This window comes from Acinetobacter sp. YH16032 (assembly GCF_013417345.1).
In the GTDB taxonomy this organism is placed as follows: Bacteria; Pseudomonadota; Gammaproteobacteria; order Pseudomonadales; family Moraxellaceae; genus Acinetobacter.
The window spans coordinates 1-53,683 of record NZ_VPEE01000022.1; the positions used below are offsets into that span (position 1 = coordinate 1).

General features: G+C 38.5%; 48 protein-coding genes, 3 tRNA genes and 3 pseudogenes. 27 read left to right on the forward strand and 27 right to left on the reverse strand.

The genetic code is table 11. The features are described from left to right. Positions 1-118, forward strand: a pseudogene (locus FTV32_RS11280) (IS5/IS1182 family transposase); the annotation flags it as partial. A 113-nt stretch (positions 119-231) separates the two neighbouring features. On the opposite strand, the pseudogene FTV32_RS17520 reads toward FTV32_RS11280, so the two are convergent. The 3 genes and pseudogenes from FTV32_RS17520 to FTV32_RS11290 form a co-directional block, all read right to left on the reverse strand. Further along, positions 232-600, reverse strand: a pseudogene (locus FTV32_RS17520) (hypothetical protein); the annotation flags it as partial. A gap of 338 nt (positions 601-938) precedes the next feature. Continuing rightward, entirely contained in the window at positions 939-1,637 is a 699-nt protein-coding gene (locus FTV32_RS11285) for a pirin family protein (protein WP_180028681.1), read from the reverse strand. A gap of 148 nt (positions 1,638-1,785) precedes the next feature. Further along, positions 1,786-3,015 (reverse strand): L,D-transpeptidase, encoded by a 1,230-nt coding sequence (locus tag FTV32_RS11290; RefSeq protein WP_180028682.1) that lies wholly within the window; start codon positions 3,013-3,015, stop codon positions 1,786-1,788. Between the two features lie 205 nt (positions 3,016-3,220). On the opposite strand from FTV32_RS11290, the gene hemE reads away from it, so the two are divergent. The 4 genes from hemE to FTV32_RS11310 all read left to right on the forward strand — a co-directional run bounded on the left by hemE (position 3,221) and on the right by FTV32_RS11310 (position 7,670). Further along, positions 3,221-4,294, forward strand: coding sequence for a uroporphyrinogen decarboxylase (hemE, locus tag FTV32_RS11295; RefSeq protein ID WP_180028683.1), 1,074 nt, complete (start codon positions 3,221-3,223; stop codon positions 4,292-4,294). 17 nt (positions 4,295-4,311) lie between these two features. Next, positions 4,312-5,112: a DUF817 family protein gene (locus FTV32_RS11300; RefSeq protein ID WP_180028684.1), complete on the forward strand. Its 801-nt coding sequence runs from the start codon at positions 4,312-4,314 to the stop codon at positions 5,110-5,112. Positions 5,113-5,262: 150 nt separating this feature from the next. Then, positions 5,263-5,733: a DUF3015 family protein gene (locus FTV32_RS11305; RefSeq protein ID WP_035266978.1), complete on the forward strand. Its 471-nt coding sequence runs from the start codon at positions 5,263-5,265 to the stop codon at positions 5,731-5,733. Between the two features lie 59 nt (positions 5,734-5,792). After that, on the forward strand, positions 5,793-7,670 hold the full coding sequence (locus tag FTV32_RS11310) for a DUF4105 domain-containing protein (RefSeq protein WP_180028685.1): 1,878 nt from the start codon (positions 5,793-5,795) through the stop codon (positions 7,668-7,670). A 45-nt stretch (positions 7,671-7,715) separates the two neighbouring features. On the opposite strand, the gene FTV32_RS11315 is transcribed toward FTV32_RS11310, so the two are convergent. From FTV32_RS11315 to FTV32_RS11340, 6 genes are all read right to left on the reverse strand, one after another. Further along, the gene (locus FTV32_RS11315; protein ID WP_092765949.1) at positions 7,716-8,075 is read right to left on the reverse strand and encodes a cupin domain-containing protein; all 360 of its coding nucleotides are present in this window, start codon (positions 8,073-8,075) and stop codon (positions 7,716-7,718) included. Between the two features lie 73 nt (positions 8,076-8,148). Further along, a complete protein-coding gene (gene folE, locus FTV32_RS11320) occupies positions 8,149-8,697 on the reverse strand; it encodes a GTP cyclohydrolase I FolE (RefSeq protein ID WP_171076769.1) in 549 nt (182 codons plus the stop codon). Between the two features lie 94 nt (positions 8,698-8,791). Beyond that, complete coding sequence (locus FTV32_RS11325) at positions 8,792-9,475, reverse strand: Smr/MutS family protein (protein ID WP_180028686.1); 684 nt, start codon at positions 9,473-9,475, stop codon at positions 8,792-8,794. A 284-nt stretch (positions 9,476-9,759) separates the two neighbouring features. Next, positions 9,760-10,566, reverse strand: coding sequence for an indole-3-glycerol phosphate synthase TrpC (gene trpC / locus FTV32_RS11330; RefSeq protein ID WP_180028687.1), 807 nt, complete (start codon positions 10,564-10,566; stop codon positions 9,760-9,762). Between the two features lie 18 nt (positions 10,567-10,584). Continuing rightward, positions 10,585-11,631, reverse strand: coding sequence for an anthranilate phosphoribosyltransferase (trpD, locus tag FTV32_RS11335; RefSeq protein ID WP_035266991.1), 1,047 nt, complete (start codon positions 11,629-11,631; stop codon positions 10,585-10,587). Between the two features lie 9 nt (positions 11,632-11,640). Continuing rightward, positions 11,641-12,225: an aminodeoxychorismate/anthranilate synthase component II gene (locus FTV32_RS11340; RefSeq protein WP_218947410.1), complete on the reverse strand. Its 585-nt coding sequence runs from the start codon at positions 12,223-12,225 to the stop codon at positions 11,641-11,643. Positions 12,226-13,177: 952 nt separating this feature from the next. Between FTV32_RS11340 and glnA the strand changes: the two genes are divergently transcribed. Together glnA and FTV32_RS11350 are read left to right on the forward strand one after the other, a co-directional pair. After that, entirely contained in the window at positions 13,178-14,593 is a 1,416-nt protein-coding gene (gene glnA, locus FTV32_RS11345) for a type I glutamate--ammonia ligase (RefSeq protein WP_171076768.1), read from the forward strand. A gap of 96 nt (positions 14,594-14,689) precedes the next feature. Further along, positions 14,690-14,968, forward strand: coding sequence for a hypothetical protein (locus FTV32_RS11350; protein WP_180028688.1), 279 nt, complete (start codon positions 14,690-14,692; stop codon positions 14,966-14,968). A gap of 30 nt (positions 14,969-14,998) precedes the next feature. Here the strand turns inward: FTV32_RS11350 and FTV32_RS11355 are convergent, their stop codons facing one another. Next, entirely contained in the window at positions 14,999-15,913 is a 915-nt protein-coding gene (locus tag FTV32_RS11355; protein WP_180028689.1) for a polysaccharide deacetylase family protein, read from the reverse strand. Positions 15,914-16,072: 159 nt separating this feature from the next. On the opposite strand from FTV32_RS11355, the gene FTV32_RS11360 reads away from it, so the two are divergent. The 4 genes from FTV32_RS11360 to FTV32_RS11375 all read left to right on the forward strand — a co-directional run bounded on the left by FTV32_RS11360 (position 16,073) and on the right by FTV32_RS11375 (position 19,128). Further along, the gene (locus tag FTV32_RS11360) at positions 16,073-16,564 is read left to right on the forward strand and encodes a chorismate lyase (protein WP_180028690.1); all 492 of its coding nucleotides are present in this window, start codon (positions 16,073-16,075) and stop codon (positions 16,562-16,564) included. 10 nt (positions 16,565-16,574) lie between these two features. After that, positions 16,575-17,453, forward strand: a complete 879-nt coding sequence (gene ubiA, locus FTV32_RS11365; protein ID WP_180028691.1) for a 4-hydroxybenzoate octaprenyltransferase — start codon at positions 16,575-16,577, stop codon at positions 17,451-17,453. Between the two features lie 108 nt (positions 17,454-17,561). Further along, a complete protein-coding gene (locus FTV32_RS11370; RefSeq protein WP_180028692.1) occupies positions 17,562-18,785 on the forward strand; it encodes a S9 family peptidase in 1,224 nt (407 codons plus the stop codon). 112 nt (positions 18,786-18,897) lie between these two features. Next, positions 18,898-19,128, forward strand: coding sequence for a hypothetical protein (locus tag FTV32_RS11375; RefSeq protein ID WP_051586562.1), 231 nt, complete (start codon positions 18,898-18,900; stop codon positions 19,126-19,128). On the opposite strand, the gene FTV32_RS11380 is transcribed toward FTV32_RS11375, so the two are convergent. The 7 genes from FTV32_RS11380 to FTV32_RS11410 form a co-directional block, all read right to left on the reverse strand. After that, a complete protein-coding gene (locus FTV32_RS11380) occupies positions 19,129-19,581 on the reverse strand; it encodes a DUF2726 domain-containing protein (RefSeq protein ID WP_180028693.1) in 453 nt (150 codons plus the stop codon). 65 nt (positions 19,582-19,646) lie between these two features. Continuing rightward, positions 19,647-19,722: transfer RNA gene (locus tag FTV32_RS11385), tRNA-Asn, on the reverse strand. Positions 19,723-19,828: 106 nt separating this feature from the next. Continuing rightward, positions 19,829-20,131: a hypothetical protein gene (locus FTV32_RS11390; protein ID WP_180028694.1), complete on the reverse strand. Its 303-nt coding sequence runs from the start codon at positions 20,129-20,131 to the stop codon at positions 19,829-19,831. A gap of 96 nt (positions 20,132-20,227) precedes the next feature. Continuing rightward, positions 20,228-20,303: transfer RNA gene (locus FTV32_RS11395), tRNA-Asn, on the reverse strand. Positions 20,304-20,309: 6 nt separating this feature from the next. After that, positions 20,310-20,385, reverse strand: a tRNA-Asn gene (locus FTV32_RS11400). A 153-nt stretch (positions 20,386-20,538) separates the two neighbouring features. Next, positions 20,539-21,165, reverse strand: coding sequence for a superoxide dismutase (locus FTV32_RS11405; protein WP_092765960.1), 627 nt, complete (start codon positions 21,163-21,165; stop codon positions 20,539-20,541). A 161-nt stretch (positions 21,166-21,326) separates the two neighbouring features. Next, positions 21,327-22,085, reverse strand: coding sequence for a Nif3-like dinuclear metal center hexameric protein (locus FTV32_RS11410; protein WP_180028695.1), 759 nt, complete (start codon positions 22,083-22,085; stop codon positions 21,327-21,329). 170 nt (positions 22,086-22,255) lie between these two features. On the opposite strand from FTV32_RS11410, the gene FTV32_RS11415 reads away from it, so the two are divergent. Next, on the forward strand, positions 22,256-23,443 hold the full coding sequence (locus FTV32_RS11415; RefSeq protein WP_180028696.1) for a trypsin-like peptidase domain-containing protein: 1,188 nt from the start codon (positions 22,256-22,258) through the stop codon (positions 23,441-23,443). A gap of 234 nt (positions 23,444-23,677) precedes the next feature. Here the strand turns inward: FTV32_RS11415 and FTV32_RS11420 are convergent, their stop codons facing one another. Beyond that, complete coding sequence (locus FTV32_RS11420) at positions 23,678-24,682, reverse strand: Tim44 domain-containing protein (RefSeq protein ID WP_180028697.1); 1,005 nt, start codon at positions 24,680-24,682, stop codon at positions 23,678-23,680. A gap of 131 nt (positions 24,683-24,813) precedes the next feature. Then, a complete protein-coding gene (gene radA, locus FTV32_RS11425; RefSeq protein WP_035267023.1) occupies positions 24,814-26,202 on the reverse strand; it encodes a DNA repair protein RadA in 1,389 nt (462 codons plus the stop codon). 186 nt (positions 26,203-26,388) lie between these two features. Here radA and FTV32_RS11430 point away from each other — a divergent pair, with 186 nt between their 5' ends. Further along, entirely contained in the window at positions 26,389-26,787 is a 399-nt protein-coding gene (locus tag FTV32_RS11430) for a hypothetical protein (protein ID WP_180028698.1), read from the forward strand. A 57-nt stretch (positions 26,788-26,844) separates the two neighbouring features. Here FTV32_RS11430 and FTV32_RS11435 read toward each other — a convergent pair whose 3' ends face one another. Then, complete coding sequence (locus FTV32_RS11435; RefSeq protein WP_180028699.1) at positions 26,845-28,203, reverse strand: sodium:alanine symporter family protein; 1,359 nt, start codon at positions 28,201-28,203, stop codon at positions 26,845-26,847. A 322-nt stretch (positions 28,204-28,525) separates the two neighbouring features. On the opposite strand from FTV32_RS11435, the gene FTV32_RS11440 reads away from it, so the two are divergent. The 5 genes from FTV32_RS11440 to FTV32_RS11460 all read left to right on the forward strand — a co-directional run bounded on the left by FTV32_RS11440 (position 28,526) and on the right by FTV32_RS11460 (position 33,444). Then, entirely contained in the window at positions 28,526-29,923 is a 1,398-nt protein-coding gene (locus FTV32_RS11440) for an amino acid permease (protein WP_180028700.1), read from the forward strand. Between the two features lie 150 nt (positions 29,924-30,073). Further along, on the forward strand, positions 30,074-30,268 hold the full coding sequence (locus FTV32_RS11445) for a lipoprotein (protein ID WP_180028701.1): 195 nt from the start codon (positions 30,074-30,076) through the stop codon (positions 30,266-30,268). A gap of 47 nt (positions 30,269-30,315) precedes the next feature. After that, positions 30,316-31,560, forward strand: coding sequence for a diaminopimelate decarboxylase (gene lysA, locus FTV32_RS11450; RefSeq protein WP_180028702.1), 1,245 nt, complete (start codon positions 30,316-30,318; stop codon positions 31,558-31,560). 11 nt (positions 31,561-31,571) lie between these two features. Further along, positions 31,572-32,414 (forward strand): diaminopimelate epimerase, encoded by an 843-nt coding sequence (gene dapF, locus FTV32_RS11455; RefSeq protein WP_035267038.1) that lies wholly within the window; start codon positions 31,572-31,574, stop codon positions 32,412-32,414. Positions 32,415-32,526: 112 nt separating this feature from the next. Beyond that, a complete protein-coding gene (locus FTV32_RS11460) occupies positions 32,527-33,444 on the forward strand; it encodes a tyrosine recombinase XerC (protein ID WP_180028703.1) in 918 nt (305 codons plus the stop codon). Positions 33,445-33,504: 60 nt separating this feature from the next. Here the strand turns inward: FTV32_RS11460 and FTV32_RS11465 are convergent, their stop codons facing one another. Further along, a complete protein-coding gene (locus FTV32_RS11465; RefSeq protein WP_180028704.1) occupies positions 33,505-35,175 on the reverse strand; it encodes an amidase in 1,671 nt (556 codons plus the stop codon). Between the two features lie 334 nt (positions 35,176-35,509). On the opposite strand from FTV32_RS11465, the gene FTV32_RS11470 reads away from it, so the two are divergent. Both FTV32_RS11470 and mtlD read left to right on the forward strand, forming a co-directional pair. Further along, the gene (locus tag FTV32_RS11470) at positions 35,510-35,884 is read left to right on the forward strand and encodes a hypothetical protein (RefSeq protein ID WP_180028705.1); all 375 of its coding nucleotides are present in this window, start codon (positions 35,510-35,512) and stop codon (positions 35,882-35,884) included. Between the two features lie 209 nt (positions 35,885-36,093). Continuing rightward, positions 36,094-38,241, forward strand: a complete 2,148-nt coding sequence (mtlD, locus tag FTV32_RS11475) for a bifunctional mannitol-1-phosphate dehydrogenase/phosphatase (protein ID WP_180028706.1) — start codon at positions 36,094-36,096, stop codon at positions 38,239-38,241. Between the two features lie 86 nt (positions 38,242-38,327). Here mtlD and FTV32_RS11480 read toward each other — a convergent pair whose 3' ends face one another. Continuing rightward, the gene (locus tag FTV32_RS11480; RefSeq protein WP_092765973.1) at positions 38,328-38,822 is read right to left on the reverse strand and encodes an Lrp/AsnC family transcriptional regulator; all 495 of its coding nucleotides are present in this window, start codon (positions 38,820-38,822) and stop codon (positions 38,328-38,330) included. Positions 38,823-38,934: 112 nt separating this feature from the next. Between FTV32_RS11480 and FTV32_RS11485 the strand changes: the two genes are divergently transcribed. The 6 genes and pseudogenes from FTV32_RS11485 to FTV32_RS11510 all read left to right on the forward strand — a co-directional run bounded on the left by FTV32_RS11485 (position 38,935) and on the right by FTV32_RS11510 (position 46,316). Further along, positions 38,935-39,546: a LysE family translocator gene (locus FTV32_RS11485; protein ID WP_180028707.1), complete on the forward strand. Its 612-nt coding sequence runs from the start codon at positions 38,935-38,937 to the stop codon at positions 39,544-39,546. Positions 39,547-39,999: 453 nt separating this feature from the next. Then, positions 40,000-40,752 carry an electron transfer flavoprotein subunit beta/FixA family protein gene (locus tag FTV32_RS11490; RefSeq protein ID WP_035266425.1) on the forward strand — a complete coding sequence of 251 codons (753 nt, stop codon included), beginning with the start codon at positions 40,000-40,002 and terminating at the stop codon, positions 40,750-40,752. 18 nt (positions 40,753-40,770) lie between these two features. Then, a complete protein-coding gene (locus FTV32_RS11495; RefSeq protein ID WP_180028708.1) occupies positions 40,771-41,703 on the forward strand; it encodes an FAD-binding protein in 933 nt (310 codons plus the stop codon). A 330-nt stretch (positions 41,704-42,033) separates the two neighbouring features. Continuing rightward, a complete protein-coding gene (locus FTV32_RS11500) occupies positions 42,034-42,543 on the forward strand; it encodes a hypothetical protein (protein ID WP_257227625.1) in 510 nt (169 codons plus the stop codon). A 304-nt stretch (positions 42,544-42,847) separates the two neighbouring features. Next, positions 42,848-45,820 (forward strand): DNA gyrase subunit A, encoded by a 2,973-nt coding sequence (gene gyrA, locus FTV32_RS11505; protein WP_180028710.1) that lies wholly within the window; start codon positions 42,848-42,850, stop codon positions 45,818-45,820. A 72-nt stretch (positions 45,821-45,892) separates the two neighbouring features. Next, positions 45,893-46,316: pseudogene (locus FTV32_RS11510) on the forward strand (DUF3887 domain-containing protein). A 1-nt stretch (position 46,317) separates the two neighbouring features. Here FTV32_RS11510 and FTV32_RS11515 read toward each other — a convergent pair. The 5 genes from FTV32_RS11515 to FTV32_RS11535 form a co-directional block, all read right to left on the reverse strand. Further along, positions 46,318-47,418, reverse strand: coding sequence for an ABC transporter permease (locus tag FTV32_RS11515; protein ID WP_180028711.1), 1,101 nt, complete (start codon positions 47,416-47,418; stop codon positions 46,318-46,320). Beyond that, complete coding sequence (locus tag FTV32_RS11520; protein ID WP_180028712.1) at positions 47,415-48,554, reverse strand: ABC transporter permease; 1,140 nt, start codon at positions 48,552-48,554, stop codon at positions 47,415-47,417. The genes FTV32_RS11515 and FTV32_RS11520 overlap by 4 nt, the downstream gene beginning before the upstream one ends. Next, positions 48,554-49,645 (reverse strand): HlyD family secretion protein, encoded by a 1,092-nt coding sequence (locus tag FTV32_RS11525; RefSeq protein ID WP_180028713.1) that lies wholly within the window; start codon positions 49,643-49,645, stop codon positions 48,554-48,556. The genes FTV32_RS11520 and FTV32_RS11525 overlap by 1 nt, the downstream gene beginning before the upstream one ends. Before the next feature lie 11 nt (positions 49,646-49,656). Continuing rightward, positions 49,657-51,135 (reverse strand): TolC family protein, encoded by a 1,479-nt coding sequence (locus tag FTV32_RS11530; RefSeq protein ID WP_180028714.1) that lies wholly within the window; start codon positions 51,133-51,135, stop codon positions 49,657-49,659. A gap of 135 nt (positions 51,136-51,270) precedes the next feature. Beyond that, on the reverse strand, positions 51,271-52,194 hold the full coding sequence (locus tag FTV32_RS11535; RefSeq protein WP_180028715.1) for a hypothetical protein: 924 nt from the start codon (positions 52,192-52,194) through the stop codon (positions 51,271-51,273). Positions 52,195-52,440: 246 nt separating this feature from the next. Here FTV32_RS11535 and serC point away from each other — a divergent pair, with 246 nt between their 5' ends. Next, positions 52,441-53,523, forward strand: coding sequence for a 3-phosphoserine/phosphohydroxythreonine transaminase (gene serC, locus FTV32_RS11540; RefSeq protein ID WP_180028716.1), 1,083 nt, complete (start codon positions 52,441-52,443; stop codon positions 53,521-53,523). Positions 53,524-53,683 lie beyond the last annotated feature (160 nt).

Below are 53,683 nucleotides of genomic sequence, written 5' to 3' on the forward strand. Positions count from 1 at the left end.
GGGAGATAAACTCAGTGCACGGAGTTTTCAAAGCCAGGTGAATGAGATTCATGCACGTGTGGCAGTATTAAATAAATTTATGGAATTAGGCCGAGCTCATACCCAAGTTGTCACTTAAATTTAAACAGCTTAGGAAAGCTCTATCTTTAAAATCTTTATGCAACAGAGCCTTGTTATAGTAAAGAAAGAGGTTTTATCTAAAATGATATTTTCTTTCAAAAAGGTAGCCGTTTAGTGATTGCTGTTAGCAGCTGCAATGGTGATCAGGAAAAGTACGAAACAGTGTATTACAGAATTAAAAATAATACAGTGGTTAAAGTCGGCGTTACAGAATTCAGCCCAATCGCTCATTAATCCTTTACGCTTTTCAAGATAAGTACCACGTAAGTATGCTATTTCAACTTCATCTGGCAGTTTGTGAGCAAGTACATGCTTACAGACTTTTCTAGGATATTCAGTTTTATCGGCAGACCAGTCACGGAATGTGGATCAAAATCCATGTGTAGTGATTACTCGATTCTATTTAGGTAAGCCATCTTCTTTAGGCTTCTGCCGATGCATACGTTTGATTAATGTGGTTAATGACATATCTGATTGCATTCCATGGCAATTCACGATTTTTAATGTGCAATCAGCAAATCATTAAATAAAAATAAAGTTTGATGATGAAACTCCAAACAAAGAGTTAATTGAAATTTTTTGTAGTAAAAATAGTAGTAAAAAATTAAATATAAAATATTTTATATTTATTTATCAGTAATATATGTGTTTAATTTGACTGCCACCGCTTCCGCCAAATTTTTAAAAAGCCACTAATCATTAGTGGCTTTTTTTATTTTCTTCATATTCGTGCGATATTAAGACTGATATTTACTGTTTGATTTAATTTTTTGAGCATGGCATAAAAAAACCACCCTAAGGTGGTTTCTCTACAGCGTTTAAGCCACTTTTTCTGGAAGATCGAACCAAATCACACGAGCATCTTCTGATGCTTCAATCTGCGCTGGATCAATAAATGCAATAGCATCTCCAGCATTCACAGTGTGTTCAGCGACTTGAATTGAACCACTAATTACATGTAGATAGCTGACATGTTGTGTTGCAACAACTTCAAGTGAATGACCTTTCTCCAAAACAGCTGTTTTAACCTCCGCATTTTGGCGAATATGCATGGGTGCTTGTTCTGTCGGTCCACAAATCAGATGCCATTGGTTCGGTTGTTCAGCAGGATCGAGTTGAATTTGTTGGTAATTCGGCTCTGCATTGCGCTGATTTGGAATAATCCAGATTTGCAGTAAATGAACTGTTTCATCACCTTGGTTGATTTCACTGTGTTGAATGCCTGTACCAGCACTCATCAGTTGCCATTCACCAGCTTTGATATCACCGTGGTTACCCATACTATCTTTATGTGTAATCGCTCCCTGTAATACACAGGTGAGAATTTCCATATTGTCGTGTGGATGTGTACCGAAACCTTGATGACCAGCAATGAGGTCATCATTAATGACACGGAGAGCACTGATGCCCATGTGGTTAGGGTCATACCAGCTCCCAAATGAGAAGCTGTGTTTGGATTCTAACCAACCCATTTTTACATGACCACGTGATTCACTGCGATGTAAATAAGCATTCATGATGATGCTCCTTTCATTATTCTTAAAGATGATGTTATTTTAATAGTTTAAAATGAATAAGATAGTAGGTTAGGACAACGTATCGTGCTAATTTTGAAACATAAAAAGGATAAAAAAGCCTGCTTGAAGCAGGCTTTTTAAAATTAGATTATTCTAAGAATTTTACTGTAACGCCAGAACGAACTTTGTTACCCAGATCATTCGCATCCCAGTTGGTTAAGCGGATACAACCGTGTGAAGCTGTCTTTGAAATGCTTGATGGATTAGGTGTACCGTGAATACCGAACGATTTTTTGCTTAAACCGATCCAGATATTACCTACAGGACCATTAGGACCAGGTGGTAATGAAAGTGGCTTCAAATTTTTACCTTGTACAAAGTTACTTGGTGAATAGCTATACCAAGGATTTTTCGCTACACCAGTAATTTTGTATGTTCCAGTCGGCGAAGGAGTGTCAGCACTACCGATGGTTGCTGGGAATGAGCCAACCATTTGGTTCTGTTGGTTAAACAAATAAAGTTGTTTAGCGCCTTTATGTGCCACGATTAAATGAATATTTTCTGGAAGTTCATTGCGAATGTTGGTCACAATAAGCTTTTCACCCGCTTTCTTAAATGTCGCTTTAGGATTTAGTTTCTTGAGAAACTCTTCATCCATATGGAATTTTTCAGCCAGCATTTCACTTACACGAGTGTAATAAAGACCTTTCATTTTCGCTTGTAAAGCATAGTCATGAGGAATTGAGGCTGCATAAGGACCTTTTAGGTCTGCTTCGGTAATCGTATATTCAACATAAGCAGGTTTACCAGCTTGGCGTGCAACTAGAGCATCCCAAGTTTCTTTCGTCAAAACACCTGTAGCCTTTAAACCATTCATTTGCTGGAATGAAGCAATTGCTTTAAGTGTATTTTTTCCACTTGTACCGTCAATAGCACCTGGCGAAGCATGTGAATTATTTAACATTACATGTGCACGGGCATATACAGGGAATTGACCTTTGCCAATATTTTCATACCATTCAGCATTATTCAGACTGTCTAGCGTCCATGAATTTGCTGTAGCAGGTGCTGATGTAGATGAAGCTGGATTTGTCACTGCTGAAGATGCAGGTGCACTGCCAATGTCCGCAGTGCTATCCTCAGTTCTTTCCAGGTTTTGAAGCGTATCTGCAGCTTGATTTAGATCATTTTGCTCTTGCTGGCTAATTTGGGCTTCAGAGCTAGATTCTACCGCGAGAGGATCAATTGGATCTTGAATAGTATCTAAACTCGTTTTTGTAATTGGAGAAAGCGGTTGTTCAGCAGTACCAGAAGCAGCCAATGCAGTTCCAGACATAATACAACTTAAACTCAAAGCAAGAATTGAGCGAACGAACATGTAATTCAACCTTAAGAATTATTCATATTGATTTATAAAAACACGGATAAAGTATTGCAGAAAAAACACGGATATGCAGTATTTGTTTTGTTTAAATCAAATAAATTCCGATAGTCTCAATCTTTATTTTCATTCTAACTAAATACTTTAAAGTGCAGCTTTTTGGTATGATGAATGGAATTTCAATTTTGCATCGAGAAAGTAAATGACGACCTTAAAAAATGATCGTTTTCTGCGTGCCTTATTACGTGAACCTGTGGACTGCACGCCAGTTTGGATGATGCGTCAGGCTGGTCGATATTTACCTGAATATCGTGCGACACGCGCAACTGCGGGTGATTTTCTTTCTTTGTGCAAAAATAATGACTTTGCTTGTGAAGTGACTTTACAGCCGCTTCGTCGCTATGACTTAGATGCAGCCATACTATTTTCAGATATTTTGACTGTTCCTGATGCTTTGGGCTTAGGACTATATTTTGAAGCAGGGGAAGGACCAAAATTTAAGAAAACAGTCCGTACTGAGCAGGATGTAGCCCAATTACCAAAAATTGATGCTAAATCGGACTTAGACTATGTCATGAATGCAGTGTCGACAATCCGATCAGCATTAGGTGGCCAGGTACCGCTAATCGGGTTTTCTGGGAGTCCATGGACACTCGCGACGTATATGATCGAGGGTGGGTCGAGTAAAGATTTCCGTTACACCAAGCAAATGATGTATGCACAACCTGAAGTTTTACATGCCTTGTTAGATCATTTGGCTGATTCAGTCATAGATTATTTGAACGCACAGATTGAGGCAGGTGCGCAGGCGATTCAAATTTTTGACAGTTGGGGTGGTGCACTTGCACATCGAGAATATCAAGAATTTTCCCTCAATTATATGCACAAAATCGTGAAGGGTTTAAATCGTGAAAATGAAGGCCGCAAAGTACCAGTAATTTTATTTACCAAAGGTGGTGGTCAATGGTTAGAACCTATGATCGCAACTGGCGCAGATGCGTTTGGACTAGATTGGACAACCCCTTTAAATGTTGCACGTCAAACTGTTGCTGGTCGCGCTGCCCTACAAGGTAATTTAGACCCTGCAACATTATATGGCTCTCCTGCGAGTATCGAAAAGTCAGTAAAATTAATGCTCGATGATGCATATGCTGCTGGTGAAAAAACGGGTTATGTTGCAAACCTTGGACACGGTATCACCCAATGGGTAGATCCTGCGAATCCTAAAGTTTTCATTGATACGGTACATGAGTACAGCGCAAAATATTTAGGCTAAACATTTAGGATGAATGTGTGAGCTTTTTAAAATCATTATTTGAGTTTCATTATAAGGCAGCATCCGCTGCCTTATTTGGTATTTTATTACTGCTAGCCTTTGCTTTGACGGCTTCGATAGGGCATCAAGAATATTATGGATTGTACCGATACGACTACCTCTTGATTTATGCAGTGGTTATTCAGGTCTGTTTACTGCTTTTAAAGTTAGAGTCTTGGGCTGAAGCCAAAGTTATTGCAATATTTCATATGTTGGCAATGGTCATGGAGATTTTCCTGACACATCCACAGATTGCATCATGGCAATATCCGCAACCTGCGGTATTTAAGATTATGACCGTACCACTTTTTGCGGGATTTATGTATTCTGCCGTAGGCAGTTTTTTTGCTCGTTCACTCAGGCTCTATCGCGTAGAAATTGAGAACTTACCTAGTTTTTTCAATATGATGAGTTTAGCGATCTTGTCCTATTTAAACTTTATGACGAAGTTCTTTATCCCAGATATACGATACTTATTGTTTGCATGGAGCGTGTTGATATTTTGGAAAACTAAAATAACGTTCAAGCTTAAATATCATGAGATGACCTTGCCAATGCTTCCTGTGCTTTTGTTGTTGGCATTTATTATTTGGATTGCTGAAAATATCAGTACTTTTTATCAAATTTGGTTGTATCCAACGCAAGTGGAACAGTGGCATATGGTGGGATGGGGGAAACTTGGTTCTTGGTATCTCCTACTAATGCTGAGTTTAGTATTGGTGTTAAAAATCTTAGGTGAACGGAATTCACAGGGTTTGTGGCGATTGAAGGGCGAATAAGTTAATTCATCAAAAAAACTCAATACTTGATGGCATTGGTAAGATTTGTTTTGCGTTCTTGGCTTGATATCGCTATGTTAAAGAAGTTCGTAAAAGAACAAAATTGGAACAATAAAGAACACTTGAGCACATCAAGTTTGGAGTGATGTTATGTATAAAAAATTAGCTTTAGCTGCGGTATTGGCAGTAGGATCAACAGCTGCATTTGCTGACCGTGATGTTGGTTGTGGTATCGGTTCACAAGTTTGGGCAGGTCAGTCTGGTAAAGTTGCAAAAATCTTAGCAGGTACGACCAACGGTTTATTTGCTAACCAATTATTCGGTATTACTTTCGGGACGTTAGGCTGTAGTGGTACAGGTACAGTAACAGCACAAGCAGTAACATTTACAAATGAAAATGCCGAAGCTCTTGCACGTGATATGGCGGTAGGTGAGGGGGAAAGTCTTAACGTCCTTGCAGAGCTTCTGAATATTAAATCTGAAGATAAAGCACGTTTCTTTGCAGTATCAAAAGAAAATTTCTCTGAAATTTATTCAGCGGACAATCAAGATGCATTCCAAGTCCTTGCATCTCTTCAAACTGTTATGTCTCAAGACGAAGTATTAAAAGCTTACGTTTAATTGCGAAAACCCTGTCTTATGGCAGGGTTTTTTTGTTTCATCATTATTAAGTTCATTTTATGAAATTTGCTTTTTTTTCTGCCTTGATTGTCAGTAGCTTTCTGACACATGCATATACTTCTCCAGTTGAACAATATATTGCACAAGCACAACACCATCAGCTTGATAAAAATAAAACTTGGCAAAGATTAATGTATGCACATCAAGCGAAGAGTGAAGTTAGCTATTCAGGATTTTTTTTTAGTGCAAATGGTGCAGATAATTTACAAGATGAGCTGAATGCAAATATTCGTGAATTATTTATAGATCGAGGACAAGATCAATCCATTATATGTCGTTTCCCAGCTCGCTCTGCATGGTTAATAGAACAACTGAAAATAAAACAAGAGGAGCTTCCTAAAGCAGATTGTCCTGCTCTAGAGGAATGGATTGGACAGATTAAACCGTATCAAGCAACATTGATTTATGCGACAGATTTCATGGGAAATCCAAGTTCGATGTTTGGTCATACCTTGCTACGTCTTGATCCTAAAGATCAAAAAGAGCTTAATCTTATTTCTTATGCAGTCAACTACGCTGCGACGGTCGAAAATAGTGATAGTTTTTCTTTTGCTTGGAAAGGCTTAACGGGTCAATATCCAGGTGAATATTCGTTAATGCCCTACTATCGAAAAGTAAAAGAGTATGGTGATTTCGAAAGCCGTGATTTGTGGGAATACGAATTAGCATTAAACCCAGAAGAAACCACACGTTTAGTACAACATATCTGGGAGTTAAAGCATGTCCAATTTCCCTATTATTTTATAAGTGATAATTGTGCCTACCGCTTATTGGGACTCATTGATTTGGTAAAACCCGATGCCAATCTACAAGCACAGTTTAGTCATATTGCAATTCCAGTCGAAACCATCAAAGCGGTGCAGCAGCAAGGCCTCATTAGAGATACTGTTTATCGCCCAGCACTTGAAACGCAGTTACTTCATCAAGCAAAACAACATGGTAATGACTTAGCACATTCGGCACATCAATTAACGCTGGTGCAACCAGCACAAATGCGTGAATTTTTAGCTCAATTTACGGCCAAGGATCAGGCGCGTATTCTTGAGATGGCATATGATCATTTGTATCTACAGCTCATTTCTCAAAAAATCGAAGCGAGTATTGCGCAACCTAAAATACGACAAATTTTGAGTTTAAGAAGCCAACTCCCTGTTGAAAAACAACGTACTGAAGTGGCAAGACCACGAATTGACCCTGTGGATGGGCATCATGCTCGAAAAACATCGATTGAATTTGGACGAGTGCAAGACGATACGTTTGTGCAGATCAACCATCGACAAGCCTATCACGATTTATCTGATCTTCAGGGGGGATACCGACTTGGAACGCAGTTGAAATTTCTTGAGGGGAGTCTTGAGTTTCGGAATGATCAACTCAAGTTGGCTGATTTGGATCTTTTAGAAGTGAATTCTTATAATCCAATTACACCTTTTAAGACGCCGTTGAGTTGGGGATTTGGATTCGGTTGGAAACAACTCTCAATTGATGATTCTGGAAATTTCAGTGATAGCGAGCAACATGGTGTTTTGAATCTATCAACACAGTTTGGATATAGTTGGGCAGATGCAGATCGTGAACACCTGTGTTATGCGCAGATGCAGAATCATATTCAAGCTGGAAAAATTTTAGAAAAGGGCTGGAGATTGGGGCTAGGGCCAACTGTAGGTTGTCAAAACTTATGGTCAGATCGAGTGAATAGCTTAGTGCAAATTGAAATCCCTTTTTGGGAAGATCAGCAGGCTTGGCAGCTCGGACTACGATCCTCAGTTCAGTATGCACTTAACTCGCAAAGTGCTATCTCTATTCACTGGAATTATCAATTACAAGAACAGCATGATTGGCATCAAACTAGTTTAGGATTTACACGCTATTGGTAAATACACAGTACTAGGAAGTACTGTGTTGAAAGGTGAGGCTTGTTTTTAAACGATTACATTCACATAGTACTTTTTCACTTTCTCAACGACTTCGAATGTTCCAATGAATCCTGGTGGTATTACACCTGCTTGACCTGCCGAAACTTCGATAAAGTGATTTTTACTTTGAGTGTGGATGCGAACTTTTCCTTCTATAATTTGAAAGAATTCTTGTTTATTGTCGGCAAATTGAATATTCCAAGCACCAACTTCACATTCCCAAATCCCACATTCCATATGCTCGTGTTCATAAAGACTGTAGGTGTGACGTTCGGGATTGCCTTGGACGAGACGATCAGGACGCGGGAAGTCGACTGATTTTTCTGCGTGTTGTTGACCTTGACCTGCAACATGAAGAGATGTCATATATTCACCTTAAGAAATTGAGCCTTGGAATACGGTCTAAAAAAAACCTCAACAGGGTTGAGGTTTTTATGAATTAATAACTTTCTGGAACAGCGCTCAGAAACTCGCGACGTTCATCTTTGTTAGTTTTAAAGTCCCCAACAAATGATACTGTACGAGTAGTTGACTCTTGTTTGCCTACACCACGCATCATCATACACATATGTGCTGAATCAATGACAACAGCTACGCCTCTAGCACCAGTCACTTGAGCCACAGCTTCAGCAATCTGTTGAGTTAGATTTTCTTGAATCTGTAGACGACGGGCAAACATTTCAGTAATACGTGCAAATTTAGATAAACCTAAAACTTGACCTTCTGGTAAGTAGGCAATATGCACACGTCCATAGAACGGCAGTAAATGATGTTCACAAAGCGAATAGAATTCGATGTTCTTGACCAAAACCATTTCACGGTTGTCTGAAGGGAAGACCGCATTGTTGGTCACTTCTTCAAGCGTTTGGCTATAACCTGACGTCAAATACGAAAAAGCTTTAGCAGCACGCATTGGTGTATCTTTAAGACCAGGACGAGTAAGATCTTCGCCAACGGCAGTTAAAATGTTGGCGTAGGATTGCTGCATAGACATAAGACGTGTTCACTTACACAGATGTTGAACAAGGACGGCATTGTATCAGAAAACGATTACAATGCCGTATATTCAGAAAAAATTCCGATTATTGAGTAAATTTTGGATTCTTTTCTGCACGTTTAAGCAGAACTAAGACCGCGCCAGTGCCACCTTGTTTTTCAGGCGCACTGACAAAAGCCAAAACATCACGATGTTGTCTGAGCCAACTATTAACATAGGTTTTTAAAACAGCTTCAGGGCCTTTACCATGAACAATTTTAATGACGTTTTGATTTTGCTCTTTCGCCATCTGAATAATTTGCAATACAGCTGAACGTGCTTCTTCTACGGTACAGCCATGCAAATCAACTGCTTCAAACCAACGTAAATTTCCAGCTTTCAGATCTTCAAATACTTTATGTTGTAAGGTCGCAATTCGATAACTCAGACTAGCCTGACTGCCAACTGGATTGAGCATGGCTTGAGTATCAGACATCACAGTTTCATCAGTATGCATTGGACCTTCAGCAGCAGCACGTTTTGCTAAGGTTTGAGAATCTAATTTCTTTTTGGCTGGTTTCTCAATTTTTGCAATATTGCCATGATCAATTTTTTGAACACCTTGCATTTGCTGACGAAAGAGTTCTAAATCTTCCTCATGCTCTTGTTCAACCGTCTTTTCAATAGGTTTAGGAGCTTCAACACGAGGAGCAGGATTACTGATTTGTTTCTTAAACTGTTTCAGTAAATTAAATTGATCTTTTGATAAAGAAGAATCATGTTTACTCATAACGTGCTTGTGACTTTAAAGTGGAAGATGAATGAATGTGATTATAATCCGAAAATCCCTCAACTTTGTAGTGAGAAGTATTTAAGTTGATTTTAAGGTGTTGGATGAATTGGAGATAACTTAAGGGATAAAGCAAAAAAAAGAGATTGATTATTAATCTAATTTATTTTGAATTTGTTCTAGCTATTGTTGTTGGCATTAATGGAGGCAAGAATGGATTCGGAAATCCATTCTTATGAGATTGAATTATTTTTAGTCGAACAATTTACCGCAGAATATTAGAGTCAAATATTCTGAGGTTCGCCAAACAATGCGGTAAAGGCATGATCAGGACGAGGCTGTTTCATAAAACTTTCACCCACAAGGAAAGTGTGAATGTCATTTTCTTGCATCATGGTGACATCCGCTGAGGTTGCAATGCCGCTTTCCGTCACTAATAAACGAGATGGTGCAAGTTGTTTTTTTAGACGAATTGATGTGTTCAAATCAACATCAAAAGTTTTTAAATTACGATTATTAACGCCTAATAAACAACGATCTGATAATTTGAGAGCACGTTCTAGTTCATATTCATCATGCACTTCAACCAGTACATCTAAATGATGTTCAAATGCAGTTTTCGACATTTCCTCAAGTTGTTGATCTGAAAGACATGCAACAATGAGAAGGATACAGTCTGCATGCAATGCACGAGCTTCAATCACACCATAAGGATCGATTAAGAAATCTTTTCTTAGTGCAGGCAAATCACAGTGAGAGCGAGCAATATGAATGTTCTCATCGGCACCTTGGAAGAAATCAATATCTGTAAGTACTGATAAACAAGCTGCACCCGCTGATTGATACTGTTCAGCTATTTCAGCAGGATTGAAGTTTTCTCGAATAATGCCTTTAGAAGGAGATGCTTTTTTGATTTCAGCAATGACAGCAGGACGTTTGTGTTGTAGTGCTTGAGCAAAACCGCGAACAGGGCTAGTGGCTTGAGCGAGTTCTTCGACGTCCTTATAACTACGTTGTTTTAATCGTGCAGCAAACTCTTCTTGTTTACGGTCAACAATTTTGCCAAGAATAGTATTCGCGATATCTAACATAAGAATGTCCTGACTTAATTAAGCTTCATAATGTTTTATTGTTTTTGTGAATTCAGAAAGCACATCCATCTTTTCAAGTGCCTGACCACCATAAATGATGTCATGTGCTAATGCCACACCTTGTTTATAACTCGAAGTTAAACCTGAGACATAAATACCAGCACCAGCATTCAATGCAATCATACTGGCCGCTTTTTCACCTTTCGGTGATTTTTTCTTACCTAGTGCATCTTTGATCAGTGCCAAACTTTCAGCAGAGCTATCAACAGATAAATGCGTCAATGTTTGAGATTCAATCTCTACATCCTCAGGGAGGATTTCCCACTCAGTAATTTCACCATTTTTTAACTCAGCGACATAGGTGGATGAAGCAAGACTGATTTCATCTAGTCCATCTTTAGAGTGAACAACCATGACGTGCTCAGCACCAAGTTGCTTAAGAACTTCAGCAATAGGTCGACATAATTCTGTTGAGAACACGCCAATTACAAAGCGCTTTACACCAGCCGGATTCGTAAGCGGGCCAAGTAAGTTGAAAATGCTTCTGAAGCCCAATTCTTTACGAGGACCTGCTGCATACTTCATTGCTTTATGATGGTTTGGAGCAAAGAGAAAACCCACACCCAAATCGCGGATACAGCGTTCAGTCTGTGCCATATTTAGGTCGAGATTAATACCAGCTTGTTCTAATAGATCTGACGAGCCTGATTTTGATGACACACCTCGGCCACCGTGTTTGGCAATCGTTGCACCTGCAGCTGCAATTACAAAACTTGATGCAGTTGATACATTAAACAGGTTTTGTCCATCACCACCCGTGCCAACGATATCGACTAAGTATGGAAGATCACTGACATCAATCTTGATCGCATATTCACGCATCACACGTGCAGCAGCAGTAATTTCGTCAATACTTTCGCCTTTTAAACGCAAACCCATCATCAATGCACCGATTTGTGCATCAGTCGCTTCACCATCCATAATGGTGCGCATAACAGCTTCCATTTGAGGCTGTGTTAATTCAATATTTTTCGTAATGTTGTTTAATGCTTGTTGAATATTCATGTCTTGCTCTTACGCATAAATTTCTAAGAAGTTTTGGAAAATTTTGTGGCCATGTTGGCTGAGTATCGATTCTGGATGGAACTGAACACCTTCAACGGGAAGGATTTTATGTTTCACACCCATAATTTCTTCCATAGAACCATCTTCTTCATTGGTCCAACACGTCACCTCTAAACATTCAGGTAAAGTCGCTTGATCAATGACTAAAGAGTGATAGCGAGTCGCTGAGAATGGAGAGGGTAGATTGCTAAAGATCCCTTGATCAGTGTGGTACATGTCAGATAAACGCCCGTGCATTACTTTTTTTGCACGAACAATATCTCCACCAAATGCTTGCCCGATACTTTGGTGACCTAAGCACACCCCAAGCAGTGGAATCTTGCCTGAAAAGTGTTGAATCGCTGGGATTGAAATACCTGCCTCAGAGGGAGAGCAGGGACCAGGTCCAATGACGAGATATTTTGGTTGCCATCGCTCAATATCCTCCAAAGTCACGGCATCATTACGGACCACTTTTACTTTCTGATTTAACTCGCCAAAATATTGGACGATGTTGTAGGTAAAAGAGTCATAGTTGTCGATCATCAGAAGCATTTTAAGCTTAACCTCTTGAAATTTATAATTTAACTTAATTTAGCTTTGTTATTCACATTAATAAGATACATCACAGGGTGTTGACTGCATCCTTGTCTAGTAACTCAAAGCGATTAAGTGGCAGTTATCATAGCAGATTCTTTTATCAGCGCAGGTTAAATTTTGGGGTTCAAAACATCAGCAATATTGATCACTTAAATCAAATTAATGTGTGAATGAATGGTTCTAGGTGAATAGCGCTAATAAATGAAATATTGATCTGAATCTAAAAGCTCATACGTGTTATTCATAAGTTTTTTTAATCATTCTGTTTGATGAGTAAGATTTGTTTTAAAAACAAACAAACAAAATGCACTCAGTAAATTTATAATTTATAAGATTTAGTCTCGCGGTCGTTCACTTTTACATCATTTAGCGAAGATATTTAATTTTAATGAACTAATATGATGCACAAAATTTAGATTCATCATGGCTCGATGTGTATTAATAAAGTCATGATTGAGTTGTAATTTTAGTCTTTCAAGTAAAAATTAAATATTAAATTTTTTTATTTATTGATATATAAAACAAGGCATTAAACGCATGTGCCTGAAAATTTGATCCATTTTTCTAATTTATAAAAATTTATAAAATATATCGTTTGGTAAATTAAGTAATTAAATCCCTGAATAAACTTGACTTTAAGTTTAATAATTAAACGATCATGCTCTGAGGTGCACCATTTTGATACAGGTTGTAAATAAATATTTTTTATTGCGATGAACTGTGCCTGAATATGGTGCATTTAGTTTTAAGCACAGTATAATAGTCGCAAAGCAAAGTGAATAAAGCTGTTAATCTGATAAGGATTTCAAGATTTTAGCTTTGCTTTTAAAAGTTGGTACGGTAATTGCTTTAAAACTACCAACTACTAACACGCACTAAATGTGCAACAAAAAATCATCGGAGCAAAATGAGCATGGCGAACAAGGTCCTACAACTCATCCAAGAAAGTGGCGCAAAATGGGTAGACTTCCGTTTTACGGACACTAAGGGTAAAGAACAACATGTTACTTACCCAGCAGATACTATCGATGAAGATACTTTTGAAGATGGTAAAATGTTCGACGGTTCTTCAATTGCTGGTTGGAAAGGTATCGAAGCGTCTGACATGATCTTACGTCCAGATGCTGAAACAGGTTTTATCGACCCGTTTTTTGCAGAGCCAACTGTAGTGGTGACTTGTGATGTTATTGAGCCATCTACTGGTCAAGGTTATGACCGTGACCCACGTTCAATTGCTCGCCGTGCAGAAGAATATTTAAAATCTACTGGTATTGGTGATACTGCTTTCTTTGGTCCAGAACCAGAATTCTTCGTATTTGACGAAGTTAAATGGGACATCGATATGTCTGGTGCTCGCCATACATTAATCGCTGAAGAAGCTGCTTGGTCTACAGGTAATTCTTACGAATCAGGTAACTCAGGCCACCGTCCACGCGTTAAAGGTGGTTACTTCCCAGTGCCTCCAGTTGATTCTCACCACGATATGCGTGCAGAAATGTGTGCGAAAATTGAAGACATCATGGGGCCAGGTCGTGTAGAAGTACATCACCATGAAGTTGCATCTTGCCAATTAGAAATTGGTGTGAGCTTCAACACAATGGTTCGTAAAGCTGATGAAGTACAACAGTTTAAATATGCTGTTTGGAACGTTGCTCATCAATATGCTAAAACTGCAACGTTTATGCCTAAACCAATGGTTGGTGATAACGGTTCTGGTATGCACGTTCATATGTCAATTTCTAAAGACGGCAAGAACTTGTTTGCTGGTGATGAATATGCAGGCCTTTCAGAAATGGCATTGTATTTCATTGGCGGTATCATCAAGCACGCACGCTCATTAAATGCGATTACTAACCCTTCTACAAACTCGTATAAGCGTTTAGTGCCACATTATGAAGCGCCAATTATGCTTGCTTACTCAGCGCGTAACCGTTCAGCTTCTATCCGTATTCCATACGTTTCTAGCCCGAAAGGTAAACGTATTGAAGCACGTTTCCCAGATCCAATGATGAACCCGTACTTAGGTTTTGCTGCATTGTTAATGGCGGGTATCGACGGTATTCAAAACAAGATTCATCCAGGTGAAGCTTCAGACAAGAATTTGTATGATCTACCTCCTGAAGAAGAAGCAAAAATTCCTACAGTTGCACACAGCTTGGATATGGCTTTAGAAGCTCTTCAAGCGGATCACGATTACCTTCTTAAAGGTGGCGTATTCACTAAAGAAATGCTTGATGCTTACATTGAGCTTAAAACTGAAGAAGTTCGTCGTCTTAATACGACAACTCACCCAGTTGAATTTGATATGTACTACAGCCTGTAATTCGTTCACGAATTTCGCTGTAAAAAACCCGCGCAATGCGCGGGTTTTTTTGTGTTTTGAGTTAAAATAAATGTAGTCAAATATGAGAAATATTTCATGGCAAAGCCACGTAAAAAGCACACGGGATTTTTTCCTTGGAATGATCCAAGTGACCACGAAAAAGGATTTAAGCTCAATTTTTCTGAAGTGACCTATTTGGAAGTTGGCAGAACCATGGAAGGCTATAAACAGGCACAATTTCTTGAACTGAGAAATCCTGATTTGGCTTTACAATTTGATTATCCAAATGAATTTTATATCAGTGCCGAAGGTTTTATTTTAGTAAAAACAGCACAAGGTAAATTTGAAGTGATTGCAAAATCAGACAGTGCTTGAATGTGTGTGTCTGCGCCTAAAAAATAAGATTTATTCCTTGTGATCATCCAAGTCATATTTGAGTAAGTTTTCACGCTCATAAGGTGCATCCTCAGCAGGATATCTTAAATTTTCAATATTTTGGCTCTTGGCGATAGACCATATAATACTCTCTCCAGCGGGGATATTAGAGCTGAAATTCTTATATAGTGGATTAGTATAAGCATCTGTTGCATTGATTATTTTCCAACCTTTGCTTTCTAAGGCTAGAATGATCTCGCCTAGAAACTGTCCATTAATCGCATTCGTATGGAGTAACAATACATGTTGAGGAGAGTGTTGAAGGGTTTGCAATGCGAGTGAGTCATAATATTCAGCTCGATCAAGAAGATGATCAATATAAGCAAGCTTCAATCTTTTAATGTGTGACGTTTTTCCTGCTTTTAGATACGCTAGATATTTTTGATTATAAAACCAGTCACTTGCATCAATACTGACACCACCATGCTGGTAATGATTTTGTTTTAACCAGTTTTGGACTTGATCTCTTTTCGCAATATTATTGCCTTCTTTGAGATAGGGATATCTAAAAATTTTCCTATAGTTTTTTAAATCATGAAAAACCAATTCATTAATTTTAATGCTCTTGATGTAGTCTTTCGCCAAAACTTCAGGTTTATTTAAATTTTCATGAAAAGCACTGTGATTGCCGACAATATGTCCGTGTTTATCCCATTGACGTATTAAGTCTTTACCCGCATTGTCACCGATTTTGATGTAACTTGGGAAAATGATCGATTGAATATTTTTGGATTTTAAATGCGCTAGTATTTGTTGATTAATGTGTGGAGCAGTAGGATCGATAGTTGGATTTAATCCATCATCAAAACTCAGTGCTAATTGACGAGCATGAGCTTGGGACAGAAATAACAGTGATATAAATAAGTACAAGCTAAATTTAAGCATGTTTAATGAAGTTTTTTACGAATGAATGTTTATAGCATTTTTTTGGGGGGTGCAGTATGAAATGTGTGAGTGTGATGCCTTAAACTAAACCATAGGTTTGGTGCATTAGTTCTAAAGCTTGGGTACACTTGAGAGTATAAAATAATGGTAGTCTGAAATATGCTTGAAAGCCGTCAATTTAATCATCAGGAAAAATTAATGTGTCCTGAGTTAAAAAAATGGTTGTACGCCTCAGGCTCACTTACCCAACAACTGACAGATTTAGCTGATGGAATATTTAAAGTCCAACGAATCCAAGAGCGATTTCAACGTTTAAACTTTAATGATGCTAGCTGGATGGGTGTATCACATCAGCATACTTCTTGGGTTAGAGAGACTCATTTATTTGGTTCTGATTGCGAACCTTGGGTAAAAGCGAAATCTATTTTTCCAATTACCAGCCTTCAAAAAAAAGCACGTCTCTTTCAACATATTGGAAATCAGCCCATAGGTCGATTCTTGTTCCAACGCACAGAACCGCAATGCCAACGTCGCGTGATCTTACTTGAGGATGGATGGACTAGACAGAGCTGTTATACTTGGCATGGCTGTAAATTTATTGTCCAAGAAACATTTTTACCAGCATTTGAACGTTTTATAAAAACTCATTGAGCTAGACTTTATGGCAACCGCACAAGCAATCACCTGGCGCGAGCGTTTAAGCGCTTATTACTATTTATGTCGTTTCGATAAGCCAATAGGTACTGAGTTAGTCCTGTGGCCCACCTTATGGGCGCTGTGGATTGCAGCTGGTGGAATACCTGATTTAGTGACACTGCTTGCCATCGTATGTGGCACTATATTTATGCGTGCAGCGGGATGTGCCATTAATGATTTTGCTGATCGTAAAGTGGATGCACACGTAGAAAGAACCAAAAATCGTCCATTAGCCACAGGTGTGATTTCGGCAAAAGAAGCAGTTTGGGTGTTTATCGCACTGGTTGCTGCAAGTGCTTGTACATTGTTTTTCCTGCCTATTGAAACTTTTTATTGTGCTTTAATTGGGCTGGTACTTGCTTTCATCTATCCATTTATGAAGCGCTATACGCATTTACCTCAAGTGGTACTGGGGATGGCATTCTCATGGGGTATACCGATGTCATTTACTGCAATGGGTAAGCCTTTGGATTGGACGTGTTGGCTACTTTATTTCGGTAATTTGGCTTGGACTGTGGCTTATGATACTCAATATGCAATTACGGATCGCGAATATGATTTAAAGATTGGGGTTAAGTCGACGGCTATTTTGTTTGGAAAAAATGATATTAAAATTATCAGTTTATTGCAGGCGATGAGTGTTATTTTAATTGGTACTGCACTATGGCTTGAACACATACTTGTCCCTTTTGGATTAATCGCATTAGTGCTCGTGTTAGGTGATTTCATCTATCAATGGACCAAAACACGTGATAAAGATCCGCAATGGTGCTTCTGGGCATTTAGACATAACCGATGGGTAGGGGTGATGATCTTTATGGGGATTTTTATTGCATTAATTTAATCTTAACATTAAATAAAAATAAACTAATTAAGCATCCTAGTCGGATGCTTTTTTTTATGTTTAATTAAAAGTACTCATGGAGAGTGATAATAATGAATGGAAAGAATTATGAAGAGTACAATTAAAAAAACGGTTATCGCAATGTGCTGTACGGCAGCATTACTCTTAACGGCTTGTAATAGTGATGATGATAAAAATATTTTTCAAGAAAAAGTGTTTGTTGCTGAGAAAGCTTATCAAAAAGATAGTCTAGAGCAAGCTTCCAAAATCCAAATTATGACTTATTTAATGCCGAATGTTCTGGGTCAGAAAACTGAGGCTACAGCAATGGTCATGTTTCCTAAAACTGCTCAGCCAGCAGCAGGATGGCCAGTGGTGGTATGGGCACATGGAACAACTGGTGTTGGAGACGAATGTGCACCAAGCAATAATGTACTTAATTCGAATTTTGAAATTTTAGCGAACAGTCTTCTTAAAGAAGGTTATGTCATTGTAGCCCCTGATTATGAAGGTTTGGGGGTTAAAGGGATTCATCCTTATCTTCATCTATCTAGTGCTGCACAATCTGCGATTCATGCAATAAAGTCGGTTCACCAAGCATATCCATCACGATTAAATAAATCTTGGATGTCTGTCGGCCAATCCCAAGGTGGTCATGCATCATTAGGAATTGCACAATATGCTAATAATGATCCGTATTACAAAGGGGCTGTAGCGACTGCTCCAGCATCCAGTTTGGGTTACATTATTACCCAAGTCGCACCAAATGCCATTTCAGCGATAGAAAGTCAAAATAGAGATTTGGCAATCGCTATTTATTCAGAGCTATTAGCTTATGCTGCTTATACAGGCGTAGGGATTAAAGCATATGAACCTAGATTTTCATTAGCAACGATATTCCAATCTAGGTCTCAAGCTGTGGCAGAGAAAGCTGAGGGGTCGACTGGTGAAAATGGCATATGCTTGATGCCATTAATTGATGAGTTTAGAACAGATATTAAGACTTATTTGGAATCAAATTCAACACAAAAAGTAATGGACTATCCTGGGTTAAAGGTTGGCTTTGAACATGATCCAGTGGTGAGTAGTTTTTTAAGTAATAATCAGCCTGGAACTCAAAAACTCATGAAACCGGTTTATGTGGTTCAAGGTGAAAATGACACCGCTGTCCCATATCAAGTAACACAACAATTAGTAAATCAGTTAAATGGATTGGGGACTCAACCTCCAATTGTATTAGATATTGTGGCAGGAGCATCGCATACACAAGCGATTGTTGAGAAAAATGAAGAGGTTGTTGATTTTATTAAATCGTATTTACCGGTGCGCTAAACGTGACTATGTCAGCTAGGGTGTTGCATCCTAGTTGACACTTAAACCTAAAGTTTTTTCTATGACTTTATTCTGTTATATTGCCTCGGACTCAATGACTCAGGTTTTGTCGATGACTTCATCAAAAAAGAAATTCACCACTAAATTTATTTTATTGGCAAGTCTAGGCCCCCTTATCCCGTTGCTTATCATTGCGATTGCTTTTTTTGCAGTAAAGAGTGATGCAAAAAACAAAGCAGAGTACGATCGTTTACGTGCAGAACAAGCCGCGCGAATTGAAGCTAGAGAAAAACAAGAGCAACTTGAGCAGAATGCTTCGTCTGTAGCAGAGCCTTTGAACTAATTATTTTTTAGCAAGAATGTCTTTTTTGAGACTTTGAACACTTGGGATGTCGTTATAGCGAAATACTCGATATCCTGCTTCATAAAACATTTGATCGCGCTCAGCATCTTCTTGTTCCTTACCAAGATGACTTGGATCATCGAGTTCGATAATGGCGACAACTTTAAGCTGATCATCCAGTAAGACAAAGTCAGTCACTTTTCGATTAAATTTAGCTCGAATCTTTAGACTGGGGTTTGTGATTAAAGCGCTAAAAGCGACTTGAGCAAGCACATGGTATTGCGGAAAGCTCTCTTTTAATCTAAAAAACATTTTACTTTCAAATGCGGTAATAATGCGTTTGGGGTAAAAGCGTTGTGGCTTTTTAAATAATTGTTGAAAGGTAATGGTGAGCAGGGCAAGGGTTGCAATTACACCAATAATTAAGAAAGTAATTTGACTGGATTGAAACACAAGAATTCGTAAATAAAAGCACATATAAGAAAAAACCCACTCGATTGAGTGGGTTTTTAGAATCTTGGCTCTCCAACCTGGGCTCGAACCAGGGACCTGCGGATTAACAGTCCGTCGCTCTACCGACTGAGCTATTGGAGAATCTGGTACGCATTCTATGAGTCAAATGAAGAGAGGTCAAGCCTTAACATTGAAAAAAATTAGAAATATGAATCAACTGATTTAAATTTAATCTAAGTGAAACGATCTATAGCTTTTTTAATAAATGGACATACTCTGCTTTGCTTTTCAGTGGATTCGCTTTACGGCATAAACTCATGAGTTCCATCATGGTCTGTTGTGATGATTCCACATTTACCTCGTTTTGAATTTTTTTAATCAGGAGTGTGTGTTCAGAGGATAATTCTGAAGTGCAGTGATACAAACGTTCATACATAAGTGCAGGGGCTACTTTATTATGTTCAGATTTCTGAGTGCATTGAAATATAAAGATGAGACTGCCAACAAGTAGAGACCAGAAAATCAGTGATTTAAGCCAAGGTGTATTCATTTTTAGACTTTTTTAGAAAATTAGAATAATTCTATAGCAAATCAAAAATTTAGGCATAAAAAAACCCAAGTCATTATGCTTGGGTTTTTAGAATCTTGGCTCTCCCACCTGGGCTCGAACCAGGGACCTGCGGATTAACAGTCCGTCGCTCTACCGACTGAGCTATGGGAGATTAGATTGGCTCTCCAACCTGGGCTCGAACCAGGGACCTGCGGATTAACAGTCCGTCGCTCTACCGACTGAGCTATTGGAGAATCTGATGCGCATTTTAGGGTTGAAATTACTAGTCGTCAACCAATTATTGTAAAGAAATGAATAGTTTGATTTATTAATACTCAAATTGATGTAAATAATAAAAAAACCATCCTAAAAGGATGGTTTTTTAAACAAAATAAGACGGTTAAATCTTATTTTTCAACGCCAGCTTCTTGACCAGCATATTTCGCGTTAGCGTAATCCCAGTTCACTAAGCTTTCTAAGAAAGTAGAAATATACTTAGGACGAGCGTTGCGGAAGTCGATGTAGTAAGCATGTTCCCAAACATCGATCGTTAATACAGCAACTTTACCGTGAGCAAGTGGAGTATCAGCATTTGAAGTTTTCATGATAGAAAGTTTACCATTTACTTCATCAGCAACTAACCAAGCCCAACCTGAACCGAATTGAGTTGTAGCAGCAGCAGCAAATTCTTCAGCAAATTTTTCGTAAGAACCGAAAGCTTCATCGATTTTAGCAGCTAAAGCACCAGTCGCTTTACCACCACCGTTTTTAGCCATACAGTTCCAGTAGAATGTGTGGTTCCAAACTTGTGCTGCGTTGTTGAAGATACCCGCTTTAGAAGCATCACCAGCAGAAGCTTTGATGATTTCTTCAAGCGTTTTACCTTCAAGATCAGTACCTGCAATAAGGTTGTTTAAATTAACAACGTAAGTATTGTGGTGTTTGTCGTGGTGGTATTCTAAAGTTTCTTTGCTGATGTGTGGAGCAAGATCTTCGTAACCGTACGGAAGAGCAGGTAAAGTAATCGTTGTCATGTTTTAAGTTCCTTGCATTGTGCTGGGTTTTACATCGAAGTGCACTTATTGTAATAGATTCTCACCATATTTTGCGCATTACTTATAAATAAGAATACAGAATAAAGCGTGAATTAATACGTATAAGCTCACTCCAATTTAAAACGCGTGGTTAAATCAATTTAAATAGGATTATTGAGTTCAACGTAATGATATTCAAGACCAAATTGTTCACAAATTGCTTGACCTAGTCGTTGAACGCCATAACGTTCAGTCGCATGATGTCCACATGCGTAATAATGCACATCTAATTCTACAGCTTGATAAAAGGTACGCTCACTGACTTCACCTGAAATATAAGCATCGCAATTTTGTTCGGCAGCTTTAGTGATAAAGTCTTGAGCCCCGCCAGTACAAAATCCAACTTTTTGAATACTTGGTTTATCAGCCATCAAATGTATCGCATCATAATTAAGTTGTTGTGACACAAAAGCTTTGAACTCATCTGGTGTCATTGCATTTTTTAAATAGCCGATATTTCCAATGGGATGACGTTCACTCGGATCAAGTGCTTCAATTTGATCAAGATGAAGTAAATCTGCTATCGCTGCATTATTTCCCAAGCTAGGGTGGCTATCGAGAGGTAAATGATAAGCTAATAGTGAAATATCATGTTGAATGAGTGATTTAATTCGCTTGCCACGTATTCCTGTAATCGGAGATGGCTCACCTTTCCAAAAATAGCCATGGTGAACCAATAAAACATCAGCTTGCAGCTCGATTGCAGCATCAATGGCTGATTGAGAAGCCGATACAGCACAAACAATTCGCTTTACTTCTGTTTTACCTTCGATTTGCAGACCATTGGGAGCGTAATCTTTAAATTCATTGGCTTTTAGGGTCTGATCACACCATTGGATAATGTCGTTTAGCTTTGCCATAATGTTCTTAAGTCTGTGAAAATATAAAGATCAAAGCATATTTTTAATCTTAACTAAAGCCGAACAAAACTATTTTCACAATTTTAGGTATATAAATTTTTTTTGATTACAATATGCAGTCATAAAATACTTTTGTCATCAATAAATTAAAATTCTCAGAGGATATTAAAGTGCGCCGGTCCTTTACATGGTTACCATGGGTGTTACTCATTATTGTCATTATTAGTTTTGTCACATGGCAAAAACTAAATCAACCAAAGCCTCAAATAGCAGCTGATGGATATAAAATGCCAGCTGAAAAAGTAGAACCTTTGGTGGATACGACACGTTCTGGGGGAGTAGTGTCATACAATGCTGCGGTAAAGGTCGCAGCACCTGCAGTCGTTAATATTTTTACAACACAAACTGTAAAAAAAGTGGATCATCCGATTTTAAATGATCCTGTTTTTAGAGAATTTTTTGGTGGTCAATTACCTGAACGTTTTGGACAAGAGCCAAATGAAAATAGTTTGGGTTCGGGGGTGATTGTTCGACCTGATGGTTATATTCTGACTAATAATCATGTGATTGCACAGGCTGACCAGATTGTTGTGGCTTTGTATGATGGTCGTCGAGCAGAAGCCAAAGTAATTGGAACAGATCCTGATACGGATTTAGCAGTCATTAAAATCGAAATGGACAAACTGCCAGTGCTTCCTTTCAAACTGAGTGGAAATGAAGTTGGAGATGTTGTACTCGCAATTGGTAATCCATTTGGCGTGGGGCAAACAGTTACGCAAGGGATCATATCTGCGACAGAACGTTCGGGATTGGGTATAAATTTCTATGAAGATTTTATTCAAACCGATGCTGCTATTAATCCAGGTAATTCTGGGGGAGCACTCATTGATGTTGCAGGTAATTTGATTGGGATTAATACTGCAATTTTCTCGCAATCGGGTGGTTCTTTAGGAATTGGTTTTGCTATTCCTGCTAAAGTCTGCCAGCAAGTTCTGAATTCAATATTAAAAGAAGGCAGAGTAATTCGAGGGTGGCTAGGAATTGGTTTGGCGAATCCGACGCAACCCGATGTATTACAACCTCGTGAGAAGGGTGTAATTGTGAGCAGCGTCTATGAGTCTGGTCCAGCAGATAAAGCTAAGATTAAAGTCGGTGATCGGATCATGAAAGTAAATGATCAGGAGATCAATAATCCATCACAATTGATTAATTATGTTGCGATGCAATCACCGAATACCTCTGCAAAAATTGAGATTTTACGTGAAGGTAAGAGTATCAATACGGAAGTGGTTATTGGTGAACGACCAGCTGAAACCAGCGATCGTAATAGCCAGTATATTCCATTACCTCGTCGTTAAATTAACAAGCCCCAGTAATGGGGCTTTTTTATAATTCTTAGATTCTATATTGTTTCAAACCTTTGAATGGATCTGAATAAATCTGCTACTTAGTGATTTAAATGCGGTCATGCATTCCTAAGTGACGGTGAGATAGGGTTTTAATACATGCAGAATTAAATTCACTTAACAATGATTAAACAGTGTACGAAACAAAAAAAGCCAGTGGTTCACTGGCTTTTTAAAAGAATAAAATTAGCTTTCCTGTTGAATACCCGCAACCAACCAATCTTGACTAGAACCCGCTGGTTTAACGAAATGCCAAACTTCAGCAAAAGGTTGTGGAAGGCTGTTTAAGTCTTCACTTACCGTACCTGTGAAACGAACGCTAACAACGTATTGACCATTTTCAGTTGCAGAATCAACAACCATCGCATTCAGATTTGAAAACTCAGCTACGTCTTGATCTTGGTTAGCCATGATATCGTTATACATCGATTGATAAAGATCAGGCGTCAAATAACGTTGAATCTCAGCAATATTACTTGCCGTATTCATCGATTGAATATGGTTGAAGCGTTGGCGTGCAATGCGCAAGAAAGCAGCTGGTTCAGTTCCGTCAGGTAGCTGACTTCCACTAGACATTGTTGCTGCACCAAAAGGAGCTTGTGGTGCTTGACCAAATGGCGCTTGAGATGCAGCTGTACCACCGCCCACAGATTGACCAAAAATATTGGTATTGTCATTAGACACTGAAGGGCGAGGTGCAGTAGTTTGACCAAACGGTGCAGATTGAGGACCTGAACTGTTTGGTGCATATGGGTTGTTAGCCGCTAATTTTTTTTTTGCTCCGAATTTACGGAAGATGAAGAACGCAGCAGCAGCAATAATCAACAACCAAACCCAACTTGGGATACCACCTTCTTCCTCAGGTTGTGCAGCAACTTCTGCTTGACTCGCTGGAACAGTATCATCATCTGCTAAAGCATTTGCTGCGACTGCACCAATTGCAGCACCAGCAACACCAGCAGCGACCATACCACCAACACCAGGACCAGACTTTTGAGGCGCAGTCGCTGGAGCAGCAGGTTGTTGGGCAGGAGTAGCTTGACGTGGTTGCTGATATGATTGGGTTGGAGCAGCAGAACGGCTCATACCATGGCTTTTACCACCACCAGCACGTTTTGCTTCTGCAAAAGGCGCTACCATGAGTGTCGCCATTAAAATACCCGCAACTAAACTACGCTGTCGAACTTCCATCTAAAATTCCTATTTAAAAAAGTTAATTTCACACTGTATTTATGCAGTCTTTTGGCTTAAATTTCAACTTAAACCTCAATTTTTTTCAGTATTCATACACAGTGTACAGTTAAATAAATTGATCAGCTGAATTAATGTTCATCCGCTAAGCTCATCGCTTCAGTTAAAGCTTCATGTAGACGGGCAACGGCGATAATTCGAACACCAGGAATATCCTTTTGCGGTGCATTCGCTCTAGGCACAATAATATATTTAAACCCGTGCTTAATTGCTTCCTTCAAACGTTCCTGCCCGTTAGGTACGGGACGAATCTCTCCAGATAAACCCACCTCGCCAAATACAGCCAATTGCTGGGGGAGTGCTTTAGCTCTCAAACTTGAAGCACAAGCCAATAAGACGGCGAGATCCGAACCTGTTTCAGTAATTTTTAAGCCACCAACAACATTCACATATACGTCTTGACCAGAAGTTTGAACACCACCATGTCGGTGCATGACGGCGAGTAGCATATTCAAACGGTTTTGCTCAAGACCCAAGGCAACACGGCGAGGTTGACCATGCGCGTCATCTACTAGGGCTTGTACTTCAACTAAGAGTGGACGTGTGCCTTCTCGACTAATCATGACAATAGAACCAGGAATCGCTTCATCATATCGGCTAAGAAAGATGGCTGAAGGATTGGCAACTTCTCTGAGCCCCTTATCGGTCATTCCAAAAACACCGAGTTCGTTCACTGCACCGAAACGATTTTTAACAGCTCGAATCATTCGATAACGTGAATCAGATTGACCTTCAAAATAAAGTACGCAATCGACCATGTGTTCTAAAACACGAGGGCCAGCCAATGCACCTTCTTTGGTCACATGACCCACAATAAATAAAGCTGTTCCGCTGTTCTTCGCAAAACGTGTCAGAAGGGCTGCAGATTCTCGAATTTGAGAAACGCCGCCTGGTGCAGACTGTAAGGTTTCAGTGTATAAAGTTTGAATCGAGTCTAAGATCGCGACAGCAGGTCGTTCATGCGCTAATACTTCGCAAATACGCTCTACGCACGTCTCAGCCATCACTTTTAATTGATCAGTTGGAAGATCCAAACGATTGGCACGTAATGCAACTTGAGATAAAGATTCCTCACCAGTGACATATAGGGCGGAACTTTTCGCGGCAGCCATATGGGTTGCCGTCTGCAAAAGAATTGTTGATTTACCAATACCAGGGTCACCACCGATCAGTACAACTGAACCAGTAACAAGCCCTCCGCCTAAAACGCGATCAAATTCTCCAATCCCTGTTGCTAAACGTGTTTCGTGAGAAACTGAAACTTGATTCAATGTAGTGATTGATGCTGCTTGACCAGCATAGCCGCCTGCAATTTTTGGATTTGCACGATGCGTAATCGCAGGGGCAATGGTGACTTCAACTAAACTGTTCCATTCTCCGCATTCTGAGCATTGACCTGCCCATTTAGGATGATCTGCACCACATTGTTCACAGCGATATACACTTTTTGCTTTAGCCATAACTTGATATAGGTTTTTTGATTTTCTATATGCTGAGCATACTGAGTAAAGGTCACGAAAACAAAAAATATTGATCAAATTTTAAAACAATAAGACAAGTCATGACGTGTGCTGAAGTGAGATATTGAATTAAAGCGATCATGAATTAATTTATACTCATATCAAGAATCGACTGAGTTATTTGATATGCGCTTGTACGCCCAACATATTGATGCCATCGCACGCGAAATACAGCGTGATGTGCTGTTTATTCATTTTGAGAATTACACGGATGATCAGAATGAGGAAGAAAGTATTCGAGATCATGTGATTACATGGCTTGAACAACATGAAATTGAATTTGAGCCATGTCTAGGTTTGTCTGGTGAGGATGAAATTGACAGCTATCTGGGTGACCTATATCTAGATATTCCTTTTGATGAGCAAAATAAGCAGTATCAGCTGGTTAAAAATTATCTTGAAGATGAACAAGGCAATATGAAAATTGAACATGTTTTATTTTTTGTGTTGAGCTTGGAGGTAGCAGAAGAAATTGCAAAGGATCAAGAAGAAAAACAAAATTTGAACGATCAGAAATTTTTGTGAAAAGACAAAAAAAGCCTCATCAATGAGGCTTTTTTTGGTTTGATTCTATTAATTTGTTTAATAAAGCTCACCAGATTTTCGTCGTTCAATAAAATCTTTAGATTCTTTCGCAATAACTCCAGAAAGTAACAATAAGGCAATTAAGTTTGGTGCTGCCATTAAACCATTGAAGGTGTCTGCGAAAAGCCAAACTAAATCAAGTGTGACGACACAGCCTACAAATACTGAAGCAATATAAATGAGACGATAAATAAATACTGACTTTTCACCCAGTAAATAGGTGCAACATTTTTCGCCGTAATAACTCCAACCTAAAATAGTTGAATATGCAAAAAAGATGATTCCGAACGTAACAACCCAGCCCCCAAATCCTGGTAGTAATTTGTCAAAAACACTAATGGTCAGAACAGCCCCAGTTTGATCACCAAATGTTTGTCCAGCCATGATGAAGCCCATGACTAAAACAATACCTGTGATTGAACATACAACAATTGTGTCAATGAAAGTACCAGTCATTGAAACTAAGCCTTGACGGGCAGGGTGGTCAGTTTTAGCTGCTGCCGCTGCAATTGGAGCAGAGCCCATACCAGCTTCGTTTGAAAATACACCACGGGCAACACCGTAACGAATCGCTGCACCAATCGCACCACCTGCTGCCGCTTCACCTGTGAATGCATAGGTAAAGATCATTTTTAAAGCAGGAACAACTAATTCAAGGTTATTGAAAATAATAATTAGCCCGCCAATGACATAGCCTAGAGCCATGACTGGAACAATAATTGAGGATGCTTTGGAAATAGACTTAATACCGCCTAAAATCACCAATGCAGAGAAAATTGTAATAATGATGGCAGTGGTGAGCGTGCTTATACCCAAACTATTTTCTACTGCTAGTGCCACTGTGTTTGATTGAACTGAGCTACCAATACCAAAGGATGCTAATGTACCAAATAATGCGAAGAGGACTGCGAGCCACTTCCATTTCGCGCCAAGTCCTCGTTCAATGTAGTACATTGGACCACCAGACATTTCTCCTTTTTCATTTTTTACACGGTATTTGACCGCCAAAACACCTTCACCGTATTTGGTTGCCATACCGAAAAATGCAGTCATCCACATCCAGAATACAGCACCCGGACCACCCAGTACACAAGCAGTCGCTACCCCTGCGATATTACCTGTACCAATCGTGGCTGAAAGTGCGGTCATGAGTGAGGCAAATTGTGAGATATCTCCCGAGTCTTTTTTTTCTGGGTGTTTCCCGAACACTTGTTTAAATGCCAAAGGAAGCATCCTGAATTGCCAAAAAAGTAGACGGAATGTTAAGAAAACACCTGTCCCAACAATCAGCACCAGCATATAAGGTCCCCAGACTAAGCCGCTGAGTGTTTCCATGGTTGATTGTATTTCTTGCATAAATTACCTTCTTATTTTCCTGATTGTTTTTTACATGCATGATCAAGCAAGGGATATGCCATACTTTTGCGCGATCAAACACATCATTCCTTTTGATTATTTTTTGCACTTATATTTTTTACATATAACAACAAGATTTTCAATATTTTACTCAAAATAAGATAAATAAATATGATGAATAATTGATCACTCTAGTGATATATAAGAAAAATGAATTAATACTTTAAACTAATTAGAAAATATTGATCGTGCTAATTTTCTTTTTGAAATCTGATTTTTTTCAGTTAAGTTGTGCCGATTAATATATTTGGTGAATTTGAAAATGTCAGATCAAAATATAAATTCGCCTCAGCAAAATGGTGAATTACAACGAAGTCTATCCAATCGACATTTGCAGTTAATTGCAATTGGAGGCGCAATTGGGACAGGTTTGTTCATGGGCTCTGGGAAAACAATTAGCCTAGCTGGTCCTTCAATCCTTGTAATTTACATGATCATCGGTTTCATGGTTTTTTTAGTGATGCGAGCACTAGGCGAATTGTTGCTTTCAAATTTGCAATATAAGTCGTTTATTGATTTCGCCACGGATTTAATTGGACCATGGGCAGGTTACTTTGTTGGCTGGACCTACTGGTTGTGTTGGATCACCATCGGTATTGCAGATTTATCGGCGATCATTTATTACCTTCAGTTCTTCAATAATGGGATGCCTTTTAGCCCTGAAGAAGGGGTAATGATTAGCATCGCTGCAATCGTATTTATCATGGGATTGAATCTTGTTACGGTGAAACTGTTTGGTGAATTAGAATTCTGGTTTGCTTTAATCAAGATTATCGCAATTGTGGTTTTAATTGGCGTTGGCTTTTGGATGATATTTACAGGTTTCACTTCTACATCAGGTGAAATCGCAGCATTCAGCAATATTTGGTCAAACGGCGGGATCTTCCCAACAGGTGCAATCGGTTTCTTGGCAGGCTTCCAAATCGCAATTTTTGCTTTTGTGGGTGTAGAACTGGTGGGTACAACCGCAGCTGAAACTAAAGATCCTGAAACGAACTTGCCGAAAGCTGTCAACTCGATTCCTATTCGAATCATTATTTTCTATGTTTTGTCGCTGCTCGTGGTGATGTCGGTTACACCATGGAATACGATTGATCCGAATATTTCCCCATTTGTAAACTTGTTTAGTCAAGCAGGTATTGCAGCCGCTGCTATTATTATGAATTTGGTTGTGTTGTCTTCAGTGATGTCATCGATGAACAGTGGCGTATTCTCAACCAGTCGCATGCTGTTTGGCTTATCGCGCGAAACTCAAGCACCTGAAGCTTTTGGAAGACTGAATAAGCGAGCTGTGCCAGCGAATGCCTTGTATTTCTCAGCAGTATGTTTGTTACTAGGGGCAGCACTGCAATACTTCGTACCGAATACGGTGGAAGCATTTACTTTAGCGACAACACTTTCCACCATTTTATTTATTTGTGTATGGTTGATGATTATTTGGAGTTATGTGGTGTATTACAAAACACGCCCAGAACTTCATGCCAAATCGAAATTTAAACTACCAGGTGGATTGGTGACATGTGCGATTGTTGCTATATTCTTTATTGGCATGATTGGAGTATTGGCTTTAGAAGATGATACTCGCCGTGCATTGATGGTGAGCCCGATTTGGTTTGTTATTCTGATCATTGGTTATTTTGGTTTTTATAAAAAAAAATAAAAACTTATAAATGATTTGCAATTTAGGTCAAAAGAAACGTCAGTAATTACTGGCGTTTTTTTATTTCTGTTATTAATCTGTTGCGTTAAATACTTTGGTGAATTAGATGATCAAGGTATACTTCTATAAATTTTACTGATAGGTGTAGGTATGCGTATTTTGATCGGAGTTATCAGTGCAGCCGTTGTTTCAATCTTGGCTGGATGTGGTCAGACTGGTGCATTACAACTACCCAGTGATCCAAACTATGACAAGCGAGCACAATATTTAATTTATAAAAACAATGATCGCCCAAGTCAGGATCAAGCTGAACCTAAAGCAGATGCTGCACCTACTCATGATTAATATTCATTTATTTTTTTTCTCCAGCGCAATTTAGAAAGGATACATCCATGAGTTTCCCTCGCATTCAAGGGGTTTTGCACGCAGAACAATGTTCATTGGATCAACTTGCTCAGCAATTTGGTACACCACTTTATGTTTATTCAAAAGCAACTTTTGAAAAACATTATTTGGATATGGATCGTGCTTTTAACTTTATCGATCACCAAATTTGTTTTGCAGTGAAGTCAAACTCAAATATCGCAGTTCTAAATGTGTTGGCGAAACTTGGTTGCGGTTTTGATATCGTGACTGGAGGTGAATTAGCACGTGTTTTACGCGCAGGTGGTGACGCTTCTAAAATTGTTTTCTCTGGTTTAGGTAAGTCTGAGGCTGACATTCGTCAAGCATTAGAAGTGGGTATTGCTTGTTTTAATGTGGAATCATATGCAGAGCTTGACCGTATTCAAAAAGTTGCAGCAGAACTAGATGTTAAAGCTCCAATTTCACTTCGGGTAAATCCAGATGTTGATGCCAAAACACATCCATATATCTCGACTGGTCTTAAAGAAAATAAATTTGGTATTCCTTCTGATTCGGTATATGAAACTTATCAGTATGCAGCAAGTTTAAGTCACTTAGATATCGTAGGAATTGATTGTCACATTGGTTCACAATTGACTGAAACTCAACCTTTTGTTGATGCGCTTGATCGTGTCATGAACATGATTGAAGCATTGAAAAAATTAGGGATCAACCTCAAACATATTGATATTGGTGGTGGTCTTGGTGTGACTTATAAAGATGAAGTTCCACCGACAGTTGAAGAATATGCAAATGCTTTACGTCCTGCATTAGAAAAACTTGGTCTTAAAGTGTATATGGAGCCAGGGCGTAGTATTTCAGCGAATGCTGGCGTATTGGTGACGAAAGTTGATCTTTTGAAACCAACCAATCATCGCAATTTTGCAATTGTTGATGCAGCAATGAATGACTTGATTCGTCCTTCTTTGTACGAAGCTTGGATGGATATCCAAGAGGTTAATCAAAATTCGCAAACTGAGAAAAAAGTTTGGGATGTGGTTGGTGCGATCTGTGAAACAGGTGACTTCCTCGGTAAAGAGCGTGAACTTGCGATTCAAGCGAACGATCATTTAGCTGTTTTGGGTGCAGGTGCTTATGGTTTTGTGATGAGTTCAAATTACAACAGCCGAGGTCGTGCAGCAGAGGTGATGGTTGACGGTGATCAAGCACACTTAATTCGTGAACGTGAAACGATTGAGTCTCTGTGGGAACGTGAGTCCTTATTGCCTTAAGGAGACAATAGATGTTGCTAGAATTTACTAAAATGCATGGTCTGGGTAATGACTTCATGGTGGTTGATTTAATCAGCCAACGTGCTTATCTAGATCCTGTCATGATTCGCCGTTTGGCTGACCGTAATTTTGGCATCGGTTTTGATCAGTTATTAATTGTTGAAACACCAGACCATCCGAACGTTGATTTCAAATATCGCATTTTTAATGCGGATGGTTCTGAAGTTGAGCAATGTGGCAATGGGGTTCGTTGTTTTGCCAAATTTGTTCATGATCGTCATTTAACCAATAAAACTAAATTCAAAGTGCAAACAAAGGCGGGGATCGTCGAGCCTGAGTTGGGTGCGAATGGATGGGTGCGTGTGAACATGGGGTATCCGAAGTTCTTACCGAACCAAATCCCATTTCTAGCAGAAGCGCCTGCTGCTTTATATGATTTAGCTTTAGCGGATAATGAGACGATCAGCATCGATGTTGTCAATATGGGAAATCCGCATGCAGTGACCATTGTTCCAGACGTGTTAACTGCTGATGTTGCTAAAATAGGCCCTCAAGTGGAATCTCACGAACGTTTTCCTGAGCGTGTAAATGCTGGATTTATGCAGATCGTTGATGAAAAACATGCTCGATTACGAGTTTTTGAACGTGGTGTGGGAGAAACATTAGCTTGTGGTACAGGTGCATGTGCTGCTGCTGTCTCAGGTATGCGCCGTGGTTTATTGTCTAGCAATGTGGAAATCGAACTTGCCGGCGGTAAATTGCTGATTGAATGGAAAGAGGGAGATGTGGTTTGGATGACTGGTCCAACTGCAACGGTTTATGAAGGTCGTTTGGATCTTCGTTATTTTCAATAAAACTTATTTCCTAACTAAAAAGCCCTGAAATTCAGGGCTTTTTACTTTATGATTTGTTGGAATGCCCACGAGTATTGATGATTAGACATCGATTCAATAGAGAGAAAGCCAAATGCAATATGGCGCAATGCAATTGCTGTCAATGTGGTTGAAAGAGAGAAAGATTCAAAATCAATCTGAGCATACGCTTGAGGCGTATTTCCGTGATGTGTCTGGTTTTATTGACTTTTGTTATGAAAAGAAAATTGAATTAAATCAGGTTGAAGCATCTGATTTACGAGAATATATGGCTTATAAGGTTGAACAACATCAACTCAATAGTGCAAGCTTACAACGTCATTTAACAGCCATTCGTCAATTCATGAAATGGGCTGTGGAAGGGAAATATGTATCGAATAATCCTATTCATGATTTTAAGTTAAAAAGACAGCCAAGGCCTTTGCCAGGTATGGTTGATGTCGAAACGATTCAGCAAATCTTGGATCAACCGGCACCTGAATCCTCTCAAGATCATCTCTTGTGGTTAAGAGATAAAGCTATTTTAGAGCTGCTTTATTCAAGTGGTTTACGATTAGCTGAAGTACAAGGATTGAATATTCGAGATATCGATTTTACACGACAATTACTTCGAATTACAGGTAAGGGAAATAAAACTCGGGTTGTTCCTTTTGGTTTGAAAGCGAAAACAGGTTTAATTGAATGGCTCAAAGTCCATCGTATCTGGTGTGGAGACATTGAATTGGATTCTCCAGTTTTTATTACCAAAAAAGGGAGTCGATTGACGAATCGGCAGATTGAAAATCGAGTCAAATTGCAAGCACAAAGAGCGGGCGTAAATGTGGATTTACACCCTCACTTATTGCGACACTGTTTTGCTAGTCATCTGCTTTCAAACAGTGGTGATTTACGAGCAGTTCAAGAAATGCTAGGTCATAGTAATCTATCTACGACACAAATTTATACTCAGTTAGATTTTGATCGTTTGGCTCAAGTCTATGATAAAGCTCACCCTAGAGCCCAAAAATCTTAATCCTCAGTATTAAGTATATTGAATATACTTAATACTGTACTGAATGATAAAGTTATCTGTTTAAAGTGCTGGTGTGTGTACAGGTATCATACGTGCGGGATTTACTTTTTGGAATGCGACTGCGATTTCAAATAAAGTCGGCTCATCAAATTCACGAGCAATAAACTCGATGTTAACATTCATAGGATAACTACTGCGACTTGAGTTCACTGATTTAGCAGGCATAGATAATGCAGGAAAACCACTAAACGGACTTAGGCGATTATTGGTACCTGTGGTCGGGCTACTTCCTAAATTGCCGGCAAACCCAGTAATAGACGGGTAGGCTAAAGCGTCGTATTGTACGCCTTTACGAGTACCATCTAGTTCAACATTATTTAAAGCGCTATTCATCCGTAAGCGCACGAATGGACTTCTTTCAGTGGTGTTGCGCTCATAATTCTCAATATATGAAGCACTTGTTGGATCAGAATTATAGCCGCTGAAGTTACGGATCATTAGTTCACTAGCGAGTAAATCTTCATACGATTGGTAAATACTTCTTGTGGTCTTTAAATACTCTGTAAGTGATATTTTAAATTCAGCACTTGAAAGACTCGAATAACGTGTCAAAATTGTATTTAGATCGCTTATTGTAACTATTTCTACAGTTGCTCCAGCCTCTTCAAGTTTAGTAATTGCGTTGTCCATTGCTTCTTTAACGAGATTGTAGTCTTCTTTCTGTTGAGTAGTTGAACCTTCGGAAGGGTAAAGTGCTTGTACTATACCAATACGCTTTCCTGCAAGACTTACAGTGTCATGAGGAATGTAGCTATTCGGTTGATTAATCAATTCGCGATAAGCAGACTCTGATTTTAGAAGAGGAGAAGTGCGTGCAAATTCACTGCGTTGATTTGAACTTAATGAGCTATCGAATCCGATCATTGCATCCATTAATTTTGCACAGTCAATAGCTTGTCTACACATTGGTCCAGCAGTATCTTGAGTTGGTGCCAGTGGAATAATTCCATCTTGGCTCAAAAGACGTAAAGATGGTCGTAAACCGACAAGACCCTGTACTGATGAAGGCACACGAATTGACCCTCCCGTATCAGTTCCTATTCCCACCATTGAAAAACTTGCAGATATGGCAGCGCCAGTTCCTGATGATGAACCACCTGGACCTTTACTTAAGTCATACACATTTTTAGTTTGATCACCTAGAGTTGATTTTCCACCAAAGCCGAAAGCGAACTCATCAAGATTGGCTTTCCCTAAAATGATTCCGCCATTTTCTTTGATATTTTTTATGATATAGGCATCATCATTTGGAAAATTATCTTTTAATGCTATAGAACCTGCTGTGTTCGCCATATCTACAGCATCAATATTGTCTTTAGCGAGTACAGTGACACAGTGAAGAGGTCCTGAAAGTTTTGAATTTTTTGCAAATTGTTGGTCGAGCACTTCTGCTTCTTTAAGTGCATTTGGGTTTAAAGAAATAATGCTATTGAGCTCTGGACCTTGTCGATCGTAAGCTGATATACGATTTAAATATCCTTGCACAACATCAACACAAGATGAACCTTTGCTTAAAATCGAGTTATGCAAATCAGTAATGGTTGCTTCTACAGGATTAAATGGGACAGGAGGCGGCGTGTTAGAATTATTTGTGTTACTTTCATTGTCACCACAGGCGGTTAAGAAAGTTGCTATCGTGACAACAAGCAGAGTTTTTTTAAATGTGAACATTTGCATTCCCCAGATTAAGTTCAAACTGGTTAAGCAATGAATGTGCCATTCTTAAAATGAATGAAATTTACAGTTTTATGCTCCAGAAAATAGCTAATTACCATTGATATAAATAAAATGCGTTAATTTAATGCGAATAAAATTATTTGAAAAATAATGTATTGTTGGGATGGAGCTTTTGAAAGCTGTGCGTTTAAAAATAATTTTCCCTTAAACTTTAGATTAAATTTTTAGAATTGATTTTTTTAATACGATTTTTAAGGTATAACTTTAATAGATGGATTTAAGTTGTATACAAATTAAAAATATTTTGCAGGAATGATTAGGTCAAGCCATGATTGACAATATTGATCAAAAGTATCAGCAACTCTCTTCAGCACAAAAAGACATTTTTGCAGGTTATGGTTTACGTCAGGTGAAACATTTTGTGGAAATCAATTTACCGATGATTGAAGCAGCTCTACCTAACAATGCCTATGTGCAGGGTATTAATACTGAAGGAAAAATCCAAGCGATTGATCCAGTAGCATCTAAGACCTATCTGTGGATATCTGATCAGCAATGGCAAGAAAGACCTATTGCAGATCAAGGTGTAGATTTAAAAGAAGACTTTATTGAAGTTTGGAAAATTTTTGAATTAGAACAATATCCTATTATTGAATTGAGTCATGTCCATCGTGATTATTTGGCGGCGCTCAATCAAGCTTGAAATAATCATTTAAAAAACAGAGCTAATAATTTTAGCTCTGTTACTTTATAGAAAAGTACATTTACCTGTTTCCAACAACTCAATACATAAAGATAAAAATATTGATTAAATAATAATCAATTTTGTTTCATATATTTATTCTGCGCATTCGATTCAGTCAAATTCTTTACACTTGTCTAGTAATTTTGAATTTTTTTGGAGAGGGGTAAATGATTAAATTTCATGAAAATAATATCCATGCCGCCATTTTTGATATGGATGGCACAATGTTTGATACGGAGCGACTTCGTTTTCAAACGTTGAAGCAAGCATCATTAGAGCTCATTGGTGTCGAATTTACAGACGCCTATTTATTATCTTGTTTGGGTTTAAGTGCTCGTAGTGCCGAAAAACTGGCAAATCAGCAATATGGTCAAGAAGTACCGTATGCGGAAATTAGAAAGCGAGCAGATCAGCTAGAACTTGAGCATGTAAGAAAATACGGAGTGCCGATTAAATTTGGACTCATGCAAGTTCTTGAACGTTTAAGAAAGTCCAATCTGAAAATGGCAGTAGCGACTTCGAGTCGACGTGAAATAGCTGAGGAATATTTAATCAATGCTAATGTATATAAGTTTTTCGACATTATCGTATGCGGCGATGAGGTTGATAATGGAAAACCACACCCAGAAATTTTCTTAAAAGCTGCTGAGCAACTGAACATTGATCCAACTTTATGTTTAATGTTTGAAGACTCAGAAAATGGAGTGATATCGGCGTTTGAAGCGGGTGGATTAACGGTATTGCTTCAAGATATCAAAGAACCTAATTCAACCATGCTCGAAAAAGCGAATTTCTTTTACGAAAGCATGCATGATTTTCTGGAAGATTTGAATCAATTTACACCAAAATTAAAAATGCCTGCTCTATTTGAATCTTTTCCTCAGACTTTAAATCAGCATGTCGTGGGGATACATGGTTTTGGGGCAATAGGTGGTGGCTATATTGCCCAAGTATTGTCTCATTGGGATGGATATACTCGACCAAAACAAATCTATGCTTCAACGCGGAATTCGCTCTATAGAAATAGTGTGAATACATTTGGTGGTTACAGTATCCGTTATGGGCAACACTCTCATGACGAGCGAATAGACAACATCACTGTCATCGATGCATCAAATATTGAAATGATGCAGCACATGTATATTGAATCAAGTTTAATTGCGCTGTGTTTACCTGAAAAGGCAATTGAGCAAGAGGCTAAAACCATTGCGCAAGGGTTGTATGCGCGTTATATCCATTTTGAAGAACAGTTGATTCCTCTAACAGTTTTAATTGTTTTGAACAAAGTAGGCGCAAAATCATTAATTGAGCAACAGATTTGTAGTGCTTTGCATGAAATTACGGATGCGAAGACGGTCAATATCATTATGTCGCAGCATTATTTTTGCGATACAGTAGTTAATCGAATGGTAGCGAAAATTACAGATCAAAAACTATTTAGACAGTTAAAAATCAAATACAACATTTTTAGACATGTGCAGGATGAGCATGATTTAGACGTGACAGATGTGGATGAAGGGACGCGTTTAAATGCTGAACAAGAGCAATTGGCTACTCAGTATATTGACGATCTATACGAAAAATTCAAATCGGCGCATATTCTACAAAATCTAGAATTGATCTTATTTCATGCCGAAACAGATATGCCACTTTATGTGGAAAATAATAGTCCTTTATTGGAAAAAATGCGCCAAATGATTCTGGTTGAAGAGATTGAAGAGATACAGTTAATCAAAAATCGCATGTGGAATGGTGTGCATGCAATGACAGCGTGGGCTGCAATTTTTCGACAATATGAAACGATCGGGATTGCACTGTCTGATGAGCAAATTTCTAAATTTATGTTGGCAGTACTCCATGAGGTTAAAGTTGGATTAAAGGATCTACTACCACATCGAAAAGAAAATTTAGAATTGTTGGCGAAGAGTTTTATCGACTCTTGTGAGACGGCTTATAAAGACCCATGTGATCGAGTGGCACGAGACCCATATCGTAAGTTAGGTTTTGGTGAGCGGGTACTATCTTCATTGGCATACAATTTTCAACGTGGTAAGCCTTATCAGGAAATTTTCAAAGGGCTTGTATTGGGTTATGCATACGTTATATTGAAGCAAAATCAACTACTTGAAGCTGTGATTCGGCATTTTGCTCAGCAACTTAGTCAAACTGAATTGGAACTTGAGGATCAATTGTATTTACAGGAAGAGCTGAAACGAAGACTCAAAATTTGTGATCCTAAATTGAGTGAATCAGTGGATCAGCATGTACTTTTAGAAAAAATTTTGAATGAAAAAATCGAGGTTGAAAAAACTTAAAGCATCGAACATTTAACTTTTTAACTTGATCAAAATGGATAATCGGTCCGATCTGAAAAGTCAGTCGGATCGATTGCTTTATGGTGTCAAATTGATTGCAGGGGCAGTTGATAGCTTTGTTTAATGATTTGACTGGGTAAATCCGTTTTCACACTGGTAATCCCATTTTTTTTGGTTAAGTGTTCTGACTGAAATTTACGATAGTTCTCCAAATCAGGTACGACAACTTTTAACATCGCATCACATTCGCCCAAAATAATATAGCACTCCATCACTTGAGGGAGTTCTTTCATCGCCTCAATAAAAGTATCGATGGTTTCAGCGTCTTGTCCCACCAACCAAATACGCGAAAATAGAATAAGTTGTAATCCGATTTTTTGAGGATCAACAATGGTTGTGTATTGCTGGATGACTCCAGCATCTTCGAGAATTTTTACGCGTCTTAAACAAGAGGATGGTGATAAGCCAATCTCTTTGGCTAAATCATTATTTTGAATTCGACCGTTGGTTTGAAGTTCATGAATGATACTTTTATCGATACGATCTAATTTAACTGAAATTGATTTAGATATTATTTTCATATATTAGAATTAAATTCTAAAAATTAAAGAATCAATAGAATATTTGAAATCCTATTTTATGTAAATTCGAAGATACTTTTTTCTCATTTTCATTAATGATGGAAGAAAGAAAATGTCTACCTATTGGTTATTTGCTTTGACAGTTATCCCTCTTATTTTTACGCCTGGTCCGGATATGTTATTTATTCTGTCACAGGTAATGGGTAAAAATGCGAAAGCAGGCGTTATGGCGACTTTAGGGGTGTGTTTAGGTTATTTCGTCCATTCTTTTTTAGTCGTTGTGGGTATTGCGGCTATCATTGTTTCTTTCCCTATTATTTTTGAAACGATCAAATGGTTAGGAATCTGTTATTTGCTTTATTTGGCATTTAATTTGATTCGATCTGCGCTTAATCACAAAAATATTGAAATTAAACAAAGTCAGGTCAATAGTCCGATTAGACGCGGTTTTATAACATCCTTACTTAATCCTAAAGGTATGCTTATTTATTTTGCGATTTTGCCTCAATTTATTAATCAGCATCATACCTATTCGATTATGGGGCAGGGGATTGTCTTATCCCTAATTTTTATTGGATTATGCTTAATTATTTATTCATCATTGAGTTTTGTATTTGCATTTTTGACACAGAAAACAGGGATAAATGAAAAACGTCAAAAATGGATTGATGGTGGTTCGGGAGTGATGCTTTCATTGGCAGCAACATGGCTCATTGTGAATTAACATTAAAAAAAGCGCAAACTAATGTTTGCGCTTTCTATTCAAATAGAATTAACTTTGGTTAAATTATACTCAAAAAGGATAGCTGTTATTGTAATTTTTGCTGTCTGTTATGACATTTTTTACCTCAAATTTGGTGACTCACGCCAACGCTTTTCAACGTAAAATAAGAGTCTACAGCATCAATTCAACTGATGTAGTTAATAAATTAAAAAAATATTAAAAATCAAAGTTTAATTTTTTACAAAAAATATTGAAAAGCTGACAAATTTATTAACAAAATAATTTCGTGAACGCTCCGTTCAACGAAAATTACGCTTTTTTACAGCAGTTTTGTGAATTGTGACTTGACCGAAATGCCAAACACATTGCAAGATAGGACACCTAAAAATTTTAAATGAAGAGTTATTATAACTTTTCTGAATATTTACTTCTGTTAAAACAGCCGAGGATTACATGAAGGCTCTTGTTGCTGTAAAACGTGTGGTTGATGCCAACGTTAAAGTTCGCGTAAAGCCGGACAATAGTGGGGTTGACCTTACTAACGTTAAAATGTCAATTAACCCATTCTGTGAAATCGCAGTGGAAGAAGCGGTTCGCTTAAAAGAAAAAGGAACTGTTTCAGAAATCGTTGTTGTTTCTATTGGTCCTAAAGAAGCGCAAGAACAAATCCGTTCTGCAATGGCGCTTGGTGCAGACCGCGGTATCCTAGTTGAAGCTGATGATAGCCAACTTGGTGCTTTAGAAGTTGCGAAGATTCTTAAAGGCGTTGTAGACGCTGAACAGCCACAACTTATCCTTCTTGGTAAACAAGCAATTGATGACGACTCTAACCAAGTTGGTCAGATGCTTGGCGCATTACTTGGTGCTGGTCAAGGTACATTTGCTTCAGAAGTTAAAGTTGAAGGCGATAAAGTACAAGTGACTCGTGAAATCGACGGTGGTTTACAAACTGTTGAACTAGCACTTCCAGCGATCATTACGACTGACTTACGTTTGAATGAGCCACGTTATGCTGCTCTACCAAACATCATGAAAGCACGTAAGAAACCGCTTGATACTAAATCTCCTGCAGATTTTGGTGTTAATCCTGCAACTAAGCTTAAGACTGTTAAAGTTGAAGCGCCTGCTGAACGTAAAGCTGGTGTTCAAGTGAAGTCTGTTGATGAGCTTGTTGAAAAACTAAAAAATGAAGCGAAAGTGATCTAATACAGAAGGATAAAAATCATGAGTATTTTAGTAATCGCTGAGCACGACAACAAAGCACTTAACGGTGCAACTTTAAACGTTGTAGCTGCGGCTCAAAAAATCGGTGGTGATATCACTGTATTAGTTGCTGGTTCAGGCGCTCAAGCAGTTGCTGATGAAGCTGCTAAAGTTGCTGGTGTAAGCAAAGTTCTTTTAGCTGACGATGCTGCATATGCAAACCAATTGGCTGAAAATGTAGCGAAGCTTGTTGCTTCAATTGGTGCAGGTTATTCACACATTCTTGCTGCGTCTACAACGACGGGCAAAAACGTACTTCCACGTGCTGCAGCACTTCTTGATGTAAGTATGATTACTGACATTATTGCAGTTGATGGTCCTAAAACTTTCAAGCGTCCAATCTATGCTGGTAACGCGATTGCAACTGTAGAGTCTGGTGAATCAGTTGTTGTTGGTACAGTTCGTGGTACAGCGTTTGATGCAGTTGCTGCTGAAGGTGGATCTGCTGCGGTTGAAGCTGCAACTTCTACTGGTGATGCTGGTATTTCTAAGTTCGTATCTGAAGAAATCGTAAAATCAGAACGTCCAGAATTAACAGCAGCTCGCATTGTTGTATCTGGTGGACGTGGTGTAGGTTCTGGTGAGAACTACCATAAAGTACTTGATCCATTAGCTGATAAGCTTGGTGCAGCTCAAGGTGCATCTCGTGCAGCAGTAGATGCTGGTTTCGTTCCAAACGATATGCAAGTTGGTCAAACGGGTAAAATCGTTGCGCCAGACCTTTATATTGCTGTAGGTATCTCTGGTGCGATTCAGCACTTGGCAGGTATGAAAGATTCTAAGGTGATCGTTGCGATCAACAAAGATGAAGAAGCTCCAATTAATGCAGTAGCTGACTACTGGTTAGTAGGTGACTTAAATACAGTGGTTCCAGAATTAGTTTCTAAAATCTAATTCAGCATTGCTGTACTAATGCTCTGATCGAGTAATGATTCATTTCATTTTACTTGGTCAGGGCATTTTTATATTTAATCATCAAAAAAATCTCATAAAACAAAATTATAGATTATTCTCATCAAGGGATCAGAATTTACCGTTTTATATGTTTTTTGTAATTGTGATATGATTCGCCATCATTTTTAAGCTCATTCATACTTTCAATGTATTGATGAGGGAGTTTGTGTTTTGCTGGTCGACACCCGAATAACATTACCGCTTGTTCTAATCGCGGTCTCATGTTTAATTTTTCCATTATTTAATCAAGTCCATTTCAATGTGTTTGGTATGAAAGACGTGCGTCTGATTGAAAATTTACAGGCTCTTTTATTGTTGTCCTTTGCAGTTATTAGCTATTTTTACATAAAGCCTTTGCAGCTTAGAGAAGGTAAGAAAGAGTTTTGGCTTTGGGCTGTTTGCTGGTGGGTTTTATTGTTTGGTCGTAGTACCAGTTGGGGGCGAGATTATTTCCCTGATGTCCCAAAAATCTATTTTCGAGGTATCTCAATTGTATTGATTGGGTCTGTGGTTTTTCCACTATTGAACCAAAAATTACGCACAGAGATTGTGAACAAGTTCAAGACAGCTATTATCCCAGTTTGGGCCTTGGTTTTGGCTGTGATTGGGCTCGTTGTTTCTGATGCGATAGAGCATCATCGCTTTATAGGGATGCTCCTGCTCACAGAAAATAGTAATGAAAGCTTACTCGAAGAGCTGTATGAGTTTCCGTTGATTTTAAGCTTATTTGCAATTTCTTTTAGTTTAATGAAAGCGGACAAGCGCGAACTTCATCATTGAAGAATATTCATGTATTTATAAAGATCCTTACGAGGATCTTTTTTATGTACAAGTAGCAAAAAAGTGATTTTTATCATTCATTTTAGGGCAATACTGTTTAAGAATTTTGTGTTGAAAATTTAGTCATTTTTATGAATAAAATTAAACAGATCATCCATAAAATTTAGGGACAAAAATACGGATTTGTGCTATAATTTTCGGCTGAGTTTTAGAATTTAGCTCCATAGATTTTGGGCTAATTTTTTGCAAGATTGATTATATAAATCGAGCAGTTTCTTCAAGCTGTTTGTAATAAGGAGTATGCATGAGCGTATCGGAAATTCGACCGATTGCCATTGAGGATGAACTGAAGAGCTCATATCTCGACTATGCTATGAGTGTCATTGTCTCTCGTGCACTACCAGACGTTAGAGATGGTTTAAAGCCAGTTCATCGCCGTGTTCTTTATGCGATGCATGAGCTTGGAAATGATTATAACAAAGCTTACAAAAAATCAGCGCGTGTCGTTGGTGATGTAATCGGTAAATACCACCCTCATGGTGACTTTGCTGTATACGAAACAATCGTTCGTATGGCACAAGATTTCAGTTTACGTTATCAGTTGGTTGATGGTCAGGGTAACTTCGGCTCTGTTGATGGTGACAGTGCAGCAGCGATGCGTTATACCGAAGTGCGTATGCGTAAATTAACGCATGAACTGTTAGCTGATTTAGAAAAAGATACAGTAGAGTGGGAAGATAACTACGACGGTTCAGAGCGTATCCCACAAGTTATGCCAACTCGTGTACCAAATTTACTCATTAATGGTGTCACGGGTATTGCTGTCGGTATGGCAACCAATATGGCGCCGCATAATATGACTGAAGTGGTCAATGCGTGTTTAGCCTATGCCAATAATCCGAATATCAGCATTGAAGGATTGATGGAACATATTTCGGGTCCAGACTTTCCTACAGGCGGTATCATTTACGGTAAATCAGGTATTGTTGATGCTTACCGTACTGGTAAAGGTCGTTTATTTATTCGTGGTAAGTACCATTTAGAAGAAGACCAAAAAACAGGTCGTACGACGATTGTATTCACTGAAATTCCATATCAAGTGAACAAAGCAAAAACGATTGAACGTATTGCTGAACTTGTGAAAGAGAAGAAGCTCGAAGGTATTTCAGAGTTACGCGATGAATCTGATAAAGAAGGGATGCGTATTGCAATTGACTTAAAGCGTGGCGAAAACGCTGAAGTAATTGTTAATAATTTATTCCAAAATACTCAGCTTCAAAATTCATTCAGTATTAATATGGTTTGCTTGGATAATGGCCAGCCAAAGCTGATGAATTTAAAAGACATCATTGCTGCTTTCATTCGCCATCGTCAAGAAGTTGTAACACGTCGTACGATGTTCGAATTACGTAAAGCGCGTGAACGTGGTCATATCTTGGAAGGTTTAACGGTTGCTTTAGCAAATATTGATGCCATCATCGAAACCATTAAAACCTCTGCGAATCCGCAAGAAGCACGTGAACGTTTGCAAGCAGGGGAATGGTCTGCAGGTGGTGTAGTTGCTTTATTAGAAAAAGCAGGTTCAGTTTCTGTTCGCCCAGATGAGATTGAGGGTGAAGATCCTAATATACCGTTTGGATTATCTGGCAATATTTATCGTCTCTCGCCGACTCAAGTGGGTGCAATTTTAGAATTACGTTTGCATCGTTTAACTGGTTTAGAACAAGATAAGCTGCATGCAGAATATTCTGAAATTTTGGCACAAATTGCAGAGTTGACAGCAATTCTTAATGATTTTGAATTGTTGATGAACGTGATTCGTGAAGAGCTTGCACTTATTCTTCAGCAATATGGTGATGAGCGTCGTACTGCGATTGTAGAATCTCGTGTAGATTTCTCTCGTGAGGATTTAATTCCAGAAGAACAAGTTGTTTTAACCGTTTCTCAATCAGGCTATGCGAAAACACAGCCACTTTCTGATTATGCTGCGCAACGTCGTGGTGGGCGTGGTAAATCAGCAACGTCTATGAAAGAAGATGATTACATTCAACATTTGATTGTGACATCTAACCATGCAACAGTTTTATGCTTTACCAATGTCGGCAAAGTCTATCGCTTAAAAGTTTTTGAAGTGCCTCAAGCTTCTCGTGGTGCAAAAGGTCGTCCTATGGTGAACTTATTGCCATTAGATGAAAATGAGACAATTACTGCTATTCTGCCAGTGATTGATGCACCGAAGAAATTTAAAGAACGTCTAGCCGATTTCCGTCAGTTTGTTAAATCTCATCAAGCTCAATTACAGCAAAACGAAATCATTGCTGCACACTATGATGCATTAGAAAGATCATTTGCTGATCTAGCAGATGGTGACGATCTATCGGACGAATTGCGTACACATCTGAAAGAGTTAGGAGTTGAATTATCAACTACAGATCTTAATGATGAAGTAGTAGTTGAATTTGCTGAGCTTGCAGAAAACTTACGTAAAAACTTCTATGTCTTTATGGCAACTGAATACGGTACGATCAAGCGAGTTGAACTTGAGCAGTTCTCTAATGTACGTTCAAATGGTTTACGTGCAATCGAGTTAGCTGGAGATGACCGTTTAATTGGTGTTGCGATTACTGACGGTGAACAACAAATTATGTTGTTCTCGAATGAAGGTAAAGCGATTCGATTTGCAGAAACTGATGTACGTGCAATGGGTCGTTCTGCTAAAGGTGTACGCGGTATGCGCGTAACGATTGGTGCAGCAGCTCAAGCCGATGAAAATGATGACACTGATGTAGATTCTGATGATGAAGATGGTTCAGATTCAGCGCTTATCAGCCGTATCGTATCATTGGTTGTTGTTCCTGAAACAGGTGAAGTACTGTGTGCTTCTGAAAACGGTTATGGTAAACGTACCCCTGTAGATGATTTCCCAACCAAGAAACGTGGTGGTAAAGGCGTAATTGCAATTAAGACTTCTGAGCGTAATGGTCAGTTAGTTGGTGCGGTTGCGATTGATGAGACTAAAGAACTGATGTTGATTTCAGATGGTGGTACTTTGGTACGTACACGTGCATCTGAAGTAGCACAAACAGGTCGTAATGCACAGGGTGTTCGTCTGATTCGTTTAGGCAATGAAGAATTACTTGTTGGTGTTGTTTCAATTGAAGCTGTAGAAGAAGATGAGTTTGTTGAAGAACTTGATGCTGAAATAGTGAATGTTGAAAATGTAGAAACTGATGTGGTTGATGCTTCAGAACAAATGAACAATACCCCAGAAGAATAAATCCTTTGAAATATGAAAAAGGGCGCTTAGGCGTCCTTTTTTATCGACCAAGATTGATTAAGGAATAATAGGATGCAAAAGAGAATTTGGTTATTAACAACAGTGTTGGCATTGGCTGCTTGTGATCGGAATATCAGAGATTCCTGATCCAAGTCCAGCACAAACCAAAGCTGCGGAAGTTGCATACGATGACTTACGAGATGGTAAATTTGAGGATTTTCTTGCTCATTTAGAACCTGAGTTACAGGCACATTTTAAAGAAAATGAGAAAATTATGAAAAAATTCTCTCATCAAATTCCAAAAGGTCAGTACAAGTCCAAAACTCTATTGATTAAGAAAATCGAAGAAAGTACAGCAGCACCGAGCCAATACAAAGTCAGTTATGAAATTGCTTATCCTAAAAATTTAGTGCAATACGATGTGAGCTTCGATCAACCGAATGGCAGCACAAAAATTCGTAATTTTAATATTCAAGTCTTTGGTGGTTCGCAATAATTTATGGGCTGTGATACTTGCTGATTAAACGATGATAAGCAAAGCCTAAACAGATCAAACCAAAGACGGTCAAATAAGCCAGTTTAGGTAAAATGAGTGCGATAGACACGCCCATTTGATTGAGTTGAATAAACATTTGCACGATTTGCGTCGATGGAAGTGCTTGCCCAAGGATTTGCATCCACTCGGGCATAGCACTATGTGGCCAAGCTACGCCTGAAAGCATAAATAAAGGGATAGAAGTGAAAACGATGATATGACCTGCACGCTCAGGCAGATCTAAAAAACTTGCGAAAAGTAATGTCATCGAAATTATACAAAATACCGCAATAGGCACAGCAATGAGCATTCCAATAAAATTGCCACCACGTGGGTAGTCAAACCACCAGAAAGTAAAACCAAATAAATAAAAACAACCAAGACAGCCAATGGTTAAAATTGCAAGTCCAATTCCAAGCAGATTCATACGATTGAATGGTCGATGTTGTTCACGATAGATCGCAATCAACATACTTAAACCGAGCAAAATTGTTTGGTGAATAATGAGTGGAGCAACAGCTGGAAATACGTAACTTCCATAACCAGAAAGTGTATTAAACAAAGGAATTTGATGAATTGAAATCGCAGGTGAGAACTGAGAAATATTACTAAAGCGTTCAGCGTATTCACTTAAGGTATTTTCAACAGAACTGACCAGCCCTAAACTAATTTGTTTGGTTACTAAAAAATTTGCAGCGCTTAAATACAGCCCAATCCCACCATTTTCACCATGATGTACTGATTGCGAAAGATTGGCAGGCAGTAGTAATATTCCATCTGCTTTTTGTTCTTCAATCCATGATTTCGCTTCAATAAAATTGCTTGTGACTGCTTTAATATCGACATTTGGGCTTTGACCAACCTGATTGATAATCGTGGTCGTTAGCGCACTTTGTTCTTCATCGACAATAATGATGGGAAGTGCTTCAGCTTGTTGTGCCTGATAGGCAGTGGGGTAAAAGAAACTGTAAAACACAACTGAAAGAATCAGCGTGGTGAAAATACTCGTATTCGAAAAAATATCTTTAAATGTTTGTAAATAGACTGCCCAAAGTGATCTCATTGTTGCATACCTTTGGTTATTTTCTTTAAAAATAGATAAGCAAGGGCAAGGGAGAAAGCTACATAGATCAATAAAATGATGATGGGTTGAATTGAAATGGACAGTGGACTACCGATCACCCATTGTTCAGTTTGTAGCTTTGCATAGGGGGTGAACGGAATAATATTTGCCCAAAATTGAGTAAAGAGAGGAGCGTTATTTAAAGGTAATGTCACGCCTGCAAAACTTAATGATGAGCCACCATAGACTGCCAAAAAACCAAATGACTTAGATAAATCTTGTGTAGCAAGGACAACTGCTGAACTTAAAAATGCGTATGCACTATAAAATAAAATTTGACCGAGTAGTATCAACCATAGAGAACCTGCAATAAACCAGCCTCGAACTTCAATTAACCAAAACATCCATAGCCATGTCCAAAGGCAGAATATACAGATATACACAAGATTTTTGGAAAGTAATGCTGACCATAAACCTGAAGACTGTAGCCAACTTTTTAATGTATGCCGTTTAATTTCTTGTCCAACGGCAAAGGCGATACAGCAACACAGTAAAAGATGCAAAATTGCGGGAACCATATAAGGTTCTAAGTAGAACTCATAATTGAGTTGTGGATTGTATAAGGGCGATATTTTGACATGTGGCGTGGGGGCATCGACATAGGGTAAGGCAGTACCGAGATATTGTTGACCACTAAATTCTGCTAAAGCACTTAAGGTACTGACCAGCATCGCAGATGAAATCGTATTACCAATACTAAAATAACTTTGATTAAACGCGATACTAATTTCTGCATCCTGTGCAGCAACCAAATGTTGCTCTGCACCATTTGGAATATGGATATATCCCCAAATTTTGTTTTGGTTCAGAAGTTTTTCAACTTCTACACTCTGCTCAGATACGGTGTAAATCTCAAGACTATGATTGAGGGAGACCCGCTCATATATGGCATGGCTGAGTCGACTTTGGTCTTGGTCAATAATTGCTATAGGTAGATGGCTCGGCTTGCCTTGGCTAAACATGCTGCCAAGCAGAACTAGAACGCAAAGTGGTGCTACTAAGACTAGAGCTAAGTCCCATTTTTCATGGATAAGATAGCGGAGTTCGCGTAAAACTCCTGACCAAAACGGCAGCATTATTTTGGCTCTTCAAGTTTAAACAAAACACTCATCCCAGCTTTTAGCTCGGGCATTGCAGTTTGTGGTACTAAATGCACTTTAAAACTTCGCACATCATAACCACCTGTTTGACGGGTAGTTTTAATGGTGGCAAATTCACCTTCGGCACTAATATTTTTTACTTTAAATTTTGCATTTTGATTTAATGCAGGAATAAATCCTTCAAGGGTCGCATTTTGTTTTAAGGCACTGTATTGGTCTTCACGAATATTAAGACTCACCCAACGCTCAGCAGAAATCAAGCTGACCACAGGTACAGCCATTGCCACGAGTTCGGACAAATTTCCGTAAGTTTTAGATACTGTACCGTCGATCGGAGCAAGTAACGCTGTTTCAGCTTCAAGTGCATTAGCTTCATTTAGAGCAGCTTGTGCAATTTGTACTTGAGCATCTGCGGAGCTTTTTTGCTGAGGTGTGCTACCACGTTCTGCACGTGTATATTGCTGGTATGCAGCTTCAGTCATTTGGGCTGAGGATTGTGCTGCAGCAGCTAATTCATCACGTCGTTGACGAGAAATAACACCCTCTTTAAACAAATTTGCCGCACGTTGATAGGACACTTGAGCAAGGTCTTGCTGTGCTTTTAAAGCTTGCCAGTTGGCATAGAGGCTCGCAATATTTTCATCTTGAGATCCACGTTCAGCAGTCGATTGTAAGGCTAGAGCTGATTGTAAGGCAGCCAAAGCTTGCTGCTTTTTGGCTTCAACTTCAGGGCTTTTTAAGCGAACAAGCGTTTGACCTTTTTTAACAGTGTCACCCTCATGTACAAGTATTTCTTCAATACGGCTGGGTACTTTGGTTGCAACTTGAACAGTTTGTGCGTCAACACGTCCTTGTAGCTCAATCATTTGAGGTTGATAACTTTTCCATAGTCCAAAGCCTATAATGCCTAAAAAGATCGGAATTAAAGCCAAAAGTAGATATTTTTTCTTTGATTTTTCTTCTGCTTGGATGTCTTGATTTGCAATGTTGTTGTCTTTTATTGAATGGGTAGATTCATTAGAAACATCGTGATCGAGTGAATCATCTGGCTTTTGATTATCAGTCATGGGATGCTCCATTAACGAATATAGTGTGTATTGGTATGTTGCATAAAGCTTTGAAACTCAGCAATTGAACCATGACTTTGTAAAAGTGTTGCGAGTGACATCACATATTTATAGGCATTTAAAGCCATTTCTGCTTTTAAACCACTCAGCATATTTTGGGCATCAATGACTTGCATGGCTGTGCCAACATCTTCTTTAAAAGACAGGGTTTGTATCCTTAAATTTTCTTGAGCCGCTTTTAGATTTTGCTGTAATAGCACATCACTTTGTTGTGCACTGATAGCTTCGCTATACGATTTATAAATAACATTTTCAATTTCTTGCTGAGTACGTGCTGTCATCAGCTCTGTGGCATAACGCTTTAATTCTGCTGCTTGAATATTTTTATTTTTATCAATGCCTGAAAATAGGTTGTAACGCGCTGCGACACCGATAATCCAGTTTTCATTGTGATCCAGACTATATTCACCAAAGGCAAACACATTGGGTTTCTTAGTTGCTTGTTGCGCTTTGACATTGGCTTTGGCGAGTTCAGTGTCCATTTGCATTTTTTGTATCAAAGTCGAGTTTTGTTTAAAACTGTTCAGTAGGGCATTAACACTTTGTGGTTCTGAATGATTTACAAATAATGGTGTGCTTAAATCGGTAATGCTGCTTTGTTGTAGTAAATTATTGAGTTGAAACAGTGCCGTATTCAGATTGGCTTGGCTACTTTGATGACTACGCTCAGCATTATTTTTTGCAACTTCAAATTGCATACGCTGACCTTTGCTAATAAAGCCTTGCTGTTCAAGTTTAAGTGAGTTTTTATAATGTCGTTGCATGGCATCGAGATTAAAACCTGTTGAAGCTTGAAGTTGTTTTTGTAGCTGTACATTGAAATAAGCTTGGATTAGCTCAAAGCGCTGTGTATCTTGTTGTTGTTTATTGCTGAGTTCACTACGACCAGCTTGTATGGTTGCAATTTCTTTTGCACTCGTCGTTAAACCACCCGTATAGAGTGGCATCATTACGGATATAGTCGGGCGTATGACTTGATCTTCAAGTATCACGTTAGAGGTATCGGGGATTAAACCAATACCACTATGAATTGTGTTGTTAATTCCGTTTTGTAAAGGCTCAGTGATGCCTGATGGTAAGCCATTATGGCTTTCCCATTGATTAATTTGCCCTGTAATACCTTGGGAAAGACCATTTTCTAAATTGTTTTTAAATTGCTTGAGTGGAATATCCACTTCACTATGAAAGGCGTAGGCGCGGACATTGAGGTCGACACGGGGGAGTCCGATATTTTTGACTGCTTCTGCTTCAAGTTTAGCTGCATGTTCTAGTTGGTTAAATGCTTGTGAACTATAAGAGCTTTGTAATAGTTGACGTTCAGCATCTTGAAAACTGATACTTTGTGCATGGCTCTGAATGATATTTAGCATCATAGCTGTCAGTATGCTTAACCCAAAAAGGAGGCGAGGTTTATTGTTTTTAAGATTCATGAAGTCAACAAAACTTTATTATCAGTCAATCTAGGAAGGATTATAAATCAAGGCGTTGCTCTGAGGGTGAAAAGCAAAGTTGTAATATTGTTTCGAAGATGAATGAAGAATAAAAATAAGGACGCTTGAGCGTTCTTATTTATTCTTAATACCTTTCCTTTTCATAAATCTATTATGGGCAACCTTTTCTCTATACTCTTTTAGTAATCTAGGATTATTTGAAATCAGTTCATCCATATTTTTCTTGTTACCACGATATTCTGGATTTTGCTCCCTCATTTTTTTGAGATTGACACGTTTTTCACCAGACTTTAAAGAATATATGAAACTCGCTGATGCACCATTCTTTAAAACTTGTTCAGTAAATTGAGGTGTAGCAATATTTGTAAAAAAATAATTACTTTTATAGCTGATCATCGATTCAAGTATGTCTTGAGGGATAAGTAATACAGGTCCTAATACATCATTTGGACCCCAAGGTACATGTGGTAAGCTAAATTTTGCTTGTTTCCACTTCAATTCATCAGTACAGAAAAAATGGATAAAATCTTTAGTTTCACTTGTAGGTATACCTAATTTATTACATTGTTCTAAGGTGAATTTAGCGAAGTGTTTTATGCATATATTTGTCGTGATGTCAGAAATGGTATCTGGACCAATACCATGTGCTACTAAAATCAATTCTTCTAAGTCCGATAAAAGACCTGTCTGTGCGGCTTTGGAAGACTTAAGGCATGTTATAATATGTTCAACCTTAATATCTTTTGATCCTTTACCATTCACTCCATTTTTAGTTACGCCAATACCTGTAAATTTGGGTTCAGGAAAATGATTACAAAGTTCTCTAGCTTTTAAATCATCTTGGTCTTTTAAGGCTTCCATTAAACACTTCATAAAACTTTTTTGTGTTTCAAGTGCAGATTTACAGTGAATATTATCTGTACGTGTTAGATAGTAACTATCAATATAAAGTTTAGTATCAGTTTTTAGATTAGGATTGAAGAAATCTAGCTTCTCGCTGCTAGGGCTAATTTTAAAGTGATCTAAGAATGTTGTCATTTGTTAATTATCCTAAAGATATTGTTTAAAAATATCATTGAATAAAAAAGTAAAGTGATCGTTCATCCTTGATGCGACACAAAATGTCGTTTAGGTTTTGTTTCTAGAATTAAATTTATCCTCATCATCTACATTGATTTTTTGACTGTAATTACAGTTTGAGATTGAAATAATTTTGTGCAAGACTGCGCCATATATGGTTAAATGCCACCATTTTATTGTGTCTCACATAGATAAGGAAAACTCATGCGCGCGTACAACTTCTGTGCTGGTCCTGCTGCATTACCTACTGCCGTTTTAGAAAAAGCCCAAGCTGAAATGCTAGATTGGCAAGGCAAAGGTCTTTCGATCATGGAAATGAGCCACCGTAGTTCGGACTACGTTGCTGTAGCTGCGAAAGCAGAAGCAGATCTACGCAAGCTGATGAACATTCCTGAAAACTACAAAGTGTTGTTCTTACAGGGTGGTGCATCACTTCAGTTCTCTGCAATTCCATTAAACCTTTTGGGTAAAAACAGCAAAGCTGATTATATCCACACAGGTATTTGGTCAGAGAAAGCTTTAAAAGAAGCGCAGCGCTATGGTGATATCAATGTCATCGAAGCGGGCATTAAAGATGCTGATGGTAAATTGGCAATTTCTGAAGAACGCACTTGGAATTTATCTGAAGATGCGGCTTATGTACACTATGCAGACAACGAAACCATTGGTGGTATTCAGTTTAAAAATATCCCAACAACAGATAAACCATTAGTTGCAGATTTATCTTCAAGTATTTTGTCTGCTCCAATTGATGTGACTAAATTTGGTCTGATTTATGCTGGTGCGCAAAAAAATATCGGTCCAGCAGGCTTAACGCTTGTGATCGTACGTGATGATTTACTCGATCAAGCGAAAGCTGAGATTCCAAGTATTTTGAAATATAGTTCACAAGCAAAAAATGACTCAATGGTAAATACGCCATCAACATATGCTTGGTACTTATCAGGTCTTGTATTTGAATGGTTGCTTGAACAAGGTGGTGTAGAAGCAATTGCGAAAGTAAACCAAGCGAAAGCTGAATTACTATATGGTTATATTGACTCTAGCGATTTCTATGCAAACCCGATTGCTAAAGAATACCGTTCAATCATGAACGTGCCTTTCACTTTGGCGAAACCTGAACTTGAAAAACAGTTCTTGAAAGAAGCTGAAGAAAATCATTTGTTGAACCTTGCAGGTCACCGTTCAGTAGGTGGTATGCGCGCAAGTATTTATAATGCTGTGCCACTAGAAGGTGTTCAAGCACTAGTTAACTTTATGGACGACTTTGCAAAACGCAATGCTTAAAATTAGATCGTAAAAAAAAGCCTGTCATATGACTAATGCCAGTCAGTTAAGAGATTGACTGGCTTTTTCTTGGGTATTTTTGAGGTTTTCCTTTTACAACCCTTGGATAACTCCTCACTCTTCTCTCAGGTATAACATACCGATTAGATTTCTCCATTAA

Bases quoted from the DNA above. Each gene is read 5' to 3' on its own strand.
- FTV32_RS11285 (WP_180028681.1), bottom strand. From the start codon at position 1,637: ATGAATGCTTATTTACATCGCAGTGAATCACGTGGTCATGTAAAAATG.
- FTV32_RS11290 (WP_180028682.1), bottom strand. From the start codon at position 3,015: ATGTTCGTTCGCTCAATTCTTGCTTTGAGTTTAAGTTGTATTATGTCT.
- hemE (WP_180028683.1), top strand. From the start codon at position 3,221: ATGACGACCTTAAAAAATGATCGTTTTCTGCGTGCCTTATTACGTGAA.
- FTV32_RS11305 (WP_035266978.1), top strand. From the start codon at position 5,263: ATGTATAAAAAATTAGCTTTAGCTGCGGTATTGGCAGTAGGATCAACA.
- FTV32_RS11310 (WP_180028685.1), top strand. From the start codon at position 5,793: ATGAAATTTGCTTTTTTTTCTGCCTTGATTGTCAGTAGCTTTCTGACA.
- FTV32_RS11315 (WP_092765949.1), bottom strand. From the start codon at position 8,075: ATGACATCTCTTCATGTTGCAGGTCAAGGTCAACAACACGCAGAAAAA.
- folE (WP_171076769.1), bottom strand. From the start codon at position 8,697: ATGCAGCAATCCTACGCCAACATTTTAACTGCCGTTGGCGAAGATCTT.
- FTV32_RS11325 (WP_180028686.1), bottom strand. From the start codon at position 9,475: ATGAGTAAACATGATTCTTCTTTATCAAAAGATCAATTTAATTTACTG.
- trpC (WP_180028687.1), bottom strand. From the start codon at position 10,566: ATGTTAGATATCGCGAATACTATTCTTGGCAAAATTGTTGACCGTAAA.
- trpD (WP_035266991.1), bottom strand. From the start codon at position 11,631: ATGAATATTCAACAAGCATTAAACAACATTACGAAAAATATTGAATTA.
- FTV32_RS11340 (WP_218947410.1), bottom strand. From the start codon at position 12,225: ATGCTTCTGATGATCGACAACTATGACTCTTTTACCTACAACATCGTC.
- glnA (WP_171076768.1), top strand. From the start codon at position 13,178: ATGAGCATGGCGAACAAGGTCCTACAACTCATCCAAGAAAGTGGCGCA.
- FTV32_RS11350 (WP_180028688.1), top strand. From the start codon at position 14,690: ATGGCAAAGCCACGTAAAAAGCACACGGGATTTTTTCCTTGGAATGAT.
- FTV32_RS11355 (WP_180028689.1), bottom strand. From the start codon at position 15,913: ATGCTTAAATTTAGCTTGTACTTATTTATATCACTGTTATTTCTGTCC.
- FTV32_RS11360 (WP_180028690.1), top strand. From the start codon at position 16,073: ATGCTTGAAAGCCGTCAATTTAATCATCAGGAAAAATTAATGTGTCCT.
- ubiA (WP_180028691.1), top strand. From the start codon at position 16,575: ATGGCAACCGCACAAGCAATCACCTGGCGCGAGCGTTTAAGCGCTTAT.
- FTV32_RS11370 (WP_180028692.1), top strand. From the start codon at position 17,562: ATGAAGAGTACAATTAAAAAAACGGTTATCGCAATGTGCTGTACGGCA.
- FTV32_RS11375 (WP_051586562.1), top strand. From the start codon at position 18,898: ATGACTTCATCAAAAAAGAAATTCACCACTAAATTTATTTTATTGGCA.
- FTV32_RS11390 (WP_180028694.1), bottom strand. From the start codon at position 20,131: ATGAATACACCTTGGCTTAAATCACTGATTTTCTGGTCTCTACTTGTT.
- FTV32_RS11405 (WP_092765960.1), bottom strand. From the start codon at position 21,165: ATGACAACGATTACTTTACCTGCTCTTCCGTACGGTTACGAAGATCTT.
- FTV32_RS11410 (WP_180028695.1), bottom strand. From the start codon at position 22,085: ATGGCAAAGCTAAACGACATTATCCAATGGTGTGATCAGACCCTAAAA.
- FTV32_RS11420 (WP_180028697.1), bottom strand. From the start codon at position 24,682: ATGGAAGTTCGACAGCGTAGTTTAGTTGCGGGTATTTTAATGGCGACA.
- radA (WP_035267023.1), bottom strand. From the start codon at position 26,202: ATGGCTAAAGCAAAAAGTGTATATCGCTGTGAACAATGTGGTGCAGAT.
- FTV32_RS11430 (WP_180028698.1), top strand. From the start codon at position 26,389: ATGCGCTTGTACGCCCAACATATTGATGCCATCGCACGCGAAATACAG.
- FTV32_RS11435 (WP_180028699.1), bottom strand. From the start codon at position 28,203: ATGCAAGAAATACAATCAACCATGGAAACACTCAGCGGCTTAGTCTGG.
- FTV32_RS11440 (WP_180028700.1), top strand. From the start codon at position 28,526: ATGTCAGATCAAAATATAAATTCGCCTCAGCAAAATGGTGAATTACAA.
- FTV32_RS11445 (WP_180028701.1), top strand. From the start codon at position 30,074: ATGCGTATTTTGATCGGAGTTATCAGTGCAGCCGTTGTTTCAATCTTG.
- lysA (WP_180028702.1), top strand. From the start codon at position 30,316: ATGAGTTTCCCTCGCATTCAAGGGGTTTTGCACGCAGAACAATGTTCA.
- dapF (WP_035267038.1), top strand. From the start codon at position 31,572: ATGTTGCTAGAATTTACTAAAATGCATGGTCTGGGTAATGACTTCATG.
- FTV32_RS11460 (WP_180028703.1), top strand. From the start codon at position 32,527: ATGCAATATGGCGCAATGCAATTGCTGTCAATGTGGTTGAAAGAGAGA.
- FTV32_RS11465 (WP_180028704.1), bottom strand. From the start codon at position 35,175: ATGTTCACATTTAAAAAAACTCTGCTTGTTGTCACGATAGCAACTTTC.
- FTV32_RS11470 (WP_180028705.1), top strand. From the start codon at position 35,510: ATGATTGACAATATTGATCAAAAGTATCAGCAACTCTCTTCAGCACAA.
- mtlD (WP_180028706.1), top strand. From the start codon at position 36,094: ATGATTAAATTTCATGAAAATAATATCCATGCCGCCATTTTTGATATG.
- FTV32_RS11480 (WP_092765973.1), bottom strand. From the start codon at position 38,822: ATGAAAATAATATCTAAATCAATTTCAGTTAAATTAGATCGTATCGAT.
- FTV32_RS11485 (WP_180028707.1), top strand. From the start codon at position 38,935: ATGTCTACCTATTGGTTATTTGCTTTGACAGTTATCCCTCTTATTTTT.
- FTV32_RS11490 (WP_035266425.1), top strand. From the start codon at position 40,000: ATGAAGGCTCTTGTTGCTGTAAAACGTGTGGTTGATGCCAACGTTAAA.
- FTV32_RS11495 (WP_180028708.1), top strand. From the start codon at position 40,771: ATGAGTATTTTAGTAATCGCTGAGCACGACAACAAAGCACTTAACGGT.
- FTV32_RS11500 (WP_257227625.1), top strand. From the start codon at position 42,034: ATGAAAGACGTGCGTCTGATTGAAAATTTACAGGCTCTTTTATTGTTG.
- gyrA (WP_180028710.1), top strand. From the start codon at position 42,848: ATGAGCGTATCGGAAATTCGACCGATTGCCATTGAGGATGAACTGAAG.
- FTV32_RS11515 (WP_180028711.1), bottom strand. From the start codon at position 47,418: ATGAGATCACTTTGGGCAGTCTATTTACAAACATTTAAAGATATTTTT.
- FTV32_RS11520 (WP_180028712.1), bottom strand. From the start codon at position 48,554: ATGCTGCCGTTTTGGTCAGGAGTTTTACGCGAACTCCGCTATCTTATC.
- FTV32_RS11525 (WP_180028713.1), bottom strand. From the start codon at position 49,645: ATGACTGATAATCAAAAGCCAGATGATTCACTCGATCACGATGTTTCT.
- FTV32_RS11530 (WP_180028714.1), bottom strand. From the start codon at position 51,135: ATGAATCTTAAAAACAATAAACCTCGCCTCCTTTTTGGGTTAAGCATA.
- FTV32_RS11535 (WP_180028715.1), bottom strand. From the start codon at position 52,194: ATGACAACATTCTTAGATCACTTTAAAATTAGCCCTAGCAGCGAGAAG.
- serC (WP_180028716.1), top strand. From the start codon at position 52,441: ATGCGCGCGTACAACTTCTGTGCTGGTCCTGCTGCATTACCTACTGCC.